General features: G+C 68.3%; 39 protein-coding genes and 1 pseudogene (2 of these 40 running past the window's edge). 26 read left to right on the plus strand and 14 right to left on the minus strand.

Features of this window, described 5'->3' with window-relative positions; genetic code table 11:
• A protein-coding gene (locus IPK27_22365; GenBank protein ID MBK8070249.1) for an acyl-CoA dehydrogenase family protein crosses the window boundary here: on the plus strand, positions 1–1,732 show its 3' portion. The gene continues 41 nt to the left of window position 1, outside the view; 1,732 of the gene's 1,773 nt are visible here — the last part of the coding sequence; the start codon falls outside the window, past its left edge; it ends in the stop codon at positions 1,730–1,732.
• A gap of 95 nt (positions 1,733–1,827) precedes the next feature.
• Here IPK27_22365 and IPK27_22370 read toward each other — a convergent pair whose 3' ends face one another.
• Positions 1,828–2,679, minus strand: coding sequence for a tRNA threonylcarbamoyladenosine dehydratase (locus IPK27_22370; protein MBK8070250.1), 852 nt, complete (start codon positions 2,677–2,679; stop codon positions 1,828–1,830).
• Between the two features lie 236 nt (positions 2,680–2,915).
• Positions 2,916–3,848, minus strand: coding sequence for an RluA family pseudouridine synthase (locus IPK27_22375; protein MBK8070251.1), 933 nt, complete (start codon positions 3,846–3,848; stop codon positions 2,916–2,918).
• 714 nt (positions 3,849–4,562) lie between these two features.
• On the opposite strand from IPK27_22375, the gene IPK27_22380 reads away from it, so the two are divergent.
• Entirely contained in the window at positions 4,563–7,634 is a 3,072-nt protein-coding gene (locus IPK27_22380) for an Rne/Rng family ribonuclease (protein ID MBK8070252.1), read from the plus strand.
• A 53-nt stretch (positions 7,635–7,687) separates the two neighbouring features.
• Here the strand turns inward: IPK27_22380 and IPK27_22385 are convergent, their stop codons facing one another.
• Positions 7,688–8,320, minus strand: a complete 633-nt coding sequence (locus IPK27_22385; protein MBK8070253.1) for a response regulator transcription factor — start codon at positions 8,318–8,320, stop codon at positions 7,688–7,690.
• 158 nt (positions 8,321–8,478) lie between these two features.
• Here IPK27_22385 and IPK27_22390 point away from each other — a divergent pair, with 158 nt between their 5' ends.
• The 5 genes from IPK27_22390 to IPK27_22410 all read left to right on the plus strand — a co-directional run bounded on the left by IPK27_22390 (position 8,479) and on the right by IPK27_22410 (position 15,692).
• On the plus strand, positions 8,479–8,910 hold the full coding sequence (locus IPK27_22390) for a hypothetical protein (protein MBK8070254.1): 432 nt from the start codon (positions 8,479–8,481) through the stop codon (positions 8,908–8,910).
• Positions 8,911–9,109: 199 nt separating this feature from the next.
• Positions 9,110–12,076 carry a cation-transporting P-type ATPase gene (locus IPK27_22395; protein ID MBK8070255.1) on the plus strand — a complete coding sequence of 989 codons (2,967 nt, stop codon included), beginning with the start codon at positions 9,110–9,112 and terminating at the stop codon, positions 12,074–12,076.
• Between the two features lie 302 nt (positions 12,077–12,378).
• The gene (locus IPK27_22400) at positions 12,379–13,983 is read left to right on the plus strand and encodes a hypothetical protein (GenBank protein ID MBK8070256.1); all 1,605 of its coding nucleotides are present in this window, start codon (positions 12,379–12,381) and stop codon (positions 13,981–13,983) included.
• Positions 13,980–14,333, plus strand: a complete 354-nt coding sequence (locus IPK27_22405; protein ID MBK8070257.1) for a hypothetical protein — start codon at positions 13,980–13,982, stop codon at positions 14,331–14,333. The genes IPK27_22400 and IPK27_22405 overlap by 4 nt, the downstream gene beginning before the upstream one ends.
• A gap of 129 nt (positions 14,334–14,462) precedes the next feature.
• Complete coding sequence (locus IPK27_22410) at positions 14,463–15,692, plus strand: hypothetical protein (GenBank protein ID MBK8070258.1); 1,230 nt, start codon at positions 14,463–14,465, stop codon at positions 15,690–15,692.
• Positions 15,693–15,893: 201 nt separating this feature from the next.
• Here the strand turns inward: IPK27_22410 and IPK27_22415 are convergent, their stop codons facing one another.
• The gene (locus IPK27_22415) at positions 15,894–17,618 is read right to left on the minus strand and encodes an alkaline phosphatase (GenBank protein MBK8070259.1); all 1,725 of its coding nucleotides are present in this window, start codon (positions 17,616–17,618) and stop codon (positions 15,894–15,896) included.
• Positions 17,619–18,168: 550 nt separating this feature from the next.
• Here IPK27_22415 and IPK27_22420 point away from each other — a divergent pair.
• From IPK27_22420 to IPK27_22435, 4 genes are all read left to right on the plus strand, one after another.
• Positions 18,169–19,950 carry an alkaline phosphatase D family protein gene (locus IPK27_22420; protein ID MBK8070260.1) on the plus strand — a complete coding sequence of 594 codons (1,782 nt, stop codon included), beginning with the start codon at positions 18,169–18,171 and terminating at the stop codon, positions 19,948–19,950.
• Positions 19,951–19,960: 10 nt separating this feature from the next.
• Positions 19,961–20,632 (plus strand): porin family protein, encoded by a 672-nt coding sequence (locus IPK27_22425; GenBank protein ID MBK8070261.1) that lies wholly within the window; start codon positions 19,961–19,963, stop codon positions 20,630–20,632.
• Positions 20,633–20,708: 76 nt separating this feature from the next.
• Positions 20,709–21,158 carry a hypothetical protein gene (locus tag IPK27_22430; protein MBK8070262.1) on the plus strand — a complete coding sequence of 150 codons (450 nt, stop codon included), beginning with the start codon at positions 20,709–20,711 and terminating at the stop codon, positions 21,156–21,158.
• Between the two features lie 105 nt (positions 21,159–21,263).
• Entirely contained in the window at positions 21,264–22,424 is a 1,161-nt protein-coding gene (locus IPK27_22435) for a glycosyltransferase (protein MBK8070263.1), read from the plus strand.
• Positions 22,425–22,469: 45 nt separating this feature from the next.
• Here the strand turns inward: IPK27_22435 and IPK27_22440 are convergent, their stop codons facing one another.
• Positions 22,470–23,381 (minus strand): LysR family transcriptional regulator, encoded by a 912-nt coding sequence (locus IPK27_22440; GenBank protein ID MBK8070264.1) that lies wholly within the window; start codon positions 23,379–23,381, stop codon positions 22,470–22,472.
• 158 nt (positions 23,382–23,539) lie between these two features.
• Between IPK27_22440 and IPK27_22445 the strand changes: the two genes are divergently transcribed.
• The 4 genes and pseudogenes from IPK27_22445 to IPK27_22460 all read left to right on the plus strand — a co-directional run bounded on the left by IPK27_22445 (position 23,540) and on the right by IPK27_22460 (position 27,011).
• Entirely contained in the window at positions 23,540–23,719 is a 180-nt protein-coding gene (locus IPK27_22445) for a hypothetical protein (protein ID MBK8070265.1), read from the plus strand.
• A 206-nt stretch (positions 23,720–23,925) separates the two neighbouring features.
• Positions 23,926–24,378 (plus strand): hypothetical protein, encoded by a 453-nt coding sequence (locus tag IPK27_22450; GenBank protein MBK8070266.1) that lies wholly within the window; start codon positions 23,926–23,928, stop codon positions 24,376–24,378.
• Positions 24,379–24,499: 121 nt separating this feature from the next.
• Positions 24,500–26,218 (plus strand): lysophospholipid acyltransferase family protein, encoded by a 1,719-nt coding sequence (locus IPK27_22455; protein MBK8070267.1) that lies wholly within the window; start codon positions 24,500–24,502, stop codon positions 26,216–26,218.
• Positions 26,215–27,011: pseudogene (locus IPK27_22460) on the plus strand (UDP-2,3-diacylglucosamine diphosphatase). Before IPK27_22455 ends, IPK27_22460 begins: the two are co-directional and overlap by 4 nt.
• 71 nt (positions 27,012–27,082) lie before the next feature.
• Here the strand turns inward: IPK27_22460 and IPK27_22465 are convergent.
• The 4 genes from IPK27_22465 to IPK27_22480 all read right to left on the minus strand — a co-directional run bounded on the left by IPK27_22465 (position 27,083) and on the right by IPK27_22480 (position 32,379).
• Positions 27,083–28,390, minus strand: a complete 1,308-nt coding sequence (locus IPK27_22465) for an alkaline phosphatase (GenBank protein MBK8070268.1) — start codon at positions 28,388–28,390, stop codon at positions 27,083–27,085.
• Between the two features lie 139 nt (positions 28,391–28,529).
• Positions 28,530–30,785, minus strand: a complete 2,256-nt coding sequence (locus IPK27_22470; GenBank protein ID MBK8070269.1) for a TonB-dependent receptor — start codon at positions 30,783–30,785, stop codon at positions 28,530–28,532.
• Positions 30,786–30,923: 138 nt separating this feature from the next.
• A complete protein-coding gene (locus IPK27_22475) occupies positions 30,924–32,036 on the minus strand; it encodes a hypothetical protein (GenBank protein ID MBK8070270.1) in 1,113 nt (370 codons plus the stop codon).
• 4 nt (positions 32,037–32,040) lie between these two features.
• The gene (locus tag IPK27_22480; GenBank protein MBK8070271.1) at positions 32,041–32,379 is read right to left on the minus strand and encodes a hypothetical protein; all 339 of its coding nucleotides are present in this window, start codon (positions 32,377–32,379) and stop codon (positions 32,041–32,043) included.
• Positions 32,380–32,720: 341 nt separating this feature from the next.
• Between IPK27_22480 and lptD the strand changes: the two genes are divergently transcribed.
• From lptD to IPK27_22510, 6 genes are all read left to right on the plus strand, one after another.
• Positions 32,721–35,093, plus strand: a complete 2,373-nt coding sequence (gene lptD, locus IPK27_22485) for an LPS assembly protein LptD (GenBank protein ID MBK8070272.1) — start codon at positions 32,721–32,723, stop codon at positions 35,091–35,093.
• Positions 35,090–36,385 carry a peptidylprolyl isomerase gene (locus tag IPK27_22490; GenBank protein MBK8070273.1) on the plus strand — a complete coding sequence of 432 codons (1,296 nt, stop codon included), beginning with the start codon at positions 35,090–35,092 and terminating at the stop codon, positions 36,383–36,385. The genes lptD and IPK27_22490 overlap by 4 nt, the downstream gene beginning before the upstream one ends.
• 190 nt (positions 36,386–36,575) lie before the next feature.
• Positions 36,576–37,580 carry a 4-hydroxythreonine-4-phosphate dehydrogenase PdxA gene (gene pdxA / locus IPK27_22495; GenBank protein ID MBK8070274.1) on the plus strand — a complete coding sequence of 335 codons (1,005 nt, stop codon included), beginning with the start codon at positions 36,576–36,578 and terminating at the stop codon, positions 37,578–37,580.
• Positions 37,567–38,343 carry a 16S rRNA (adenine(1518)-N(6)/adenine(1519)-N(6))-dimethyltransferase RsmA gene (rsmA, locus tag IPK27_22500; GenBank protein ID MBK8070275.1) on the plus strand — a complete coding sequence of 259 codons (777 nt, stop codon included), beginning with the start codon at positions 37,567–37,569 and terminating at the stop codon, positions 38,341–38,343. The genes pdxA and rsmA overlap by 14 nt, the downstream gene beginning before the upstream one ends.
• 55 nt (positions 38,344–38,398) lie before the next feature.
• Positions 38,399–41,275, plus strand: coding sequence for a S8 family serine peptidase (locus IPK27_22505; protein MBK8070276.1), 2,877 nt, complete (start codon positions 38,399–38,401; stop codon positions 41,273–41,275).
• A 222-nt stretch (positions 41,276–41,497) separates the two neighbouring features.
• Positions 41,498–42,682, plus strand: a complete 1,185-nt coding sequence (locus IPK27_22510; protein MBK8070277.1) for a diguanylate cyclase — start codon at positions 41,498–41,500, stop codon at positions 42,680–42,682.
• On the opposite strand, the gene IPK27_22515 is transcribed toward IPK27_22510, so the two are convergent.
• Positions 42,669–44,156, minus strand: a complete 1,488-nt coding sequence (locus tag IPK27_22515; GenBank protein MBK8070278.1) for an aldehyde dehydrogenase — start codon at positions 44,154–44,156, stop codon at positions 42,669–42,671. The two genes, IPK27_22510 and IPK27_22515, sit on opposite strands and share 14 nt — an antisense overlap.
• 176 nt (positions 44,157–44,332) lie before the next feature.
• Complete coding sequence (locus IPK27_22520) at positions 44,333–44,881, minus strand: cupin domain-containing protein (protein ID MBK8070279.1); 549 nt, start codon at positions 44,879–44,881, stop codon at positions 44,333–44,335.
• 122 nt (positions 44,882–45,003) lie between these two features.
• Here IPK27_22520 and IPK27_22525 point away from each other — a divergent pair, with 122 nt between their 5' ends.
• Together IPK27_22525 and speB are read left to right on the plus strand one after the other, a co-directional pair.
• Complete coding sequence (locus IPK27_22525; protein MBK8070280.1) at positions 45,004–46,374, plus strand: aspartate aminotransferase family protein; 1,371 nt, start codon at positions 45,004–45,006, stop codon at positions 46,372–46,374.
• Positions 46,375–46,549: 175 nt separating this feature from the next.
• Positions 46,550–47,509, plus strand: a complete 960-nt coding sequence (gene speB / locus IPK27_22530) for an agmatinase (protein MBK8070281.1) — start codon at positions 46,550–46,552, stop codon at positions 47,507–47,509.
• A gap of 75 nt (positions 47,510–47,584) precedes the next feature.
• Here speB and IPK27_22535 read toward each other — a convergent pair whose 3' ends face one another.
• Positions 47,585–48,142 carry a hypothetical protein gene (locus tag IPK27_22535; GenBank protein ID MBK8070282.1) on the minus strand — a complete coding sequence of 186 codons (558 nt, stop codon included), beginning with the start codon at positions 48,140–48,142 and terminating at the stop codon, positions 47,585–47,587.
• A 317-nt stretch (positions 48,143–48,459) separates the two neighbouring features.
• On the opposite strand from IPK27_22535, the gene IPK27_22540 reads away from it, so the two are divergent.
• From IPK27_22540 to IPK27_22550, 3 genes are all read left to right on the plus strand, one after another.
• Positions 48,460–49,530: a patatin-like phospholipase family protein gene (locus IPK27_22540; GenBank protein ID MBK8070283.1), complete on the plus strand. Its 1,071-nt coding sequence runs from the start codon at positions 48,460–48,462 to the stop codon at positions 49,528–49,530.
• 173 nt (positions 49,531–49,703) lie between these two features.
• On the plus strand, positions 49,704–51,305 hold the full coding sequence (locus tag IPK27_22545; GenBank protein MBK8070284.1) for a CSLREA domain-containing protein: 1,602 nt from the start codon (positions 49,704–49,706) through the stop codon (positions 51,303–51,305).
• A complete protein-coding gene (locus IPK27_22550) occupies positions 51,302–53,620 on the plus strand; it encodes an Ig-like domain repeat protein (protein MBK8070285.1) in 2,319 nt (772 codons plus the stop codon). The genes IPK27_22545 and IPK27_22550 overlap by 4 nt, the downstream gene beginning before the upstream one ends.
• Before the next feature lie 25 nt (positions 53,621–53,645).
• On the opposite strand, the gene IPK27_22555 is transcribed toward IPK27_22550, so the two are convergent.
• Both IPK27_22555 and IPK27_22560 read right to left on the minus strand, forming a co-directional pair.
• Positions 53,646–54,140: a hypothetical protein gene (locus tag IPK27_22555; GenBank protein ID MBK8070286.1), complete on the minus strand. Its 495-nt coding sequence runs from the start codon at positions 54,138–54,140 to the stop codon at positions 53,646–53,648.
• A gap of 73 nt (positions 54,141–54,213) precedes the next feature.
• A protein-coding gene (locus IPK27_22560) for a S8 family serine peptidase (protein MBK8070287.1) crosses the window boundary here: on the minus strand, positions 54,214–57,671 show its 3' end. It continues 3,745 nt past the right edge of the window; only the last 3,458 of its 7,203 coding nucleotides appear in the window; the start codon falls outside the window, past its right edge; it ends in the stop codon at positions 54,214–54,216.

Consider the following 57,671-nt stretch of genomic DNA (forward strand, 5'->3'; position numbering starts at 1 on the left):
CCTGCGCACCGAACAGAGCGCGGCCAAAAACCTGTTTTTCGGGGAAATCCTGGAAGAAAACCTGTTCCCCTACCCGGTCATGCGCGAACGCGACCGCGAGCTGCTGGGGATGATGACGGACTCTATCGACGACTTCCTCGCGCCGCAGCACGCGGACCTGAAGAAGTGGGACAAGGAGGCGCACCAGCCGGCCGAGTTCATCCAATCCTTGCGCGACATGGGCCTGTTCGGCCTGATCATCCCGGAAGAACACGGCGGCCTGGGCCTGTCCAACGCGGCCTACGCGCGGGTGCTGTCGCAGACCAGCCGGCACGACAGCTCGGTCTCGCTGACGATCGGCGCGCATTCGTCCATCGGCATGAAGGGCATCCTGCTCAGCGGCAACGACGAGCAGAAGGCGCGCTACCTGCCCAAGCTCGCCTCGGGCGAGATGATCGCGGCCTTCTGCCTGACCGAATCGGGCGCCGGCTCGGATGCGGCCTCGATCCGTACCACCGCGAAGAAGAACGAGGACGGCAGCTGGACCCTCAACGGCGAGAAGATCTGGATCACCAACGGCGGCATCGCCGACCTGTACACGGTGTTCGCCAAGACCGACTCGCCCGACGGCAAGATGACCGCCTTCATCGTCGAGGCCGCCTGGCCGGGCGTCAGCCACGGCCCGCACGAGGACAAGATGGGCATCCGCGCGTCGTCCACCACCACCGTCGCCTTCCAGGACGTGCGCGTGCCGGCCGAGAACGTGCTCGGCGGCGAGGGCAAGGGCTTCAAGGTGGCGATGGGCATCCTGAACAACGGGCGCACTGGCCTCGGCGGCGGCGCGGTCGGTGGCATGAAGACCCTGATCGCGCTCAGCACCGCACAGGCCAAGGACCGCAAGCAGTTCGGCAAGCCGATCGCCGATTTCGGCCTGGTGCGCGAGAAAATCGCGCAGATGTCGATCGACTGCTTCGCCGCGGAAAGCGCGGTGTGGATGGTCGCGCACTACATCGACTCGGGCTGCGACGACTATTCGGTGGAAGCGGCGATCAGCAAGGTCTACGCCAGCGAGGCGATCCAGCGCTGCGCCTACGAGGCGCTGCAGATTGCCGCCGGCAACGGCTTCATGAAGGAATTCCCCTACGAGCAGGTGGCGCGCGACAGCCGCATCCTGTCGATCTTCGAGGGCACCAACGAAATCCTGCGGCTGTACATCGCGCTGTCCGGCCTGAAGGACGTCGGCGCCTCGCTGGGCGAGCTGAAGAGCGCCGTCGGCGACATCTTCAACAACCCGATCAAGGGCTTCGGCGTGCTCTCCAGCTACGCCAGCAAGCGCCTGCGGCAGGGCACCGGCTTCGGCAACGACAAGATCCTGTCCAAGCTCGACCCGCGCCTGAAAGTGGCCGCGCTGGTCTACGAGAAGTACGTGGTGGAGCTGTCCAAGGCCGCCGACGCGCTGCTCCGGCTGCACGGCAAGAAGATCGCCGACGAGCAGTACCAGCTCAAGCGCGTGGCCGACCTCACCATCGACCTGTTCATCGGCCTGTGCGTGCTCGCGCGCGCCGACGCCTTGAGCAAGTCGGACAAGAAGAACGGCCAGCAGGCGGTCACCATCGCCGCGATCTTCGCCCAGCAGGCCAAGCGCCGCATGGCCCGCAACGTCCGCTCGATGGGCCGCAACGAGGACGAGGAACGCGACGCGCTCGCCGGCTTCATGCTGGAGAACGGCGCTTATCCGTGGGATGTGATTTGAAGCCCGGGTGACGGGGCGGGGAGGGCGGGGCCGGGGCACGGGAAGGCTGCCTGGTCCGCGCCTGAGCGAAGAGCCGGCAACCGGTCGAGCCAGCGTCAGAGCCTAGTCCCGTTCTGGCCAGGCCTCCCCCAGCCCCCTGCCCGTGCCCCGGCCCCGCTCCGTAGCAACCGCCTCACCACCTCCCCCACCGCCGCAAACGCGAAGGCACCGGTGACGTGCATCGCGGCACCCAGGCCGCCGCCGCAGTCCAGGCGGCCTTCTTCCAGGGTGTCGGGCTTGGCCAGGCAGACGCCGCCGTCGCTGCTGGGGTAGCGCACGTTCTCCAGCGAGTAGACCGCCGGGATACTGAAGTAGCGCTTGGGCCCGCGCGGGAAGCGGAATTCCTCGCGCAGTTTCTTGCGCACCAGGCTGAGCAGCGCATCGTGCTCGGTCTTGGCCAGGTCGCGCACGCGGACCTGGGTGGGATCGGTGCGCCCGCCGGCGGAACCGGAGACCACCAGCGGGATCTTGTTGCGGCGGCAGTACGCAATCATCTCGACCTTGACGCGGAAGGCGTCGCAGGCGTCGAGGACGAAGTCGTACCCGGCACCCAGCGAGTCCATCGTCGACGGCGTCAGGAAGCGCGCCTGCGCATCGACTTGCAGGTCGGGATCGATCGCCCGCAGGCGCTCGGCCAGCACCTCGACCTTGAGCCTGCCGTAACTGCCATCCAGCGCGTGCAACTGGCGGTTGGTGTTCGACAGGCAGACCTCATCGCCATCCACCAGCGTCAAGCGCCCGATCCCGCTGCGCGCCAGCGCCTCCGCCGCCCACGACCCGACACCGCCGACCCCGATCACCGCCACATGCGCGCGGCGCAATCGCGACAGTCCGTCGATGCCGTAGAGGCGGGCGATGCCGGCGTAGCGCGGGTTGATGGGGCTGGGGGCGGATGGCGATTCGGACATGGGGCTGGGCAGTGGAAGGGCTGTAGGACGTTGGTGGAAGAGCGGAAAACCAGAACTTGCCTGACCGGGCCAGAGACAAAATGCCGGTCGAATGCCGGATACGCCACTCTGTCGGCGATCTTGTCTTTCCTTTGCGAGATCCGGCTGGCGCCGCTCCTTTGCCAGCCGTGCCGCTTAGCGCCCAGCGCTTCCGGGTCAGCATCGGCGCCGCTGGCGACCCGACTACGCGGTCACGGCTATTCCAGCGTTTCCAGCACCGCCTTCAGCTCCGCCGCCAGCGGCGCGGTGTAGTGGCGTTCGGTGCCGTGCTCGCCCCAGGGGAAGCGCAGGCTGTGGGCGTGCAGGAACAGGCGCTTCAGGCCGCGCGCCTTCATCGCCGCGTTGAAGGCTTCGTCGCCGTATTTCGGATCGCCCGCCAGCGGATGGCCGGCGTGCAGCGCGTGCACGCGGATCTGGTGGGTGCGGCCGGTGATGATCTGCACCTCGACCAGGGTGCAGTCGGCGAAACGCTGGATCACCTTGAAGCGCGACAACGAGGGCTTGCCGTCATCCTCGTCGACCTCGACCATGCGTTCGCCGCCGCGCAACTGGTTCTTTTTCAGCGCCGCATCGACCTCGAAACGGTCGCGCGCCGGGGAGCCCTTGAGCAGCGCGAAGTAGCGCTTTTCGACCTTGCTCTCGCGGATCATCTGCTGCACTTTGCGCAGCGCGCTGTGTTTCTTGGCCAGCAGCAGGATGCCGCTGGTGTCGCGGTCCAGGCGGTGCACCAGCTCGATCTCCTGGTGCGGGCGGATGGCGCGCAGGGCCTCGATGGCGCCCAGCGACACCCCGCTGCCGCCGTGCGCGGCCAGGCCGCGCGGCTTGTCGAGCACGATGAAATCGTTGTCCTCGGCGATCACCCGCTGGGCCAGCGTCTCGCGCAGCGAGTCGGACGGCGCCTGCGGTGCGCCCGACTCGTCCACCCGCATCGGCGGGATGCGCACCTGGTCGCCGCCTTCCAGCCGGGTCTCCGGCTTGGCGCGCTTGCCGTTGACCCGCACCTGCCCGGTGCGCAGCACGCGGTAGACCGCGCTCTTGGGCACACCCTTCAGGCGGGTCGACAGGAAGTTGTCGAGGCGCTGGCCGGCGCGCTCGGCGTCGACGGTCTCGATCCGCACCTCGGCCGGCATGGCTTCCTTGGGCGGGGCGGGGGCGGCTTTGGGCTTGGCCGGACGTCGATCGGACGGCCCGGGGCGCGTCGCATCGCGGCCGGCGGACGCCCTCGGCGCCTCGCCGCGGAAGCCGGAGGCCATCGAACCGCGCACGCGCGGGGCGGCCGTGCGCGATCCCGGCTTGCGCGCGCCGGTGCCCGCACGGCCTTCGGGACGCGCGGCCGCCGACCTGGACACGCCAGCGCGCGCGGCGGGCGCTTTCGCCGCGGTACCGGAGGGGCGTCCGCGTGCACCGGAAGCCGGGCGCGGGCCGTCCGATTTTCCGCGGCCGGCGGGTGCCGGGCGCGAATTCTGCTTGCCTCGCGGCCCGCTCGGGGTGCCGCGGCCGGGCGTCCGGCTGCTGGTTTTGCGCATTTTGCTGGGAATTCCGGAGGTTGCACGAGGCCGGGGTGATTCCGCAGCCTGAGCTTGTTATCATCGGGCAGTCCGGTTGCCTGCCTCCGATGGAAGCAGGCAGACGGAACCGTCCAGGAAGCCGGCAGTATAGGGCCGTCGGGCGGAGGACCCGAGGTCCCGCACGGGATCTTGCGTAACCCAAGGATTTTCAAGCGCGTTCCCGCCTGTCCGGGCACCCCAGCGCCGCCTGCTCGATGGCCATCCGGCCGGTCTGGCTGCGGCGCACAGGTCTGGTGTCCGGTTCGCGGCGGTCGAGCGGCAGGGGCCACAACAAAAATGAAGAGAATGTTGATCAACGCCACGCAGCCGGAAGAGCTGCGGGTGGCGGTAGTGGATGGACAGGCGCTGTTTGACCTGGATCTGGAAATACCTTCGCGGGAACAGAAGAAATCCAATATCTACAAGGCGCGGATCACGCGCGTCGAACCCAGCCTGGAAGCGTGTTTCGTCGAATACGGCGGTGAACGCCACGGCTTCCTGCCGCTGAAGGAAATCTCGCGCGAGTACTTCGCGCCGGGCACCAGCCTGAAGAACAACATCCGCGAGATCCTGCGCGAAGGCCAGGAACTCATGGTGCAGGTGGAAAAGGAGGAGCGCGGCAACAAGGGCGCCGCGCTGACCACCTTCATCTCGCTGGCCGGCCGCTATCTGGTGCTGATGCCGAACAGCCCGAACGCCGGCGGCGTGTCGCGGCGCATCGAGGGCGAGGACCGCCAGGCGCTGAAGGACGCGATGGACCAGCTCACCGTCCCCGACGGCATGAGCCTGATCGTGCGCACGGCCGGCATGGGCCGCGATGCCGAAGAACTGCAGTGGGACCTGAATTACCTGACGCAGCTGTGGCAGGCGATTGCCGAGGCCTTCAAGTCGCGCCCCTCGCCTTTCCTGGTCTATCAGGAGAGCAAGCTGATCATCCGTGCGCTGCGCGACTACCTGCGCAACGACATCGGCGAGATCCTGGTCGACAGCGAGGAGGTCTACCAGGAAGCGCGTGACTTCATGCAGCAGGTGATGCCGCCGAACCTGCGCAAGCTCAAGCTGTACAAGGATTCCACCCCGCTGTTCACGCGCTTCCAGATCGAGAGCCAGATCGAGAGCGCGTTCTCGCGCCAGGTGCGGCTGCCGAGCGGCGGCTCGCTGGTGATCGATCCGGGCGAAGCGCTGACCGCGATCGACATCAACTCGGCGCGCGCCACCAAGGGCGGCGACATCGAGGAAACCGCGTTCAACACCAACCTGGAAGCGGCCGAGGAGATCGCGCGCCAGTTGCGCATCCGCGACGTCGGCGGCCTGGTGGTGATCGACTTCATCGACATGGAAAGCCAGCGCCACCAGCGCGAGGTGGAAGACCGCATCCGCGACGCGATGAAGCTGGACCGCGCGCGGGTGCAGATCGGCCGCATCTCGCGTTTCGGCCTGCTCGAGATGTCGCGCCAGCGCCTGCGCCCGAGCCTGGGCGAGTCGAGCGCGATCACCTGCCCGCGCTGCAGCGGCAATGGCCGCATCCGCAGCGTCGAGTCGCTGTCGCTGTCGATCCTGCGCCTGATCGAAGAACAGTCGATGAAGGACAACACCGGACAGGTGGTGGTCCAGGTGCCGACCGAGGTCGCCAACTTCCTGCTCAACGAGAAGCGCGCGGCCATCAATGCCATCGAGCAGCGCCACGAGACCCCGGTGGTGGTGATCGCCAACCAGTACATGCACACGCCGGAGTACGAGATCCAGCGCGTGCGCGCCAACGAGGTCGAGGGTGAAACCCGGCCGAGCTACAGCCGCGTGCGCCAGCCGGCTTCGGCCGACGCCGAGAAGGCGCTGGCCGGCGGCGGCACCGAGGTGTGGGTGGAACAACCTGCGGTCAGCGGCATCCGCCCGCAGTCCCCGGCGCCGGTCAAGGAAGAACCTGAAGCAGCAGCGCCGGCACCGGTCGCCGCAGCAGCCCGCGCTCCGGCGCCCGAGATCGCGCCGCCGCCGCAGCATGTGGGCCTGGTGGCACGTTTCATGGGCTGGTTGCGTGGCAGCCCGGCCGCCCCTGCGGCGCAGCCTACGCCGGCAACGCCCGCGAGCCCGGCAGCCGATGCATCCACCGATCGCAGCGCGCGCGGCCCGCAGAAGCCGGGCGATCGCGGAGATCGCCGCGAGCGTCGCGGCGATCGTCCGGAGCGCGGCGAACGTGGCGAGCGTGGCGAACGTGGTGAGCGTCCGAACCGTGGCGAGCGCCCCGAACGCGGCGGTGGCGGCCCCCAGGCCGATCGCCCGCGCGATGGCAAGTCGCAACGCCCGGACAAGCCGCGCAATCCGCAGCAGCAAGCGGCCGCCGCGCCGGCTTCGCCCGCGCAGCCGCAGGCAAAGTCACCGCAGCAGCCGCAGCAGCCACAGCAGCCACAGCGCGACGGCGCGCAGCCCAGGGGCGAACGCCCCGAACGCGGCGAGCGCCAGGACCGTCCGGAACGCCAGCCGCGCCCGCCGCGCGAAGCGCGCGAACCGAAGCCGGTCGAAGCACGGCCTGAGGGCGAGGAGATCGTGGTGATGACCGCCGCTGCGGCACCTGCCGCAGCCGACGCGGTGTCGCTGGTGGTGGACGCCGCCGTCGAGACCTCCCCGGTGGCCGGGAATGCGGGCGAAGCGACCCCGCATGCTGCTGCCGGCACGCCGACAGCCGAAGGCGCACCGCGCAAGCGTCGCCGCCGCGGTGGCCGCCGCCGCCGTGGACGTCGCGACGAGAACGCGGTCGCCGCCGATGGCAGCGCGCTGCCCGGCAGCGAGGGCGATTCCGAAGGCGATGAGGATGACGAGGGCGACGACGCAGGCGATTCGGCTGCGGAAGCGGTGACCGCGGCGGCAGCCGCTGCCGCACCGGCGGCAGCGTCGGCGCAGGTCGCTGAAACGGCGCCAGTCGAAGTGTCCGCACCGGTGGCCGCAGCGGAGCCCGTTGCCGAAGCGACGCCCGTCGTCGAGACGACGCCAGCCGCCGCATCCGCGCCGGAACCCGACACGGCGCCGGCCGCGGCCACGGAGCCACCAGCCGGCGTTCCAGCCGCTGCCGCCGTGCCCGCAATGGTGGCCACGGCAGCCAGCGTCGCCGAGGCCGCGCCCGCTGTGGTCGAGCAAGCGGTCGCAGCCGCGGTCGAAGCAGTTGCTCCGACGCCGCCAGCGCCGCCCGCCCCGGCGGCCACGACCCCGGTGCGCTCGGGCGATTTGTTCGCGCAGGCCTCGGAGCGCGTCGCCGAAGCCGTTGCAGCGGCCGAGGACACTGCCGCGGCCGACGCGACGCCAGCGCAGGAAGCCAGCGCCGAACCCGTCGCCGACAGCGAGCCCGCGCGCACCGAAGCGGCCGCGCCGGCGCCCTGAGCCCTCGCCACCGCCCCGGCCGCACGCCGGGGCGGTGCGCCCGCACGGCCTGCTCAGCCCTGGCTGATGAGCCCGGCGCGCACCAGGCACAGCGCCAGTTCGGCCTCGCTGTGGATGCCGAGCTTGTCGTAGATCCGCGACTTGTAGGTGTGCACGGTCTTCTCGCTGATGTGCAGGCGTTCGCCGATCTCACCCGCGCGCATGCCGCGGCCGAACATCAGCCCGACTTCCAGCTCGCGCCCGGTCAGGGTGTCGATCGCGTTGCTGGCGCCCTGCGCCAGCGCCATCCGCTGCGCAATCGCGGCGGCGATGTAACGCTCGCCGCGCGCCAGCCGGCGCACCGCCTCGATCAGTTCCTTGCCGTCGCATTCCTTGCTCAGGTAGGCGGCCGCGCCTGCATCCAGCAGCAACTTCGGCAGCGGCCCATCGCCGTGCATGCTGACGATTGCGATGCGCACCGCCGAGCCGGCTTTCGCCAGCCGCTGGGTCACTTCGATCCCGCTGATGCCGGGCATGCTGATGTCGAGCACCATGACATCCGGCTTCTGCTCGCGCGCGATGCGCAAGGCATCCTCACCCGACGCGCCCTCGGCGACGATCTCGATCTCGCCAGCCGGCTCAAACAGGAAGCGGTAACCGGCCCGCGCAAGGGTGTGGTCGTCGACAATGGCGACACGGATGGGCATGCGGTTCCCCTTGGCGGACCGAGCCCGTGACCGATCATGCGCCGAAGCTGGCCGCGCCACCAGATACCCGATGTCATGTGTCTGTCATCTGCGCTCCGGTGGCAAGCGCGGCCGCCCCACTGCTATCAATCGGGGTGGAGTACCCATTGGAGATTGCGATGACCACCCCGACCCGACCCGCGCGCAAGCGCCCGGTTACGACCACCGCCCGGCGCGACCGCACGGGCCAGTTCACGCGCAAGGCGGCGCCTGCCGAAGCAGCAGTGGCAGCTCCGGCCGACTTTCCACCGCTAAAGAAGGCGCGCCTGACGATGCCGGAACCGGACTTCGAGCGCCTGCGGATACTGAAGGCACGGCTCAAGGAGCTGGACCGGCCGACGCGCAAGAACGAGTTGCTGCGAGCCGGCCTGCACGCGCTGGCCCTGCATAGCGACGAAGCCCTGCTGCTGGCGCTGGAACAACTGCCGCCCGCCAAGCCGCCGAAGGCACCCAAGCCACCGAAGGCACCCAAGCCAGCGAAGTCGGCCAGGCCGGCCAAGCCCGGAGCCTCGGCGCGAACGCGCAAGCCCCGGATCGCAATCGACGACTGAGGCTCGAGCGGGTTTTGCGGGGCAGATCCGGCAGTGTCAGGGGATTCCTCCTCCGTGGCGTCGCCGGGAAACCAGTGGACTCGTGCCGGCGCGTGTTCCGAACGGCAGGCAACCCGGCGGCCGGATTGATCGTCATCAGCCGGAGCGTCACAGACTGCCACTACAGTGAGGCTTGCGGTCCAACCTCGTCTCAGCACCCATGTCGCAATCCGGTGTCCTGGTCATCGAGCGCACCTCGCAGTCCGCGGTCCTGCGGGTGCGCGGACTGCTCGGGAACGCCGCCTTGGCACAGCGACTGCAAGCGATGCTGGAACCGGGCCATGCGAGCATCCGCTGTTCGGCGGCCACCGGCCGGGTACACCTGCGCGGCGCGGACACGCAGGCCAGGCTGCCCTGGGTGCTAGACCGAATTGCGGCGCTGCTGTCGGCCCAACCGGCGGCAGCGCGTGCAACTGCATCACGGGCGCCGCGAAGGCCGGCGCGTCCCAAGCCGCCCTCGGCCAACGCCGGGAGTGCCTCGGTCGAGCATGCCGGAAGCGCGGGTGCATGCCTCAAGCGCCATGGCAGCCATCCGAACGGAATTGGCAGCGCGGAGGCAAAACGCAGGCTGGTCGCCTGCGGGGCGAATCGACTGGCGGATCAGCCGGCGCGCAGCGATGCAGAATTGCTGCGCGCCCAGTTCGCCTCCCTGCCGATCGCCTTGCTGGTCGGCGCCGGCGCGATCTCGGCCGCCAGCCGCGCGTGGCTGGATGCGGGTGCCATTGCGGGCGTGGTGGGGGTCAACGCGACCATCGGCTTCATGACCGAGCGGAGCGCGGAGCGCACGATCGAGAGCCTGCGCCAACTGGCACCCGCCACTTCGAAGGTGCTGCGCGACGGCAAGCCGCGGACGATCCCGGCCGAGCAGGTGGTGGTGGGCGACGTGCTGGTGCTGTCCCCCGGTGAGCGGATCGCGGCCGATGCCCGCGTCATCGAAGCGCACCGGTTGGGCACCAATGAGGCAACGCTGACCGGCGAGAGCATGCCGGTGCGCAAGATGCCGCGCGACGACCTGCCGCCGGACTGGCCCCTGGCCGAGCGCGCGAACATGGTCCACATGGGCACGATCGTCAGCGGCGGCAGCGGCCTCGCGCTGGTGGTCGCCACCGGCGAGCGCACCGAGATCGGGCGGATCCGCGCGCTTGCCGGGCACGCGCGCGCGCCACGCACCAAGCTGCAGGTGGACCTGGACCGCCTGGGCACCCAACTGGGGCTGGCGGCGGGCTTGGCCTGCGGCGGAATCCTGCTGCTCGGACTCGCGCGCGGGCGCGGCCTGGTGCCGATGCTGCGCTCGGCGGTGTCGCTGGGTGTCGCCGCGATCCCGGAGGGCCTGCCGACCGTGGCGACCAGCCTGCTGGCCACCGGCATCCGCCGGATGCGCCGCGACGGCGTTTACGCGCGCGAACTTGGGGCGATCGAGAACCTGGGCGCCGTCGACGTGGTCTGCCTCGACAAGACCGGCACCCTGACCCAGAACCGCATGAGCGTGGCCGCGATCGTCGGCGCCTCGCGCAACTGGCTGCCACGGGAAGACGGGAGTTGGCAGGGCCTGGAAGCGCTGCCGCGCGACTTCCTCGACGTGCTGACGCTGTGCAACGAGGCCGAAGCGGACGCAGGGCTGAGGCAAGGATCGGCGACCGAGCTTGCGCTGCTGGATCTGGCCGCGGCTGCCGGGATCGGCGTTGCCGCCCTTCGCCGGGATCGTCCCCGCCGCGCCCTGAAGCAACGCTCCGAGCACCATCCCTACATGGTCAGTCTGCACTGCGAAGGCCGCAGTCGTTACTTCCTGGCGGTCAAAGGCCGACCTCAGGAGGTGCTGGAACGGGCGAGCCACTGGCACGACGGCGTCCGCCAGATCCCGCTCGACACACGCGCACGCCGGCGCTTGCTGGCAGCGAACGCGCGCCTTGCGGCACAGGGCCTGCGCGTGCTGGCGGTGGCCTGCAAGCGCCAGACCAGCGTGCGCATGGCTGCCACCGATGGGCTCACCTGGCTTGGCCTGGTTGGCCTGTCGGACCCGCTGCGGCCCGGTGTGGCGGCCACGCTCAACGCCTTCCGCGCAGCTGGAATCCGGCCAGTGATGATCACCGGCGATCAACTTGGCACTTCGGCGGCAGTCGCGAACGCCATTGGCCTGGTTCCGCCGGGCCGCCTCGCCGACGCCGGACGCCTGCCCGAGGACGCGGCTGCGCTGGGCGACGTCGCCGAGTCGGCCAGTGCCTTCGCGCGGGCAACCCCGGCGATGAAACTGGCCCTGGTGCGCGCCCTGCAGGCGCGCGGGCACGTGGTTGCGATGACTGGGGACGGCATCAACGACGGTCCGGCGCTGAAGGCCGCCGACGTCGGCGTCGCCATGGGGTCTGCCGGGACCGATTTTGCCCATGCGATGTCCGATGTGGTGTTGCGCGGCGATGCGCCGGAGGACCTGCTGCTCGCCGTCGGCGAGGGACGTACCGCCTACCTGAATGTGCGCAAGGCCGTGTCCTACCTCCTGGCGACCAACCTCAGCGAATTGCTGACGGTGGCCGCCACCACCGCAGTCGGCCTGCCCGAACCCTTCGACCCGCTGCATCTGCTGTGGACCAACCTTGCCACCGACATTTCCCCGGCGATAGCACTCGGACTGGAGCCTGCCGAGCCGGACATCCTGCAGCGAAAGCCATTCGCGCGCGATGCGGCGCTGATCGGCGGACCCGACTGGCCGCTGCTCGCGAGCGACGCCGGGCGCATCACCCTGGCGACGCTGGCGGTGTTCGGCTTCGCGCTGGCACGCCATGGCGACGGGCCTCGCGCGCGTACGCCGGCCTTCATGACGCTGACCCTGGCGCAGCTGATCCATGCATTCTCGGCCCGCAGCGAGGCGCCCATCACTGCCGCGACGCTGGTCCACAACCGAACCCTGGTGGTGACGATCCTGGCGACCATCCTGGCCCAGTTGGCAACGGCCCTGCCGCCGCTCCGCAGCCTGTTGCGGACTGCGATGCCGGCGCCCGGCGACTGGCTCGCGATCCTCGCGGCAAGCGCCGCGCCGACGCTCTGGCGTGAGGCGCGCAAGCGCTTGCCCGCGCGTAATCCGCCACCCGGCACGCAAGATCGCGAACTCGCGATCCGGGAGAGCCACGCATGAAGGCTCGGGAGACACTGGTCGTCCTGCATCAGAGCAGCCGTCGCCTGCGGGTCCGCATGCCGGGCGACGTGGATTTCGACGCCCTGCGCGGCCACCTTGAACGCCTGCCCGGCACCGCGGTGCAGATCGATCCCCACCGCCGAACTGTCGTGGTCCAGAACGACGGAATGGCCGGCACGCGTGAAGCCGTTCTCGCGGTACTCATGGCGGCCCCGTGGCGCAGCCGAACCCGGCGACGCCCGACAGCGGCACCCTCAACCACTGCTGTGTCTGCCGGAGTCTCGCTGGCGCTGACACCCGTAATGCCCCGTACGGGTCAGGTCGCACTGGCATTGGCCAACCTCACGCTGCGCGCACTGCGCCATCCGCCGCGCGGCGGCGAGGAGTGGCGCAGCTTGCTTGCGCGTGCCGCGCAAAGCCTGGGCGGACATCCCTTGGCGGCCCTCAGTGGATTGGGACTGCAAGCCCTGGCGGAGCATTGGGCAAGATTGCAGGAAGCCGAGGCCTCGCGTCTGTTGCTGGACCTGGAGCCGGACCCTACAACCCCCTCCAGAGTGCGTGATGGACGCTCGTGGCGGACCATGCGCGCCGATGCCCTCGACGTCGGCCACGAAATCCGGCTCCTCGCGGGCTCGACAGTCGCGACCGATGTCCGCTTGTTGTCGGGCAAGGTGCGGGTGCTGCCGCCCTGGCATGCCACCGGCGGCCCTGCCCTGCGGGAGATGACCGCGGGAGGCGAGATCGCCGCCGGAAGCACCATCGCGGCGGGATTGGGAATCGCGGCGGTGCGCACCCGGTATGCGGAATCCAGCGCCAGCCACGTTCGCGATCAGATCGCGCACTTGCTGCGCACGCGCGGCACGGCACGCGAGGGCGCGCAGGATGGATCGGTATCGCTGGCCGTATCCGCCATGGTCCTGGGTTTTACCGGCGACCTGGCGCGGGCCGGCGCCCTGCTCGAAACCGATCTCGATGCCGGCCTGAGCCTGGCGGCCCCGCTCGCGCGGAACAGCGCGGCGTGGGCGCTGGCACGAGCGGGTGCCGTCATGGCCGACCTGGACGGCCTCGATCGCCTGAAACGCGCAGACACCCTGGTGCTCGACGATCTCGGGGTCGTCGTTGCGGATCAATGGCGGATGGATGCCAGCGAGTTCCGGGGCGACAGCCGCCAGTTCGGAGCAATCGCCGCAGCGCTGTGCGGATCTCGCAGATCCCCGGTCTGGAGCGACCCGCTTGTCGAGTCGCTATGGCAGCGGGGAGCGGTCATCGTTTCCGGCGGGGAATGGATCCTGCGGCCTGATCGTTCCGACAGCTGCAACGGGCGCCGGGTATTCCGGGTGCGCCACAACGGCGCCGATGCCGGCTGCCTGGTGGCATCCCTGGAACTGCGCCCCGGGCTGGCGACTGCACTTGCCGAGGCGCGTTCGGCCGGTTTCAAGCGAATCGTCAGGATTGCCCACCCGGAAGCGCCGACCCAGGTTGGTGGTTTCGACAGCCGCATCGCCGCGGCACGCAACGAAGTGCGCGATGCTCTCGAAAGGCTCGCCGCGCAAGGCAGCACCTTGGCCGTGCTCGCCCCCGGCTGGCGTGCCCAGGTACCCCCGGGCGCAGTGACGCTGGCGCCGGTTGCCGCGGATTCGCCGGCGCATTTCCTGATGCTCGGCGACCCTTTGCCGGCGCTCATCGGGGCGCGCGGAATCGCCTGCGCAATCGGTCACCGCGAGCAACGACGCATCCGCTTCGCCAGCATTGCCAACTCCACCCTGATGTGCGCCTCGGCCCTGCGCTGGTTGCCGCCGGAGGCCAGCGCGATACTGCACCAGGTAGTCGCACTGGCCTGCATGGTCGATGCATTGACGCTGCGGCGCCTGGAAACCAACCCTGCCTTGCCCGGAGATCTCGCATGAGCCTCGAAGATGTTGCCCGCCGGGCGGCCGCCGTGGCGGCCGTCGCCGCTGTCGCCACGCTGGCGGGAGCCGGCGCCTGGATTGCGTTCAAGCACCCCGAACTGGGACGTCGCGCGCTGAAATCGCTGGCTCGCGGCGCCGAGAAACTCCGGCTGGCACTGGCAGAGACCGCCGAGGAACTCTGCGATCTCTGGGCGGAGGCGCGCGACGAAGTCGCCGCCGAGATCGAAGCAAAGGCTTTCGACGGAGCCGGCACGCCTGCCCTGGCCGCGCCCGGACCCAAGACCAAGCCGTCGCGCGCCCGCAAGCCGCGGCGGACCAGGACCCAGGGCGACGAGAAGTCCCGCTGATTCCGGAGCAGTCGGGCCGGCCCCACGCGCGGACCCGTTCGCGGCCTTGGCCCTGCCGTTCGCGCACCCGGTCCTGCCGGTGGCTGCGCGACCTCAGCAATTCCACATCACCCTCACCTGGACCAGTCCATGCGCCGCCGTTCCTTGCTGATTGCTGCTGGCTGCGTGCCCTTCGCAGGTTGCCGCGGGCTGTCGCGCGCCGCCAGGCGACGCCCGCTGGTGATCGCCCATCGCGGCGCCAGCGGATATCGCCCGGAACACACCCTGGCGGCATACGAACTGGCCATCGAGCAGGGCACCGACTTCATCGAGTGCGACCTGGTTCCGACCCTCGACGGCGTTCTGGTCGCACGCCATGAAAACGAGCTGTCGGCCTCGACCGACGTCGCGAGCCGGCCGGCCTTCGCCGATCGCCGGGCCACCAAGCATGTCGATGGGGTGGAGTTGCGCGGCTGGTTCGCCGAGGACTTCACGTTGGACGAAATCAAGTCCTTGCGCTGCGTCGAGACCCAGCCGGAAGTGCGCCCGGGCAATCGACGCTTCGACGGGCAGTTCCAGATCCTGACCCTGGATGAAGTCATCGGGTTGGCAAGCAAGGGCGGCGTCGGGATCTACCCGGAAATCAAGCACCCGAGCTATTTCGCGGAACGCGGCCTGCGTCTGGACGGACAGCCCATCGCGATGCCGCTCGCCCGGATGCTGCTGGACCGCCTGCAGGCCACCGGCTTCACGGACCCCGCGCGCGTTTACATCCAGTGCTTCGAGCTATCGAGCCTGCTGCGCTGCGCCCGCCAGGAACTGCCCTCACGTGGGTTGCAGCTACCGCTGGTGCTGCTGCTCGGCGACCTTTCCGCGGATGCGCCCGCAAGCGGCTTCTCGGCACCCTTCGATTTCTCCGATGCGAGTCCCGACGGCAACCGTATTGCCGAACTCGAACCCGAACTGGCCCGGCTTATCCGGCACCCCGGGCCGTTGCGCTACGCCGATCTGGTCGCACCGGAAGTCCTGCGTTGGCTGGCCGCGCAGGGGATCTCGGGACTCGGGCCGTGGAAGGAATCGCTGCTGGTGCGCCAGCCATTGTCGCCGCCCCTGGACTCGGACAACGATGGTCGCGCGGAGCTGGGCTGGCTGCGCACCGGCGAGGTCCATCCGCTGGTCAAGCATGCGCGCACCGCAGGCCTGCAGGTCCACCCCTACACGCTACGTGCTGAGGAGCGCTTCCTTGCGCTCCCGGCTACAGGCAGGCCGTCGATGGAAGGCGAAATGCAGGCGCTGCTGGCGATGGGTTGCGACGGCTGGTTCACCGATTTTCCGGACCGAGCTGCCGCGGTTCGCGACTCCGTTAGCGGACACGGCTGAGCCGGCCCAGCGGCTGCCAGCAGAAGTGCGGAAAAAGCGCGAGGAAGGCTGCGCACGCGTCGGCCTCCGGGATTCGGCGAACCGCCGTCCTTCCGGACCCCAGGTGACAGTGGCTCCTGAGCGCGCGAAGCAGGAGCGCCGCGGCGTGCTCGGACCTCAGGACCACGGAATCAGCGACTGCCTGGACGGGCTGGGGCGTCGTCACTGCCCATCCGCTGCATTCGCGGCATGCGCGCCTAGCGCCGCAGGTCTCGGCAGACGGACCGGGATGCCTTGCGCATCGCACAGGCCCGCGGCGCACAGCTGGCCACGCAGGCGCGGGCTGGACTGCAGCATCAGATGGAACAGGACGTGCTGCTCGATGCTGCCGCGGAATGCGGCTGCCCCGGCGCCTGCAGCGTAGACCGGGACGTCCTCGCCGCCATGGGTCTCGTCCTTCAGCGGCACGCCGACTTCCTGCATGAAGTCCGGAGCGGCGGTGTCGACCTCGCGGAGGTCGGGACGGCCGTCGCGGATGGCGGTCATGCCACTGAACTCGTGCCGGTACCGCTTGACGCCGGCAGGCTGGCGGTCGGAGGCACCGGTGTAGCCCGGTCCGTTGGCGTAAGACAGCGTGGTGTACGGCAGACCCAGCGAATCGACCGCGTACTCGCTTGCTGGCGTGTCCTCGCCGCTGACGCCGCGCACCAACCCCAGGATCGGGTTGCCACGCACCGGATATCCGGCAAAGGTGAGCGTATGCGAGTGGTCGGCGGTCACGACCACCAGCGTGTCTTCCAGACTCACCTCTTCCAGCGCAGTGCGGACAGCGTCCGACAGCGCGAGGGTGTCGACGAGGGCGCGGTGGGCATTGCCGAAGTGGTGCGCGTGATCGATGCGCCCGGCCTCGATCATCAGCACAAAGCCGTCCGGATCGCTTGCGAGCCGGCGGATGGCGGCGCGTGTGAGCTCGGACAGGCTGGGCTCGGAGGGTGCGTTCCGTGGGCGATCGTGCTCGAACTGCAGGTGGTCGCGCGCGAACAAACCCAGCCAGGGCGCAGGATCGCGCACGTCGAGCCGCGCCAGGCCGGAAGCATCCTCGAGGTAGCGGCCACCGGTACGCGCCTGCCACTCGGCAATCAGGTCGCGGCCATCGCCGCGCAGGCCGCCAGACGCGCGCGGCCGGAAACGGTCGCGACCACCGCCGAATGCGACGTCCAGGCCGGGACCCAGCCGCGGTTCGACCAGTTGGCGCGCGATATCGTGGCAACCTGTGGCCGCAGCGGCGGGCGACAGCATCGTGTCGTCTTCCCAGTTGCGTTCCGGCGCGCGGGCATAGGTGGCGGCGGGCGTGGCGTGGGTGATTCGTGTGGTGGTCACGATGCCGGTTGCCAGCCCGGCGAGCTTTGCGATCTCGAGCAGGCTGACGAGCTCGTCGCCAGCCGACGCCGGGCAGTCGCCGCGCGGCGCGGAGGGGCCGACGGCCAGCACGCCCATGCGCGTCTTCACCCCGGTGGCCATCGCGGTCATGGTGCCCGCGGAGTCCGGCGTCTGGCGGTCGGTGTTGTAGGTCCGCGCGAAGGCCGTATGCGGAAACTCCTCGAACGCCAGGCGATGCTCTTCGCCGGGCGCACCCTGGCGCTGACCTTCGAAAATGCGCGCGGCCGCCACCGTGGTCATGCCCATGCCGTCGCCGACGAACAGCACCAGGTTTCGCGCGCGGCCCGAGGATGCGTCGCGCTCTGCAGCCGCCGCGGCGCCGGAGACGAACCACCAGTCCGAAGTCTCACCCTGCGGCCGGGAAACCTCAGGCACATCGATCATGCTTTCCGGCATGGCCGGGGCTGCAGGCGACGAACTGGGACGCGCTGTCGTGGTCGGGACGCCCGAGCAGGCGGCGAGAAAAAACAACAGCGGAGAGGCGATCGAATGGCAGCAGCGGCGCATGGGCAGTCTGGATCGGGAAACCGCGGAAGTCTGTCTGGCGTTGATGACCGTTTCTCGCGTGGTGACCGGTCGTCTCGCAAGCAGGTTCTCGCTGGATCTCTGCCAAGGGCTCCGCTCGCAGCCCGCGGGCGGAGCCGCCCCCACGACAGCGCAAGCAGCGGGCAGATGTGCTGACCGGCCGAAAGGACCAAAGTGAGATTTCCTGTCCGGAACCGCTCCGGAGCGCGGGGTGCAGCAAAACGATCCATGGGCTGGGCGAAGACGAACCGCCTCTGATGCATGGTGCATCTCCTGTGTTGGGAGCGGCGGGAATCGCGCCGCACGAGTTGAAATCGATGGGGCGGAAGCCACCGATTCCGCTCTCAAGACCAGAGCTTTGCGAGCGACTTTCCAGACCTTGGCCGGACAGTATTGGTGCACCCGGAAATTGACCGCGGGCGCTCTTCGTTTACACGCCAACCGGAGGCGCGCACGAACCGCAAACGCAACGTCATTAGCCGGTCACTGTGGCATCGCAGCCTGTGGGCTCATCGCGCTCCGGGAGCCCCCAGTGTCCGACCACTTCAAGACCCGTCGCCGCGTGTTGCGTGGCGCCCTTGCCGCTGGCCTCGCGCCGATCGCTACCACCAGCATCAGCCAGAAGGCACTCGCAGGCACGTCCGACCTGGACGTCGCATTCACTCACGGCGTAGCCAGCGGCGACCCGTTGTCCAACCGTGTGATCCTGTGGACGCGCGCCATGGCCGAGGGTTCGAGCGAGAGCTTCTACCTCTACTGGTCGATCTCCGAGCGCTCGGACATGCGACGGCCGGTCTCTGGCGGCCTGGTGCTCGCCAGTTCGGACAACGACTGGTGCTGCAAGATCGATACTGCTGGCCTGGAGCCTGGCAAGACCTATTTCTACCAGTTCGTGTATCGCGACCGCCGCTCGCCGGTCGGCATCACGCGCACGCTGCCGGTTGGCGACGTCGCCAACATCAAGTTGGCATTCTTCTCCTGCGCCAACCACCCCAAGGGCTTTTTCAACGTCTATCGCGAAGCGGCGCGCCGGGATGACCTCAACGCGGTGCTGCACCTGGGCGACTACATCTACGAGTACGGCCCGACCGGCTACCAGACGCCGGGGCTCGCGCTCGGGCGCAACAGCGTGGGCCAGACGGTGACCCAGCCGCGCATCAACCAGCTCAACCCGCGCAACGAGATCGTGACGCTGGCCGACTATCGCCAGCGCTACGCGCTCTACCGCAGCGATCCGGACCTGCAGGAGCTGCACCGCAAGAACGCCTGGATCACGGTGTGGGACGACCACGAATCGACCAACGACAGTTGGAAGGACGGCGCCGAGAACCACCAGCCCGCCAGCGAGGGCAACTGGCAGACCCGACTGCTGGATTCGACTCGCGCCTACCACGAGTGGATGCCGATCCGCACGGCGCAGGATGGCAATCGTCTGCGTATCTGGCGCGCATTCGATTTCGGCAATCTGGCCCGCCTGGTGATGCTCGACACCCGCCTTGAAGGCCGCGACCAGTACGCCGTCAGCCAGGATCAGTTCCTGTCTTTCTACCTGACCGCGCGCCCGGACGGGACCTTCCCGGCCGATGTGGTGCCTGGCACCGCGACGCCGCGGCGGATGATGAGCGCGGAGCAGGAGAGCTTCCTGCAGACGCAGTTGACCACCAGCCCGCAGCCCTGGCAGATCATCGGCAACCAGACACTGCTGCACTTCCAGTCGGCACCCAACTTCTCGGATACGCAGGTGTTGCCGCCGCCGGTGCGGGACGCCTTGGTGGCGGGCATTCGTGACCTGCTTGGCGGGCCGGCCGGACTCGCGCAGTACAATCAGTTGGCGCGTGCCGGATTGCCGCTGTACGACTTCGTGGCCGACAGTTGGGCGTCCTATCCCACGGCGCGTACGCGCATGTTGGCCACCCTGCTGCAGGCCGCGCGCAATCCGCTGGTGCTCACCGGCGACAGCCACAATTCCTGGGCCGCCAACCTGCGATTGCCCACGGCCTCGGCGATCGTCAACGTCGGCGTCGAGATTGCCACGCCTTCGGTGTCTTCCCCGGGCTTCGAGGAAGCCTTGCCGGATATCCCGTCCAGCGCGCTCACCGCAGTGCTGGTGGAAAGCAACAGCGCGCCTGCGCAGACGCGCGTCGATCAGCTGGTGTATGCGGAAACCGCGCGCCGCGGCTTCGTGTTGCTCGACATCACGCGTGAACGCGCCGAAGCGCAGTGGATCCTGGTGAACAACGTGTTCACCACGGACCACAGCGCCAGCGTGGACCGCACGCTGACCGTGCCCGCCGACGCGCGCCGGTTCGCCTGAGCCTGCGCCCATGAACCAGGGAATCTTCGCCATGCATGCGTTTTCTCGCCTTGTACCCGCGGTGCTGCTGGGCCTGACCGGTTTCGCCGCGTCCGCCGCAGACGCCCCCGCGGCCTATTACCTCGGTGGGCGTGTCAGCTTCGACGAGGTCTCCGATCTGACGGTGGATGCGGGCCCGATCCTCGGCGACCTGGAGCTGGATACCGGTTGGGGATTCTGTGCCGTCGCGGGCCGACGCATCGGCGATCCGTGGCGCCTGGAGCTTGAATGGATGCGCCACACCACCGATGCCGAGGCATTGCCCGCGCTGGCGCTCGAGGATCTCGGTGGCAGCGTCGACGTGAACACATTGATGCTGAACCTGATCGCCGACTTGCCCCTCGAAGGTTCATCCTGGGTTCCGCACCTCGGCGCCGGAGCGGGATGGGCCTCGGTGAAGCTGGACGACCTCCGCGGCGATTTCCTGCGGATCTCCGGTGAGGACGACAGTACCTGGGCGCTGCAGGCCATCGCAGGTGTGGCGGTGCCCCTGGGCGATTCGCTGATACTGGACCTGGACGCGCGCTACACCCATGTCAGCGCGGACCATCTGGGCTACGAGGTCGAGGGCGTGTCGTTCGACGGCGGCGACAGCGACGTGCAGACCGTCAGCCTGACCGCCGGGCTGCGCTTCGATCTTTGAGCTGAGCAATCGCCAGCCAGCTTCACCCACTCCAGTCGGCGCATCCCGCGCCCAGGCCAAGGCCACGGATCCTGCGATGTCTCGATCACTCGCCAGCTACCTGCTCCTGTTTCTGCTGCCCTGGCACTGCGCGGCCGCGGAGAGCCCCAAGTGCGCGTCCACCATCGGCGAACTCGAAAGCCTGATGGGCGCGCCCGGCTTGCCGCTGGAATGGGCGGAAACCACCATGGACGACGGAAAGCCGCTGCTGATGTCCATCGTCCAGGGCAACGGGGCCCTGATGCTTGGATTCACCAAGACCGGCGAGGGCCTGTGGGCTGAAAGCGCGGGCGTCGTTTGCAGGTCGGGCTCGACCTTCGAGGCGCGGTTCTCCAAGGAGCAGATCCGCCTGGGGCCTGCCGCCGGTTGGCTGTTGAGCCAGGCCTTGAAGAGCGGCGGAAAGTTCACCCTGACCAGGCTCGGTCCAGAGCAGTTGCGCATTTCCACCCGCGGCTGGCGCGGAGATTTCTCGGCGGTCGTCGAGTAGGTCGCTGGCCGGCGAAACCTGCCGTTCCGGCGTCCTGCCGCTGCAGGCCTGCACCCCTCAGCTCCGCAACGCAACTGTCATCAAGCCGGCATAGTCTGCGCGACCATGCACGTATTGATGCTGTCGGATGTCTATTTCCCGCGAGTCAATGGCGTGTCCGCCTCGATCCGGACTTTCGCCCGCGATCTCATCCAGCGCGGCCATGAAGTCACGCTGGTGGCGCCCGATTACGGCTCGGCGCACGAGGGCGAAGGCTTCGAGCTGATCCGGCTGCCCTCGCGCACGATCTTCTTCGATCCGGAAGACCGCTTGATCAAGGTGTCGGCACTGAAGGCGCTGCTGCCGCAGCTGCAGGCGCGGCGTTTCGACGTGATCCACATCCACACACCGTTCCGGGCGCATCAGCTTGGCACCCGCCTCGGCCGGCTCGCGGGCATTCGCACCGTCGAGACCTATCACACCTATTTCGAACAGTACGTCTCGCACTATCTGCCGTGGCTGCCGGCGAGCACGCTGCGTTCGAGCGCCCGCTGGATCTCGCGACGGCTGTGTCATGGCGTCGACCACCTGATCGTGCCGTCGCAGCAGATGCTGCGTGTCCTGGAAGGTTACGGTATCCGCACACCGTCCACGGTCATCCCCACCGGGATTCACCTGGACGAGTTCGCTGGCGGCGACGGCAGCCAGTTCCGCCATCGCCACAAGATCGAGCGACGGCGCCCGACGCTGGTGACCGTCAGCCGGCTGGCGGTCGAAAAGAACATCACCTTCCTGCTGGACGTGGCGCACCTCCTGCGCCGGGAATTTCCGGATCTGTACTTCATCGTCGCCGGCGAGGGTCCGGACGCACCGCGGCTGAAGCAGCGGGTGCAGGAGCTTGGCCTTCAGGAGAACGTCCGGTTTTTCGGCAACCTGGACCGCAGCACGGAACTGCTCGATTGCTACCGCTCGGGCGATGTCTTCGTGTTCGCATCGCCCACCGAGACGCAGGGCCTGGTGCTGATCGAGGCCATGGCCCTCGGCGTGCCGATCGTCTCCACCGCGGTGATGGGAACCGCCACGGTGCTGGAGGGCGCCCGCTGCGCACGCATCAGCGCCGAGCAGGTATCCGAGTTTGCCGAGCATGTGGCGGTCTTGCTGCGCTCTCCTGAAGAGCGGGCACGCCTATCGGCGGCAGGGCCAGCGGACGCGCAGGCATGGAGCGCTCCCGCGCTGATGCAGAGGGTCGTCGACTTGTACCAGCGGCTTGCGCACGCGCGCGGCTGACGCGGCAGCAGGGCACGGGGTGTATCGGATCGGCCGACGGTGTCGTCAGCGCGCCGGCGCCAGACTGGGATGATCGGAAAACTCGTCCACAAGAAAGTCGATCATCGCGCGGACTTTCAGCGACAGATGCCGGCGGGATGAATACACGGCATGGATCGGCAGCGGCCGGGGCACATAATCGCTCAGGATCTCGCCCAGGCCGTCGGGCACGATGCCATCGGGAAAATGCCAGGTGGGCAGGACGGCAATGCCAAGCCCGCCGATCGTCGCCTCGCGCACAGCGTCGGAACCATTGCTGCGCAACCGGCCGTGGACCGCCACGCTGACAGGGCCTTGTGGTCCTTCGAAATGCCAGGTTTCGCCGCCACCGATCCGGGTGAACAACACGCAGTGGTGCGCGCCCAGCTGATGCGGTTCGGTCGGGGTGCCATGCGCATCCAGGTATTCCGAAGACGCCACGGTGATGCGCCGCGTGGTGCCGATCAGGCGCGTCACCAGGCCTGGATCGCTGATCTCGCCGATGCGGACAGCCAGGTCGATGCCTTCCTCGATCAGGTCGGCAAACTCCTCGCCCATGACCAGCTCGATGTCCAGCGCCGGGTGGCGCTGCAGGAAGCGGCTGATGCGTGAAACCAGGTGCAGGCGAGCGAACACCACCGGACAGGCGATACGCAGTCTCCCGCTGGGCGCGCTGCGGCGATGGCCGACCACGCTCTCCGCGTTGGCCACGCCTGCCAGCACGATGAGCGCCTGCTCATAGAACATGCGACCATCGTCGGTAGGCGTCAGTGCGCGCGTGCTCCGCTGCAGCAGCAGGGTGTCCAGGTGCCGCTCCAACTCGGCGATGTGGCGTGAAATCGTCGGCTGCGAGGTGGCGAATTCAGCGGCGACCGCACTGAAGGAACCCGTTTCCACGACCCGGCAATAGCTCCGGTACCAGGACAGCAGGTCGGACACGGGGTCTTCCTTTCATGCGCATCGCGTATGAAAGATAGTCGATTACCCATAGTTTTTGTCGGCCATGACTCTCTGCACAATGGGGCACGCTGCGAGTGAATCCGCAGCGAACACCACCCGGCCGCCCGGCCATCGCTGAATTGCCAACCCGGAGGAGCATGATGATGTCCGCAGAAACTCGCCCCAACAGAAGGCTGCTGCACTCGGGCAATGGGATTGCCGTCGGCGTCGCCATTGGCGTGGCTTTTGGGGCAGCGTTCGGCCAACTGGCGCTGTGCCTGGCATTGGGCACTGCTTTCGGCGCCTTGCTGGAATGCGTTCCGCGCAAGTGGGCATGACCCGAGGCGCCAATCCCCGGCCCGCCGTTATGGAAGCGGCGCCGGTTGGCGTCGACCTTTCCCGGCTGGATCGATGTCGGTCAATGCCGCCTTGACCCGGCGGCGGCGGGCGGGACCGGTCGCGACCATTGCGCCGGCGCTGATCGATGGCGGCAAGCACCAGCCGTGGTCACCACCCGGTCATGCGCGCATGCGATAGTCGCTGCGTGGCCCAGGAATTTCGCAACCGCACGGCGGTGTTCGGCTGGGGATTCATGATCGCCTGGCTCGCGATGTTGTGCGCGTTCACCTGGATCCTGCTGCGCGACGGGCCGCCGCCGCAGCAACCGCTGTTGACGGTGGCGGTGCTAGCCCTGTTCTGGCTGGTGGGCGTGCCGGTGTCCTTGCAAATGTTCGCCCGGCCCATCGTCCACGTGCGCGTGCACGGGCGCGGCCGGGTGTCGATCCGCAAGCGTAATCTGTTCGGCAGCATGACGCAGGAGATCGGCCCGCGCGGAATGGCGGACGTCCGCGTGGTCGAGTCGACCGACAGCGACGGCGACCCCTACTTCCACGCGCGCCTGCGCATCGGCGATGGCATCGAGCTGGATCTCTGGGAAGGCCACCAGCGCCCGCAGGCGGAGGCGGAAGTCGCCCGGTTCCAACAGGCGTTGCGCTAGGGACCACCCGATTCCGCCCACAAGAAGTGGCGCTTCCCAGGTCACACGACGGTCGCCGCATCGTCATCGGATTGTTGCGTGGGTGGCCGAGAGTTCGCGGTGTTCGAGGTCGGAGTGCGCCATGCAGGAAATGCGCGAACGCCTGGTCGAAAACTGGCCCCGCTGGCTCGGCGGGCCGCAAGGCAGATGGGTGCGTCCGCTCGTCGACCGTTGCTGGCGCCTCGGCCACCTGGATCGCGCCCAGGACTTCCTCGACCGCAATCCGCAGCTACGCGGGTTGGAGTTCGTCGAGGGCGCGCTGCGCCACCTGGATGCGCGTTACCTGGTGGACGACCGCGAGCGCGAGTGCATCCCGGACAGCGGCGCCTGCCTGATCGTTGCCAATCATCCGCTCGGCGGTCTGGACGCGCTCGCGCTGCTGAAACTGGTGGGCGATGTGCGGCGCGACGTGCGCATCGTCGCCAACGACTGGCTGCTGGCGCTCGAGCCGCTGCGCGAACTCCTGCTGCCGGTGCGGGTGTTCGGCGGACGCGCAGAAGTCTCCCAGTTGCGGCCCATCGATGCCGCGCTGGAACAAGGATGCGCAGTGATCGTGTTCCCGGCGGGCGAGGTCGCGCGCTGGTCCTGGCATGGATTGCGCGAGCGCCGCTGGCGCAGCGGTTTCGCCCGACTGGCGTTGCGCCATCAGGCGCCGATCGTGCCGGTGCATGTCGCCGCGCGCAATGGCATCGGCTTCTATCTGGGCGCCGCGCTCTCCGGGCCACTGGGCAGCGCGCTGCTGCCGCGCCAGCTGTTCGGCCGGCGCGGTCGCCGGATCGGGCTGCGGTTGGCAGCACCCTGGTTTCCGGATGCGGCGGCGGCGCCGGCCGAACTGGCGCAGCAGACCCGTCGCGCCGTGCAGGCTTTGCGCCAAGGCCGCGATGTGTTGCCGGCGCGGCCGCAGGCCCTGGCGCACCCCGCCCCGGCGCAGGCGCTGGCGGCTGCGCTGGACCGTCTGGAAGCGCTCGGCGAAACCCCGGACGGGCGCCGCATCCTGCTGGCGGGGCCCGGCAGCCCAGGGCTGGTGCTGCGCGAGCTGGCGCGATTGCGGGAGCGGACTTTCCGCGCGGTGGGTGAAGGCACCGGGCATGCGCTCGACTGGGACCGCTACGACGCCCGCTACGAGCAGATCGTGCTCGCCGATGCGGAGGGGCACATCATTGGCGGCTACCGGGTGGCGCGCACGCGCGAACTGGTCGCGGCGCACGGGCGCTCCGCCCTTTATTGCGCCAGCCTGTTCGAGCTTGGCCCGCAATTCGACCCGATCCTGGACGCAGGCCTGGAACTGGGGCGCAGCTTCGTGGTGCCCGAGGCCTGGGGCACCCGCAGCCTCGATTATCTCTGGCTCGGCATCGGCGCCTACCTGCGCCGCCATCCCGGCCTGCGCTACCTGTTCGGCACGGTCTCGATCAGCTCGGCGCTGCCGCCACCGGCGCAGGCGCAACTGGTCGGCTACTACCGTCACTACTTCGGCGCCGAGCAGCCGCTCGCTCGCGCGCGCACACCCTTCCGCAGCAACGCCGCGCCCTGGCAGGCGAGCGAACTCGACGCCGCGCAGGCCTTCCGGGTGCTCAAGGACAATCTCGCCGCACTCGGCGCGCGCGTGCCTACCTTGTACAAGCAGTACACCGAGCTGTGCGAGCCGGGCGGTGCCCAGTTCCTGGACTTCGGCGTCGACCATGATTTCGCCGATGCGATCGACGGCCTGATACTGGTCGACCTCGCCCGCATGCATCCGCGCAAACGCGAACGCTACCTGCAACCCGCCGTCGCGGCGCCCAGCGCGAGCCTCGCCGCATGAACGCCGGCCGCATCGAAGCACGCACCACCTTCCTCTCCGACCTGCACCTCGGATCGCCCAACTGCCACGCCGAGGAGTTGCTCGACTTCCTGCAGCGTCTGCACACGCAGCGGCTTTACCTGGTCGGCGATGTCATCGACCTGCTGTGGATCAGCGAGCGGCGCGCACGTTTCGACCGCCACCAGTCGCGGGTGCTGGCGCGGCTGCGCGAAATGGCGAGCAATGGCACGGAGCTGGTCTACATACCCGGCAACCACGACCGACCGCTGCGCGACTGGTGCGGGCGGTGCTGCCGCGGATGAAGGTGCGCCGTGATGCGATCCACCGCACCACCGACGGCCGCCGCCTGCTGGTCACCCACGGAGACGACTTCGACGCCGCGGTGCAGACCGGCGGTTGGCAGGAGCGCCTGGGCGACCACCTGTACGATTACATCCTCGCCGGCAACCGCCTGACCAAGCAGATGCGCACGCGCCTGGGGCTGGGGCACTGGTCTCTGGCGCAGTTCCTCAAGCGCCAGAGCGGGCAAGCGGAGCGCTACATCGAACGCTATGTACGCGCGGCGCTGGGCGCCGCCGCGGCCCGCGGCGTCGACGGGATCGTGTGCGGGCACATCCATCGCGCTGCGCTGGAACAGCGGGACGGCCTGGTCTATGCGAACGACGGCGACTGGGTGGAGAGCCTGACCGCGATTGCGGAATCCGCCTGCGGCACCCTGCGCCTGCTGCAGTGGACCGGCCAGGCGCGCACCCTGGCGGAACTGCAGGCGGTGCCACTGCTGGCCGCCGCCTGAACTAGAACGCCTTGACTGACTGAAACCCGGCCCAGACCCGCGCGTGGTCGCGCGGGGGCCGGCCGCACCACTCAGCGCGTCGCCGAGGCGGGCTTGCCAGTTGGCAGCAAGCGATCAAACAACCCCAGGTAGAGCGCGCGATAGATGTCGCTGGAATCGATCGTGCCTTCGATCAGCGCCGCGCCCGGGCCGATACCGCGCGCCACCGTGCCGCCAGCCGAGTCCGAAGCCGAGGCCCAGGTGACGTAGAAGGGAATCCGCTTGCCGCGCGCATCCGGCGCGCTGAGGTAGGGCTTGCCGCCATCGCTGTCCAGCGGCGAGCCATTCTCGGTGCGCCGCGGCAGCGGCCGCGGCAATTCGTCGAGATCGTCGCTGGTGGCGTTCATGCCGCCGTTGTCGGAGTCCGAGGCCACCAGCAGCGTCAGCGCCGGATTGTCGCGTGCCTCGGCCAGAGCCAGGGAAATCGCGCGATCGGCACCGGCGGCGGCTTCCAGCACCGCCGGGGTGTTGTTCTCGCCGGACAGATTGTCGGTGCCTTCCTCGTTGCCGACCAGCAGGTAGCCCTTCGGCGATGCGCGCAAACGCGCCAGCGCGACGGCGACCATTTCGTCGAAGCGCGGCGCCTGCGGCTGGAAGGCGGGAAGCTTCAGGCGTGCCAGTTTCTTCTCGCTCGCTTCGTTGAAGGTGTGCTCGGCGGCGAACAGCCCGAGTATTTTCGCCGTGTCCTGCGACAGCGCCAGCAGTTCTTCGCGCGTGTGCACCACGGTGTACCCGGCCTCGCGCGCCTCCTCGACCAGGTTGCGCCCGTCCTCGCGCACGCCTGGCCCATGCGCGCCCGCGGTCCCCTTGGGCAGGAAGAACTGTTCGCCGCCACCGAGCATGATCTCGGGAGCCGCCTGCAACAGCAGCACCGCGATGTCGACGTCGTTGTCGCGGTCCGGGACCGACACCAGGAAGGCCGCGGTGCCGGGTTCGGTGATCGTGGACGAATTGACGATGGCGATCGCCTTGCCCGCTGCGCGCGCCTCGTGCATCACGCTCATCGGCTTGCCGGACAGTGCCACTGGCGCGGTCTTGCCGTCCAGCGAACCGAAGCTGTCGAGGGCGGCACGGATGCCGTAGGCGTGGGTGGTGGCGCCGCCATTCGACGATGCATTGATGCTGTCGAGCATCGGCCCGACATAGATCGCCAGCCGCGGCAACTGGTCCCAGGCGAGGCGCCCGTCGGGACCCACGGCGTGCATCCGCAGCGCCGCCCAGGTATTGGCGCCCATGCCGTCCGGGTGCAGGAAGATCGCGCTGCGCGGTGCGTCGGCGGCAGCGAGGTGGGCACTGGCGAGCAAGGCCAGCGCGGGGAGGAGTCGGGGCGTCGTTGTCATTGCAGGTTCCTGCGCGTAGCGGATTGTGGGTTGAGGGCCGCGAAGCCAGCGCACCCGGGATGTAGCCCGGAGTACCGCGCAGCGGTTCTCCGGTGCTCGCGGCAAGCACCCGGAGGACACATTGCGCATGTACACCGGGCTACTGGAAGGCGTAGCGCGCCACCAGCTGGTACACCGGGCCGCCGGTCTCCGTCTCCAGTTCGTACTCGTCGTATTCCAGTGCCAGCTGATCCGCGATGGTGTTGAACTTGCGGAAGGTCTCGTCTTTGGCCGCGTCGTTGAGGTTGGACCCCGTCAGGCGCAGGGTGAACTGCTCGCCGAAACGCTTCTCGATGAAGGCCTCGACATCGGCGCCATAGGTGGTCTCCACTTCCTCGCCGACGATGCGGCCGAGCGCGGCACCCTGCTTGCGCCAGGTGACGCCGAAGCTGGTGCCCCAGCTCGGGATCTCGTGGATGAACCCGACGTTGGCCACGTAATCCGACTGGCTGTTGAACTGGCGGGTGCCGAACACGTCCTCGATCTCGCTGTCGAGCCAGGAGTAGTTGAGGAACACACCGGTGTTCTCCAGGCCGAAGACCGTCAGCGGGGTCGACAGGTCGAATTCCACGCCCCAGACCTCGCCGTCGCCGGTGTTGCGCGGCTGCAGCACCAGCGTGCCCTCGCCTTCGCTGCCTTCCTCGCCGGTGCTGGCGATCTCGATCAGGTCGCTGATGTCGCGGTAGAAGAAATTCAGGCCGAAGACGCCGTCGCGGCCGATGCGGCGCTCATAGCCCAGGTCGAAGCCCCAGGCGGTTTCCGGGTCCAGGTCCGGGTTGCCGAGCAGATCGTTGTCGCCCAGTTCGGCCTCCAGCAGCGCCGGGGTGATCGCGTCGAAGTTCGGCCGGCGCATGGTGCGCGCGAAGGAGGCGGTGATCCGGTCGATGTCGGTCAGGTTCCAGCGCAGGTGCGCCGACGGCAGCAGCTGGCCATCGTCGCGCTCGTTGCGGCGATCGGCGGCGTCGGCGGTCTCGTCGATGATGGTGGTCTCGGTGTACTGGTAGCGCAGGCCGGCTTCCCATTCGAGGATCCCGCGCTCGCCGCTCAGCTTGACGAAAGGATCGATGCGGTCTTCCTCGATGGTACCGACACCGCCCGGGGGCGGCAGGAAGGGGCCATAGCTGCCCGGGATGGCCGGACGCGTGGCCGGCGGATTCGGGATCGTGATCCGGTTGCGGTCGGTCAGGATCGAGGTGTCGCGATCCTTCGCCTGGTACTCGAGGCCGAACTTCCACTTCAGCTCATCGCTGCCGCGCTCGTGGCTGAATTTCGCGCTGAATTCGCGGTCTTCCAGGTCGGTGTAGGTCTGGTCGCCGGTGAAGCGGTCGTCTTCCGGGAAGGGATTACTGTCGCGCAGGTACTCGATCTCGTCCTCGAACTCGAATTGCTCGTCGTCGAAGGCCGCGTAGCCGATGCGGTACTTGTTCTCGCCGCCCCAGGCATCGTGCACGAAGCCGCCGTCGAAGGACCAGTTGCGGGTGTCGATCTCGACGTCGTTGTCGTTCAGCGTCAGCAGGTTGGCGTTGTTCTCGATGCCGCTGCGGTACTCGAGGGAATCCTCGTCCTGCAGGCGGTCGGTGCGCACGAAGAATGCGTTGAGGTCCAGCTGGCCGTTCCCCACCGGCGCCGCGTAGCTGCCACTGAACGAGGAATCGGTGCCGCTGCGCACGTCGGTCTGCACCTCGGTGTTGTCGAGCGTGCCGCCCGGTTCGTCGAAGCGCTGGCTGAACTTGTCCTTCGGGTTGCGCCGACCCTGCACGTTGGCGCCGAGCAGCAGGCGCCCCGGGCCCACCGCGCCGCCCCAGACCACCCCGCCGAGTCCACGGTTGACGCCGTCGTCGTAGTGCAGGCCGCCGGCGCGCAGGTAGCCGCCGTCCAGCGAATAGCCGTCGCGCAGCACGATGTTCAGGGTGCCGGCGATCGCGTCGCCGCTGCGGTCGGCCGAGGCCGAACGCACGATCTCGATGCGCTCGACCAGTTCGGCCGGGATGCGGTCGACGAAGAAGGAACGGTCGAAGCCGGCGCCCGGCACCTTCTCGCCGTTGATCAGGATCTGGGTGTAGGCCGAATCCAGGCCGCGCAGGCGCACGCCGTCGTACTCGAGCACATCGGACAGGAAGGCCACGCTCGGCACGCGCTTGAGCATGTCGCCGACGGTCAGTGGCTCGAAGCGCTGGAAGTAGCTGAGGTCATAGCTCAGCACCGGCGCGGTGGCTTCCGTGCGATCACGGTAGACGATCTCGCCGGTGACCTTGACCGCATCCAGTTCGGTGGCGGTCGCGGCCTTGTCGGCCGCCTCGGCCAACACCGGGAGCGCCGCGCCCGCAAGGACGAAACCGGCTAGGGAACGGGCCATCGCGGCCACCAGGGACTTCTGCTGCATGATGCGCGCCTTCGGAAGAGGAATCGAAGGCCGCGTTCATAGGGGCGGCAGATGACCGCCGCGTGTCTGCAGCAAGACAGCAAGATGATGGCGCAGCGGACCGCCGCCGGATCAGGACGAATGCTTCCCGTCGTCGGCCTCTGCCATCTCGGTCGGCTGGGCCGACGCCTTCAGCGACTCCACCCACTGTGCCAGCGTTTGCGGCGAAGACTCGCCGATGTACTCGGCGTGCGCCCAGCCCTGGTCCGGTACGGTACGCGCCGCCATCAGGCGCGCGGCGCGCAGGCCGAGCTCGAGTTGCTCGTCCTTGAGCTCGGGCACGCGGAACAGGATCGCGCCGTGGCGCGTCAGCTTGGCGGCCGACTGGTCGGTGCCGTGCCCCTTGCCGCCGGCGGGTTGGCCAAAAATCGCGATCGCCGTCGCCGGATTCCATTGCACGAGCGGGGCGTCTGCGCCCACCGCTGGCGGGGCAAGGTGGCCGATCTCGTGAAACTGCACGTCGACAAACCAGAACCGCGCGGAATTGAGGTCCACCCGTTCGTGGATGATCCAGCCCAGCGTCTGGTCGCTGACCGGGATGCCGCGCCGCTCCGAGAGCAGCCCCAGTTGGTGCCGCCCGATGAACCGGAAATGCCGCGGCACCTGGATTCGCGCAAAGGCCGCATTGAGGCGCGCATTGCCTCGCCGGAAGTTGAGTTCGCGCAGGGGAATCCGCGCAACCGTGGGGGGTGCAGCGGCAAACTCCATGGAACCCGGTGCAGATGTCGCAGCGATCCCGTCCGAACCGGCAGTCGGTGACACGAATGCGCGCGGGCTGCGTTCCGCGGATGCCGCCGCCGGACTGTCCAGATTCACGTCGGAAGCCGATTCGGTGTCGATACCCAACGCGCGTAGTTGTTCACGCTCGATCTCCGCCGCGAATACCGGATCGGAGGCACGGATCTGCTCGATCTCATCCTGCGTGTACAGCAGGCTCGGATTCTCCCCGACGAACGTCGCCGATGTATTCCAGAGCAGGATCGAGGCCACCGCCGTCACCAGGAACTGCAGCCGGATGTCGCTTCCTCGCTGGCCCCAGTTGGTGATCAGTGGGATGACCGCGATGGGCCAGCAGAGGAAGGCGGCGACGGCCATGCCGGTGCTCACTTTCGCGATCCTGATCGCCATCCACGCGACCATCACGACAATCAGCGCCCAGTAGAAGGTGATGTAGTTCGCGCCCATCGGATCACTCCAACTCCGTGTTGATCACCTGGTCCCGGCGCAGCGAGAGGTCGGCGTAGCCGCCGTGCAGGCGCGCCCGCAGCAGGATCTCGCGATCATTGGCGCGCTGGATCTGGCCGCGATGGACTGTGCCGGTGTCGGTGGCGATCTTCACCGGCACGCCGATGAATCGCTTCAGGTCGTGCCAGTCGATGCGATAGCCGCGCTGGATCGCCGTCGGCTGCGCGCTGTGTCCGGGCTGCGACATATAGCGCTCGATCCAGATCTCGTCGTCCTGCGAGGCCGCGGCCGACCCGGCCAGGGTGCAAAGAGCGAATCCCAACAGGCATGTGGCGAAGCGCATCCCGAATCTCCTGGTACAGCGCCCAAGGCGCGGACGATTGCTGGCGAGCACGGATCGCCCGCCGCGACCCCGGGCCGCACGGTCAGACCGTGGCAACAACTGTGACTGCAAGAATACGCGACGCCCCACGGCCGGCCAAACGAGCTTGCTTGAACCAGTCCTCATTGCGCGGCCCCAGTTGCCGGGAACAGGCCTCAGGTTCAAGCGAGCCGGGCATTTCAGGCCCATGCGGAGTGGGTCGCACGCGCAGGTCCGCTTCCGCCGCCTGCATCGCTGTGCCATCGTACGCGGCTGGCGCACACGCGCCCATCGCATCGCTGCACGCCTCGGGAATCTGGATGATGAGATCGCAACACGCATCGCGCTGGCTGCTGCTCGGCCTGGCCCTGGCGCCGCTGCCCGCCGCGCTGGCCGCCGAACTGTGCCCGGTGGATCCCTGGCAGTGCGAGCGCTCGGCGGACGGCTGGCGTTGCGCCGGCCAGCCCAAGGCGCTGGAGAGCGGCAAGGCGGACTCCGCTGCGCGCGCGGCCGCCTCCACCGAGCTCAAGGGCGACCAGCTCGAGGGCAAGGACGGCGAGAAGGTACGTGTCGACGGCAATGCGAGCGCGGTGCGCGCGGACCAGCGCCTGCGCGCAGACAGCATCGAATACGACGTTGCCAGCGACAGCGCCAAAGCCAGCGGCAATGTGCGCTATGACGACGCCAGCAACGCCTTCTACGCCACCGAGGCGACCGCCGACCTGGCCAAGGACACCACTTCGCTCACCGATGTCCGCTATGCGCTCAAGGCCCGCCGCGGACAGGGCCGCGCCGACCGGGTCAGCACACAGGGCGGCAACAGGACCACGCTCGAAGGCGTCACCTACACCGCATGCCCGGGCGACGATCCCTCGTGGCAGATCGAGGCGAGCCAGCTTGCCATCGACCATGAAGCCGGCCAGGCCACGGCACGCGATTTCAAGGTGCGGGTCGGCGGCGTGCCGATCCTCTACTCGCCCTATGCCAGCTTCCCGATCGACGATCGCCGCAAGAGCGGCTTCCTGGCGCCCAAGATCGGCGGCGGCAGTGATGGCTTCGACTTTGCCGCGCCGTATTACTGGAACATCGCGCCGAACTATGACGCCACCCTGACGCCGCGCCTGATCAGCGAGCGCGGCTTCCAGGCAGGCGGCGAGTTCCGCTACCTCCACGCGGGCGGCTCGGGGACGCTGGACGGCGAATGGCTGCCGGACGACGATCTCTTCGGGGACGACCGTGACCGCTACCGCTTGCGCCATCACGGGCAGCTGCTGCCCGGTGTGCGCCTGGACGCGGACATCAACCACGTCTCGGACGACCGCTACTTCGTCGACCTCGGCGATTCGCTGAACACCTCGTCCACCAGCGTGCTCGGCAGCCTCGCACAGCTCTCCGGAGGCGGCCGCAACTGGCGCTGGAGCGTGCTCGCCGACGAGTACGAGCTGATCCTGCCGGACGTAGACGAACGCATCCAGCACGATCCCTATCAGCGCAAGCCGCGCGCCTTTGCCGCCTTCGACGAGCGCTACCGCGGCTGGCGCTACGGCGGTTACGCCGAATGGGTGGATTTCCGGCGCGACGATCTGTGCGCACTGGACGGCAATGGCGACCGCCTCTGCACCGATGTGGACCAGGGCCGGCGCCTGGACGTCGCGCCCTACCTCGGCTACGCCTGGGAGCCGTCCTGGGGCTTCCTGCGCATGCGCGGCACCCTGCGCCACACCAGCTATGACCTCGACCGCGCGCTGCCGGGCGACGAATCGCCCAGCCGCACCACGCCAATTTTCAGCACCGATGCGGGCTTGCTGTTCGAACGCCCGAACGCCTTCGGCCGCAGCGACTGGCGGCAGACGCTGGAGCCGCGGCTCTACTATCTCAACGTGCCCGAGCGCGACCAGTCGGACATCCCGGTGTTCGACACCGCGCCGTTCGATTTCAGTTACGCCCAGCTGTTCCGTGACAACCGCTACACCGGCGCGGACCGCCAGATCGATGCCAATCAGCTCACCCTGGCGCTGACCACGCGCCTCCTGGACGACGCCACCGGCGCCGAGCGCGCCGCGCTGAGTCTGGGCCAGGTGCAGTATTTCGATGCGCCCGAGGTCTACCTGCCCGGCGAGGAAGACCCCTTTCGCGTCGACGATCGCCAGCGCTCGGCCTATGTACTGGAACTGCGCAGCGCGCTCGGGCGAACCTGGACGCTCTCCGGCGGTTACCGCTACGACCCGGAGCGCAGCCGCACCGACTTCGGCGCGGTGCGCCTGCAGAAGCGCTTCGGCGACGAGGGGCTGCTCAACATCGGCTACCGCTATCGTCCGGACCAGGGCAGCGCAGTTGTCGCTGCGCCCGGCGATCCGCCGCTGGTTTACTTCGGCGACGGGCGCATCGGCATCGAGCAGGCAGATGTCTCCGCGCTGGTGCCGATCAACCAGAACTGGCGCGCCGTATTCCGCTGGAACTATTCCTTGCGCGAGTCCACGACCCTCGAAGCGGTGGCGGGTTTCGAGTACGTCAGCTGCTGCTACAGCGTACGTTTGCTTTCGAGGAACTATCTTCGCGGTATCGGTACGGAACGCCGCAACGCGATCTTCCTGGAGTTCGAGCTGACGGGCTTGGGCTCCCTGGGACGCGACACAGGCGATTTCCTGCGCCGTGCTATCCTCGGTTATCAGCCTTTCGGGGGCACCCAAGAATGATCCGCAACACATTGATTTCATTGCTCTTTATGGCGCTTTTCGGAGCCCAGGCGGAGCTCCCGGCGCAGGCTCTGGGAAGCAACATCGACCAGATCGTCGCGGTGGTCGAGGAAGAAATCATCCTGCGCAGCGAACTGGACCAGGCGCTCACCGGCATCCGCCGCCAGTACCAGGGTCGCGAGAACCAACTGCCCCCGGCCGACGTGCTGGAGCGTCAGGTGCTCGAGCGCCTGACGCTGGTCCGGCTGCAGCTCCAGCGTGCCGACGCCACCGGCGTGCGCGTGACCGATACCGAGGTCGACGATGCCATCGGCCGGATCCTGCGCCAGAACCAGATCGACCTGAACCAGTTGCAGCAACAGCTGCGCAACGACGGCTTCACCCTGGCCGAGTTCCGCAAGACCATGCGCGACGAGCTGATGGTGCAGAAACTGCGCCAGCGCGTGGTGGATTCGCGTGCCGATGTCAGCCCGTCGGAACTGGAGATCGCGCTCGCCAGCGGCGTGCATCGCAAGGGCGAGGTGCGCCTCTCGGTGCTGCTGATCGGCGTGCCGGACGGCGCCAATGCCGAGCAGATCGAGACCGCGCGCAGCAAGACCGAGGGCGTGAAGAAACTGATCGACGACGGCACCATGGATTTCGCGGCCGCGGCCATCCGCTACTCGGACGCTGGCCAGGCGCTCGAGGGCGGAGACCTTGGCTGGCGCCGCTACGACCAGATCCCGCCGGCCTTCGCCGATCTTGTCAGCGGCATGCAGGTGGGCGAAGTGTCGCAAGCGCTGCGCACGCCCAGCGGCTTCTATCTGGTCAAATTGGCCGACAAGCGCGAGACCAGCCAGATCATGGTCACCGAGTTCAACGCGCGCAAGATCGTGGTCAAGGTCACCGAGTTGCAGGGCCCCGACGAAGCTCGCCGCGAGATCGACGCGATCTACGCCCGGCTGCAGAAGGGCGATGACTTCGAGAAGCTCGCCCGCGAGCTTTCCGAGGATGACGCCAGCGCCCCGCTCGGCGGCGAGATCTGTTGGTTCGCGCTCGAAAGCCTCGATCCCGAGTTCTCCGAGATGATCGCCCAGCTCAAGGACGGTGAATACAGCCGCCCCTTCCGGGATCCTTCCGGCTGGCAGGTGGTGCAGCGCGTCGGCACCCGCACCGCAGACCGCACCGAGGACTATGTGCGCGGCCAGGTGATGGAGAGCCTGCGCCAGCGCAAGGGCGAGGAAGCCTACGAGCAGTTCCTGCGTCAGCTTCGCGGCGAGGCGTATATCGACTACCGGCTGGCGAAAAGCTGAGGGAAAGCGGTGAAAGGTGAAAAGTGAAAAGTGAAAGGGAAGGCCTGAGCCTGCGGCGGCATCGTCGACCTCCGGCCTCCACTTTCGCGGACCATCCTCTTTTCACTTTTCACTTTCACTTTTCACTTTCACTTTTCCTTTCCTTTCACTTTCACTTTTCACTTTCACTTTTCACTTTTCACCGCCTCCCATGCACCGCATCGCCCTGACCGCCGGTGAGCCGGCGGGCATCGGTCCCGAACTGCTGGTGCGCATCGCCCAGCGGGCGTGGCCATTCCGCGTGGTGGCAATCGCCGACCGCCGCTGCCTGCATGGTGCCGCCGCGCGCCTGGGGCTGCCGTTGACGCTGGTCGAGGACGATCCCAGCCAGCGCCAGCCACTGGCTGCGGGACAACTCGCGCTGCATCCCTCTCCGCTGGCGCAAGCGGCGATGCCGGGCCGGCTCGATCCGCGCAATGCCGGCGCTACCCTGGCGATGCTGCGCAGCGCCGCTGACGGGGCGCTGCATGGTCGTTTCGATGCGATCGTCACCGCGCCGGTGCAGAAAAGCGTGCTCGACCACCCCGAAGCACCGTTCTACGGGCATACCGAGTTCTTTCAGGCGCTGGCGGGCGTCGAGCACGTGGTGATGATGCTGGTCGCGCCCGCGGATGGCGCGCGACCGGCTTTGCGCGTGGCACTGGCCACCACCCACCTGCCGCTGCGCGCGGTGGCCGACGCGATGCAGCCGGACACCCTGGAACGCTGCCTGCGAGTGCTCGATGCCGGCCTCCGCCGGGACTATGGCATCGCAGCGCCGCGCATCGCGGTGCTCGGCCTGAATCCGCATGCCGGTGAGGACGGGCATCTCGGCGACGAGGAGCAGCGCGTCATCATCCCGCTGCTGCAGCGCCTGCGCGGCGAGGGCATGCAACTGGAAGGCCCGCTGCCGGCCGACACCGCCTTTTCCCCGAAACGCCTGGCGCAGACCGATGCCTTCCTCGCGATGTACCACGACCAGGGCCTGCCGGTGCTCAAGTTCGCCGCCTTTGGCCGCGCGGTCAACGTGACCCTCGGCCTGCCCTATGTGCGCACCTCGGTGGACCACGGGACAGCACTTGATCTCGCCGGCAAGGGTGAGGCCGATCCCGGCTCGCTGGAAGCGGCGCTGACCGAGGCCGCACGCATGCTGGATGCCCGCCATGGCCAGGGGTGAGATGTTTGCGCGCAAGCGCTTCGGTCAGAACTTCCTGCGCGACCACAACGTGATCGAGCGCATCGTCCGCGCGATCGACCCGCAGCCGGGCCAGCGCGTGGTCGAGATCGGCCCCGGCCGCGGCGCGATGACCTGGCCGCTGCTCGACGCGCTCGGCGAGCTGACCGCGATCGAGATCGACCGCGACCTGATCCCGATCCTAGAGGCCGAGAGCGCGGCGCACGGGAAGCTCACCATCGTCGAAGCCGATGTGCTGACCGTCGACTTCACCGCGCTGGCTGCAGGCACCCGCCTGCGCGTGGTCGGCAACCTGCCCTACAACATCTCGACCCCGGTGCTGTTCCACCTGCTGGACCATGCCCCGGCCATCGCGGACATGCACTTCATGCTTCAGCGCGAAGTGGTCGAGCGGATGGCCGCACCGCATGGCGACAAGACCTACGGGCGCCTGTCGGTGGCACTCCAGGCGCGCTGCAAGGTGGAGAAACTGTTCCGCGTGATGCCCGGCAGTTTCTGGCCGGTGCCGAAGGTGGAATCGGCCATCGTGCGCCTGACGCCGCTGCACGACCCCGAACGCGAGGCGCTGGCCGCGACGCTCGACACCGTCCTGCGCGCCGCCTTCGCGCAGCGCCGCAAGACCCTGTCGAATGCGCTGGACGGCGTGCTGGACGCCGTCACCATCGCCAGCTGCAATGTGCGCCCGGATGCGCGCGCCGAGCAGGTCGACGTGGCGGGATTCCTGAGGCTGGCAAGAGCACTCTGAGCCTCACGGAATTGCGCATACTCGGCGCACTTTCCGTGTTCACAAGGCTTCCCCGATGTCGCGAGTTCTCCTTTCACGCGCTGCCGCCAGCCTGGCTGCTCTCGCGCTCGGCCTTTCGGCACAGGCGGCGACCGTCGATCCGGCCGTGAATGCCGCACTGAAGGCCGCGCCCGACGCCCGCGCGCGCGTGCTGGTCAAGCTCTCCGGCCAGGCCGACCTCAGCGCCGCGGCGCGTATCGAGGACTGGAACGAGCGCGGCTGGGCGGTCTACCGCGCGCTCAGCGGCGCCGCGGAGCGCACCCAGGAGCCGTTGCTGCAACGCCTGCAGGCCTCGCGCGCCGCCGGCCATATCGCCGGCGTGCAGCGCTACTGGATCGTCAACCTGATCTCGCTGGAAGCGGACCGGGTCGCGATCGATGAACTCGCCGCCAGCCCGGAAGTGGAGGCGATCCTGGCGCCAATGAAGCTGGAAGTACCGATCGTGCTGCCTGAACTGCCTGCGGCCGTCCCGACCGCCATCGAGTGGGGTGTCAGCAAGATCCGCGCACCGGAAGTCTGGAGTTCCTACGGCACCACCGGCGCAGGCGTGGTCGCGGCCAATGTCGACACCGGCGTGCAGTTCAATCACCCGGCGCTGGTCAACCAGTACCGCGGAAACCTCGGTGGCGGCAGTTTCGACCACAACTACAACTGGTTCGACCCCACCGGAGCGACAACATTTCCGACCGCCGTCGAGGGATCCCACGGCACCCATGTGATGGGCACCGAGATCGGCGACGACGGCGCCGGCAACCAGATAGGCGTGGCACCCGGTGCGAAGTGGATGGCGGCCTATGGCTGCTGTCCCGACAACGAGGCGCTGTTGCTGGCGCAGCAGTTCATGCTCGCCCCCACCGATCTCGCCGGCAACAACCCCGACCCGGGCCGACGCCCGCATGTGCTGAACCAGTCCTGGGGTGGCCCCGGCGGCAGCCAGATCTTCGAGGACGTGATCGCGGCTCTGCGGGCCAGCGGCGTGTTCCCCGCCTTTTCCGCCGGCAACAGCGGCGGCAACGGCTGCGGCAGCCTGGGCTCGCCGGGCGACAATCCCTCGTCGTTCAACGTGGCGTCGACCAACAGCAGCGACGGCATCTCGGGCTCTTCCTCGCGCGGCCCGAACCCGATCACGGGCATGGTCGGGCCTGAGGTTGCGGCACCCGGTGTCAGCGTGCGCTCCAGCGTGCCCACCAATTCCTACGCGGTCTTCTCCGGCACCTCGATGGCGTCGCCGCATGTGGCTGGCGCCGTCGCGCTGCTGATATCGCTGGAGCCCAAGCTGATGGGCCAGGTCGAGCAACTGGAAGAACTGCTGCGCAAGACCGCGGTGCCACTGAACGTGGCGCAGACCTGTGGCGGCGTCAACGCCGCCACCGCGGTCCCCAACAACGCATTCGGATGGGGCCGGATCGACGTCAAGGCTGCGGCCGACATGGTCTACCAGGCTGGCTGGCTGCAAGGCTCGGTGCTGGTGGACGGCGCACCCAGGGAGGGTGTCGTGGTCAGCTTCAGCCGCCTCGGCGACACCCTGACCACCACCACCGACGCAGCGGGCAACTATCGCGTCGTTGCCGGCGCAGGGACCTATGCGATGAGCGCCTCGCACCAGGGCCAGACGGTCAATGCCGCCGGCGTGGTGGTCACCCAGAACGCCACCACCCAGCAGGATTTCAGCATCGGCGCAACCCAGTACTTCACGCTCGCCGGGCAGTTCCAGCCGGCCGCGCCGGCGATGATCGTGGTCCTCGGCCACCCGGCCATTCCGCCAGCCTGGGCCGATGCCGGCGGCAACTTCAGTGTGCAGATCCCGGCACCCGGCGCGGACATCCGGGTGGTCCATCCGGGCTTCCAGACCCAGGTGCTGCGGGTGAACGGCAGCGGTGGCACGATCAACCAGATCATTCCGTTGGCGCCGACTCAGAATTATGTCTGCCGCGACAACACCGAGGCTGGCGGCCCAACCTACGCCTGGACCGATGCAACGGGCGGCACCGCCTACAACCTGGACGACGACGCCAGTTCGGCCAGCATCACGCTCCCGGGCACCTTCACCTATTTCGGTACCGATCACACCACGGTGCGGATCAATTCGAACGGCTTCCTTTACTTCGGCGCGACCAGTTTCTCCACCGCCAACATGTACCTGCCCTTCGAGGGCATCCCCAACAACGATGCGATGGCCTTCGGCGAGGACCTGAATCCCGCGCTGGGTGCTCAGGGAAGCATCCACTCGCAGGTGCGCGGCAGTTCCCTGGTGGTGCAGTACACCCAGGTGCAGCACTGGGCCGGCGGGTTCCGGGAGACCTTCCAGATCATCCTCGACACGGCCACCGACACGATGACCTACCAGTACCACACGCTCAGCTGGCCGGACTTCGCCACGGTCGGCGTGGAGAACGCCAGCGGCAGCGTGGGCCAGCTGTACTCGTACCGCAACTCCGCCGGCCTGGTGGCCGGCCGCGCGGTGCAGTTCACGCCGGCCAGCGGCGCGGCGGTGAACTGGGGCTGCGACCACGCCTTCACCCTCTCCGTGTCGGACGATGCCGATCCGGTGCCGGCCGGCAGCACCGTCACCTACCGCATCCATTGGAACGCCGTCGGCTACGGCGGCTCGACGAGTGCAATGGTCACCGCGGATATCCCAGCGGGCGCCACATTCGTGGATTCCTCCGGCGGGGTGGTTCCGGTGAATGGGACGATCTCCTGGCCGCAGGGCAACCTGCGCCCGGGCGCTGAAGGCGAGCTGTGGTTCCGGGTGATCGCCAACAGTCCGTCCACCCTGAACATCAACGCCACCATCGGCGACATCGACGGCGAGCAGCGCACTGCGACCGAATCGACCACCGTCGGCGCCCCGGCGGAGAACCTGTTCCGGAACGGGTTCGAGGGGAACTGACCAGTCTGCGATTGCGCTGGGCCGGGGGCTGGACGCTGTCACCGTCGCCAGTTGCAATGCGCGCGCCGGGCAAGTGGAGGTGGCGGGCTTCCTGCGGCTTGCGCGCGCCTGCGCGCTGGCCACAAGCGTCAACTTGAAGTTGGCGCGCTGACGCGCGGGTCTGGCGGGCGGCACACGCCTGGCCCAGAATGCGCCATCGCCCGCTGCCCGGCATCGCGACGCTTGCAGCTCGATCCGCGCACGCTTGCCCTGTACACCACCGCCATCAGCCTGCTGCTGGCTGCGCTCGCGCATCTCTACGGGCGCAAGCGGCGGGTGTATCCGGGCTACGGTTGGTGGGTGGCTTCGCTGCTGCTGTTCGGCCTGGCGATCTCGACCATCGGCCTGCGCGGGCTGGTGCCCGACTGGCTGGCGCGGCTGGGTCCGGCGGCGGTGGGCCTGAGCGCGGTGCTGGCCATCTCCGAGGGTCAATGGCGCTTCGTCGGGCACGACAAACGGCCGCGAGGCCCTTGGGTGCTTGCGTTGCTGACGATGATCGCCGTCGCGCTCGCCGGCGAACTGACCTCAGCGCAATGGCAGCGCGCGGCGGGCGCCATCGGGGTCGGTCTGGTCGCGCTGACAGTCGCCTGGCAATTTGCCGGCCGTTGGCCGCACGGGCTGCGCGGCGCCGGGCGTGCCTGCGCGCTGCTGCTCGCGCTGTTCGCCACGGTGCGCATCGTCCGTGGCAGTCAGTTCATCTACGCCGGGCCCGAATTCGACGTGCTCGCGCCCCAGGCGATCTCGATCCTGAGCTACACCGCCAATGCGATGTTCGTCACGCTCTGGGGTTTCGGCTTCATCTTCCTTTGCGCCGCGCGGATGGAAGCCGAACTCGCCGAGTCGCGCGCCAGCCTGCACGAGTTGGCGCGCAAGGACCCACTGACCGGATTGCTCAACCGGCGCGCTTTTTTCGCGGATGCCAGCGGCGAACTCACCCGCGCGCGCCGCTATCGCACCCCGCTGGCGCTGCTGATGATCGACATCGACCGTTTCAAGTCGGTCAATGACGACCACGGACACCCGGCCGGCGATCGCCTGCTTTGCGAGATCGGCCGACGCCTGCAGGCGGAACTGCGCACCAGCGACCTGCTCGGGCGTATCGGCGGCGAGGAGTTCGCGGTGCTGCTGGTGCAGACGCCGGAGGCGCAGGCGCTGCAGATCGCCGAACGCCTGCGCCTGGCGGTGGCACAGACCGGGATCGAGTCCGAGGGCGCCCGCATCGCGCGCACCGCCTCGCTCGGCGTCGCCGTCGGCGCCGAACTGCCCGCGTCCATCGAGGACTTCATGCGCACCGCGGACCAGGCCCTGTACCGCGCGAAGCACGCCGGCGGCGACTCGGTCGAGCGTTCAGCCACTACCCCAGGTTGATCCAGGTGGCCTTGACCTCGGTGTACTTCTCGAAAGCGTGCAGCGACTTGTCGCGGCCGTTGCCGGACTGCTTGTAGCCGCCGAAGGGCGCGGTCATGTCGCCGCCGTCCCAGTAATTGACCCACACGCTGCCGGCGCGCAGGCGGCGCGCCATGCGGTGGGCCTTGTTGATGTCGCGGGTCCACACACCCGCGGCCAGGCCGTACGGGGTGTCGTTGGCGATCCGGAGGCCCTCTTCCTCGCCGTCGAAGCCGATCACCGACAGCACCGGCCCGAAGATCTCCTCGCAGGCAATGGTCATCTCCGGGCGCACCTCGTCGAAGATGGTCGGCTCGATGTAGTAGCCGCCGGTCTCCTTCAGCGTGCGCGCGCCGCCGAGGCGCAGCTTCGCGCCCTGCGCGTTGCCCTGTTCGATGTAGCCGAGCACGCGCTGCATCTGGCCTTCGTCCACCATCGCGCCCATCGGCGCATCCGGGTCCAGCGGGTGGCGCGGGTGCATGCTCTTGCCGGCCTCCACCACCATCGCCACGAACTCGTCCTTGACGCTGCGCTCCACCAGCAGGCGCGAGGCCGCGGTGCACACTTCGCCCTGGTTGTAGAAAATGCCGGAGGCCGCCGCGTAGGCCGCCTGCTTCAGGCTCGGCGCATCGGCGAACACCACGTTGGGGCTCTTGCCGCCGCATTCCATGTACGCACGCTTCATGTTCGAGCGCGCGGCGCAGCCGAGCAAATGCTTGCCCACCGCGGTGGAGCCGGTGAACACCAGGCCATCGACATCCATGTGCAGCGCCAGCGGCTCGCCTGCGGTCTTGCCGAAGCCCGGCAGCACGTTCAGCACACCCGCCGGGATGCCGGCCTCAACGGCCAGTTCAGCGATCCGCAGCGCGGTCAGCGGCGATTTCTCCGACGGCTTGAGCACCACCGAATTGCCGGTGGCGAGCGCCGGGGCGATCTTCCAGCAGGCCATCAGCAGCGGGAAGTTCCACGGCACGATGGCCGCGATCACCCCCAGCGGCTCGCGCGTGATCAGCCCCAGCTCATCCGGACCTGTGGGTGCGACCTCGCCGTAGACCTTGTCGATGGCCTCGGCGGTCCAGTTCATGCAGCGCACGCTAGCCGACACATCCACCTTCAGCGCGTCGCCGATCGGCTTGCCCATGTCCAGCGTTTCCAGCAGCGCCAGCTCCTCGCGGTGCTCGTGCATGAGCGCCGCGAAGCGCTGCAGCACCCGCTTGCGCTGCACCGGCGCCTGCGCCGACCAACTGCCCTTTTCGAACACCCGCCGCGCCACCGCCACCGCCCGCTCGGCATCCTCCGGCCCGCAAGACGCCACTTTTGCCAGCACTCGCCCGTCGATCGGGCTGATGCAGTCGAAGGTCTCGCCAGAGGCGGCATCCACATGCCGGCCGTCGATGAAAGCCTGGTGGGGAATGCGCTGGGTGGCGGCGCGGGCGTGCCAGTCGGGGTGGGGCATGGGGATTGAGTCCGGTTGTGGGTTGTGGGTTGTGGGTTCTGGGCAGCAAAGGCCGGCGAGATCGCGGCAATGTCCCGGGTGCAAGCCTCCGCTGCCCACAACCCAGAACCCACAACCCACAACCAGCCCGAATTCCGGGCGAGTGACTACACCCTCCCATCCCGCGGTGCTTGCCGCTAGAACGTGGGCGGCGTGCTCGCACTGACCAGCACCGCCTCGCCGTCGCCGACATTGCGGAAGCGGTGCGGCAGTTTGCTCTCGAAGTAGTACGCGTCGCCGGGGCCGAGCACGCGCACGTCGTTGCCGACGGTCACCTCGACGCGGCCGCTGATGACCACGCCGCCCTCCTCGCCGTCGTGGCTCAGCATTTCCTCGCCGGTGTCGCTGCCCGCCGGCATCAGCTCGCGCAGGATGCACATCTGGCGGCGGCGGCGGTCGTGGCGGCCCACGAGGAAGTAATGGATGCCGTTGTTGCCGAGGTCCGGCAACTGGTCGGCGCGGAAGAATGGGCTGTCCTCGGCCTCGCTGTCGTCCGGAGTGAAGAACTCCGCGAGCGTGATCGGGATGCCGTCGAGCACCTTCTTCAGCGAGGAGATCGACGGGCTGACCTTGTTCTGCTCGATCAGCGAGATGGTGCTGTTGGTGACACCGACACGCTTGGCCAGTTCGCGCTGGGAGAGTCCCTTGCGCTTGCGCACGCCTTGCAGTCGGAGTCCGATGTCCATCTGCGGATGTTGCCAGATATTCGACACTTTGCGTCAAGCCTGCGCAGATTTCGCCTTCTGCGTGCTTTCGATGTAAAGTATTTTCGACGCCCTACACACATCGATCATCAGGAGCACCGAGGATGGCCACGGATCAGCAGAACGCGAGCTTTGCCGCGCACTACAGCGCCGAGGCGACCAGCCATCCCGAGCACATGGATGCGTTCTGGATGCCGTTCACGGCCAATCGCCAGTTCAAGCACCGGCCGCGCCTGCTCGCCGGCGCCGAGGGCATGTACTACCGCTCGGTCGATGGCCGCGAGATCCTCGACGGTACCGGCGGCCTGTGGTGCTGCAACGCCGGCCATGCGCGCAGGCGGATCGTCGACGCGGTCAGCCAGCAGATCGCGACGATGGATTTCGCCCCGACCTTCCAGATGGGCCATCCGCTGCCCTTCAAGGTGGCCGAGCGCCTGGCCGCCATCGCGCCCGATCCGCTCAAGCATGTGTTCTTCACCAACTCGGGCTCCGAGTCGGTGGACACCGCGCTGAAGATCGCGATCGCCTACCACCGGGTGCGCGGCGAGGGCCAGCGCACGCGCCTGATCGGTCGCGAGAAGGGCTATCACGGGGTGGGTTTCGGCGGCATCAGCGTCGGCGGCCTGCCGAACAACCGCAAGTTCTTCGGTGCGCTGCTGCCGGGCACGGATCATTTGCGCCACACCCTGGACCTCTCGCGCAACGCCTTCAGCCGCGGCCTGCCGGCGCACGGGGTGGAACTGGCCGAGGACCTGGAGCGGATGGTCGCGCTGCATGACGCCAGCACCATCGCCGCGGTCATCATCGAGCCGATCTCCGGCTCCGCCGGCGTGGTGCTGCCGCCCGAGGGCTATCTCAAGCGCATCCGCGAGATCTGCGACAAGCACGGCATCCTGCTGATTTTCGACGAGGTCATCACCGGCTTCGGCCGCGTCGGCAATGCCTTCGCCGCGCAGCGTTTCGGGGTCATGCCGGACATGATCACCACCGCCAAGGGCCTGACCAACGGCTCGATCCCGATGGGCGCGGTGCTCGCCTCGAACGCGATCCACGACGCCTTCATGCACGGGCCCGAGGGCGCCATCGAGCTGTTCCACGGCTACACCTACTCCGGCCACCCGGTCGCTTGCGCCGCGGCGCTGGCCACGCTGGACATCTATGCCGAGGAAAAGCTGTTCGACCAGGCGATCGAGCTCGGCCAGTACTGGGAAGATGCGCTGCACAGCCTCAAGGGCCTGCCGAATGTCATCGACATCCGCAACTTCGGCCTGATCGGCGCGGTGGAGCTGGCCTCGCGCCCCGGCGCCGTCGGCGCGCGCGCCTTTGATGTGTTCTCCCGCTGCTTCCACGACAAGGACCTGTTGATCCGCACGACCGGCGACGTGATCGCGCTGTCGCCGCCGCTGATCATCCAGCGCCCGCACATAGACAGCCTGTTCCAACGGCTGGCGGAGGCGATCCGCGAGACGGCGTGAAGCGAGCAGGAGCGGGACTGGGGGCTGGGGGTTGGGGCGAGTGCGCCGCAGCAAGCGACGAGAACTTGAATTCAATTCGTGCGCCAAGTTGCGCGCATACCGGCTTCCCGGTCTGCCCTGAAGTCAAGGCGCACTCACCCCAGCCCTCAGTCCCCAGCCCCGCATCTGAGTAGCCATGTCTTCACCAGCGCACCCGAAAACCACCGACCTCGCCTTCACCCGCACCAGTCCCTACGGCTCGGTCGCCGAGCCCACCTATTCCGGCGCGCTCAGCTTCCTGCGCCGGCGGTACAGCAAGGAGCTGGCCGGCGTTGATGTCGCGGTGGTCGGCGTCCCCTTCGACCTCGCCACCACCAACCGTCCCGGCACGCGCCTGGGGCCGCGGGCGATCCGCGCCGCCTCGGCCTCGCTTGCCTGGTGCGCTCCCTACGCCTGGGATGTCGATCCCTGCGAGGCGCTGAACATCATCGACTGGGGCGATGTCTACTTCGACCAGGGCCGGCCCGAGCGCATCCCGGCGATCATCGAGGCGCAGTTTGCCGAATTCGCCGCCGCTGGCGTGACCACCCTGGCGCTCGGCGGCGATCACTTCATCAGCTACCCGATCCTGCGCGCGCTGCACGCGCGGCACAGCGAGGCGCTGTCGCTGATCCACTTCGACGCGCACAGCGATACCTGGGCGGATGACGAATTCCGCATCGACCACGGCAGCATGTTCTTCCACGCCGCGCGCGAGGGGCTGGTCGACCCCGCCTGCTCGATCCAGCTCGGCATGCGCACGAAGAACCCGGAAACCCACGGCTACCAGGTGCTCGATGCCCGCTGGCTGCACCGCGAAGGCATCGCCGCGACCATCGCCGCGATCCGCGCGCGCGTCGGCACCCGCCCCTGCTACCTCAGCTTCGATGTCGACTTCCTCGATCCCGCCTATGCGCCCGGCACCGGCACCCCGGTGGTCGGCGGCTTCAACACCCACCAGGCGCTGGAACTGATCCGCGGCCTGGCGGGGATCAACCTGATCGGCATGGACGTAGTCGAAGTCTCGCCGCCCTACGACCACGCCGAGATCACCGCTTTCGCCGGCGCCAGCGTGGCGCAGGAACTGCTGGCGCTGTATGCCGCCCGCACCCCGTAGTGCCGAGCTGCCCGGCCCTCGTAGCGCCGAGCTTGCTCGGCGTCGGTGCGCCGGAATCGCGGAGCAATCTTCGCGCTATGACGAACCGGGTGACGGCCGGTTGAGCTGCTCCACGCGCCGCCGGATCGCCGCTTTGCGCAGCGCTTCGGCGGTCGCCAGCACCTCGGAACGCGAGCAGCGCAGCGTCATCAGGTTGACGTTCCAGTCGCCCAGGGTCTCGATGAAGCGCCACAGCAGGCGCCAGCCGGTGGGTGCGCGGGTGTAACGGGCGACGGCGCCAGGCTTGATCTCCAGGCACAGGAAGTGCGACTTGTCGCCGGTACCCAGGCGCACGCGCTGGACATCGTCCCAACAGACATGTTCGACGCGCTGGCGCGAGTCGGTTACGCCCATCGCATCCAGCGTCACCACCGCGTGCGGCGACAGCAAGGCGCGCAGGACGTAGCGGAACAGCAGGAACCAGATCGGCCCGATCACCGCCAGGGCCCCGAGGCCGAGGATCGCCGCCGCGTTGAACTGCATCAGCGCCAGCACCGTGGGCAAGGTGCTGGCGACGCTGGCGCTTGCAAGCAGGCCGACGGCGATGGCCACCGGACGCGAGTAGTGCAGTTCCAGGGTATCGCCGTCCGGCATCGGTGCGCTCGCGGTGGGTGTCGCCCGATTCTGCGCGAAGGCACCTCGACCGAGTAGCACCAGCGATTCGCAACCGATGCCGGAGACCTGGGGCAGCCGACTCTGTCGGCGATCTCTCCCTGCAGACGCCGACAGAAGCTCGCGGCTGAAGCCGCTCCCACCCACGGCGCCGCGCGCCGTCGTGGGAATGCTTGCGCTTCTCTCAGCGTTCCTTTGCGTCCTCAGCGTCTCTGCGTTGAACGATTCCGCACACGCCCGTGGCCGCACGTCGAACACTCGCGTAGATTCCTGACCATCCGCCTGGCGGGAGACAGCGCATGGCGCTCGACGACGGGAAGACCGTGGGCCTGGCGCTCTCCGGCGGCGGCTTCCGGGCCACCCTGTTTGGCCTGGGCACGCTGACGCGCCTGAATGAGGCCGGCTTGCTCGGGCGGCTGGACCTGGTCACCAGCGTCTCAGGCGGCTCGATCCTGGCCGGGATCCTCGCGCAGCACTGGCAGGCGCTCGACTGGCAGGACGGGCGCGCCGCCAATTTCGACGCGGTGGTGGCGCGCGATGTGCTGGCCTTCTGCAACCGCACCATCGACATCGGCGCCGGCCTCAAGGGCCTGGTCAACCCGTTCAAGTCGGCCGGCCGGTACCTCACCGACTGCTATGACCGCCATCAGTTCGGCGGTTTGTCGCTGAAAGCCATCCCGCCGGCCGCCACCCCCGGCCAGCCCACCTTCGTGTTCTATGCCACCAGCCTGCAGACCGGGCGCAACTTCCGCTTCCGCCAGGATTACATCGCCGACTGGAAACTCGGCCTCAATCGCCATGCCGAGTTGCCGCTCTCGCTGGCCGTCGCTGCGTCCAGCGCGTTTCCGCCGATCTTCTCGCCAGTGGTCATCAAGACCCATCCGCGCGACTGGTCCGGCGGCGAGCCGGGCCCCGAGCGCGATGCGATGCGCGGCCGGCTGGTACTGAGCGATGGCGGCGTCTACGACAACCTGGGGCTGGAGGCGCTGCAACAGGGCAAGCTCGACTACGCCCTGGTCAGCGACGCCGGCGCGCCTTTCGAACTCGACACCCGCCCTGCCCGCGGCCCGTTGCAGATGGCCCGCGTGCGCGACATCCTGATCGACCAGACGCGCGCGCTACGGAAACGCATGCTGGTGCGCGAGTTCGCCAGCCGCCGGCAGAAGGGCGCCTACTGGGGCATCGATACCCTGATCGGCAGCTACAAGGACCCGCAGGCGCTGCTCAAGGACAGCGCCGAGACCGCGGCGCTGGCGCGCGTACCCACCCGCCTGGCCGCCTTCGATCCGGACATCCAGCAGCGCCTGATCCGCTGGGGCCACGCGCTGGCCGATGTGGGCTTGCGCCGGGCTGGGCTGCTCCCGACGTAGCCCGGGGTACGCGCATTGCGCGTTCCCCGGTGCTTGCGGCGAGCCCACCGGCGGTGAATCACTGCGCGATACATCGCATCTACGCAACTTCCGGTCAAGCGTCTGCACGCTGGCGACAAACGTGCAGGAACGCGGGAACCTAGGCTGGCAGCACCTGACCCGGGAGCCATCCGATGCGCATCCTGCTGTTGCTGGCATTGATTGCGGCCGAGAGCCACGCGGCCACTTTCACGGTCACCTCGACGGCCGACACGAGCGGCTCCAGTTGCGGCGCCACCTGCACCCTGAGGCAGGCGCTGACGGCGGCGGCGAACAACGCCGGCGCGGATACGGTGGCCTTCAACATCCCGGGCGCCGGCCCGCACCGGATCGTCATCGCTTCCACGCTCCCCAGCGCCAACAACGTGACGGTGAACGGCTACACCCAGCCGGGCGCCGCGGCAAACACCGATCCGCTGGCCAGCAACGCGGTGCTGAGGATCATCATCGACGCGGGCGGTCTGCCGGCCGCCAATATCGCGATCAGCCTCACCGGAGGGGGAGTGCTGCGCGGCGTGTCGTTCATCGCGCCACCGTCCAACGTGGGCGTGGACGTCGGCACCGGCAGCGTGAGCGGCTGCTGGTTCAATGTGGAGCCCGATGGCGTGACCACCGCTTTGAATGGCGCCCCGCTGCGCCTGGCGGCGAGCCAGACGGCCACGGTGGGCGGCGCAACCCCGGCCGATCGCAACGTGTTCGCCGCGTCGGGAGCAGCCACCAGCACGATCATCGCCGGCAACACAGGTACCCACGTCGTGCAGGGCAATCTCTTCGGTCTGCGTCCGGATGGCCAGACACCGGGCTCAATCAACCAGGTTGTGTCGAGCGCAGCCATCAGCGCTGGGCAACAGCTGATCGACAACACCATCGCGTGTACCCAGTCCATTGCCGTGCAGAACTTCGGCGCCGTCATCAGCGGCAACCGGATCGGCACCACGGTGACCGGTGCAAACCCGGGCTGCACCACCGGACGGCTCAGCACCGCCAGCGGACAGCGCTTCACCGGCAACACCTTTGGCTACTACACCAGCACGCCGGTCAGCCTTGCGAGCAGTCTGAGCGGCGTGGTGTTCCGCGGCAACCGGATCGTCGATGTCAACGCGGTGCCCTTCGACCTCAACGCCAACGGCGTCACCCTGAACGATCCGGACGACAACGACACCGGCGCGAACGGCCTGCAGAACTATCCGGTCATCACCACTGCGCGCATCGTCAGCGCGAACGAGTTGGAACTCTCGGGCACGCTCGACAGCGCACCCAACACCAGCTACGCGCTGGACTTCTACGCCGCGGACGAGATCTCGCGCGCCGCGTTCGGCTTTTTCGCCTTTGCCGACGGCGAGCGCGTGGCCACCTCCAGCATCACCGTCACCACCGATGCCAACGGCCTGGCGAGCTTCGGGCCGGTCACGCTGACCTTCGACAGCAGCGGGCCCATGGGAGTGGTCAGCGGCACCGCCACGCGGTTGGACGCCGGCAGCAATCCGGTGGAGACCAGCGAGTACGGCGAAGCCAGGGCCACCTATACCGCCGGCAGCGGCGACCTGGTGGTGAGCAACACCAACGCCGGCGGCGCCGGGTCCTTCCTGCGCGCGCTGCTGGAGGCGGAAGCGAGGCCGGACGGCGCTGGGCGGGATCGGATCGTCTTCGCCATCCCCGGTGCCGGTCCACACACGCTTTCCACGGGGCGCTCACGCAGTTCCTCTTTACCGGCCGGGTGGAGATCGACGGCTTGACCCAGGCCGGATCGGTTGCCAACAGCAGCGCTGGCGCCATCGATGCCCAGCTCAAGATCGACATCAACGGCGCGAAACTGACCTTCACCAACGCCGACACGCTGATCCGCGGCGTCGTCATGCGTGGCCCCAGCGCCTTGCTCTCCCTGTCTGGCGGCGGTGCCGTGGAGGGCAGTTTCATCGGCGTCAGTGTGGATGGCCTCAGCCTGGCGACCACCGCCGACAACACCGCCCAGGTCAATTGCATTGGTTGCCGCATTGGCGGCCCGGACCTGGCGCAACGCAACCTGATCGGCTGCCCTCAGATCTCGGCGATGAGCTGCATCAGCATCCAGGGCGCCAATGCGCGGGTGGAAGGCAATCTCATCGGGGTTGCGCGCACCGGCGTGACCCGTCTGGTGACCCCCACCGATCCCGGCACCGTACAGGTGTTCACGGGAATCAACGTCGAGGCCGCCGGCGCGACCGTTCGCGGCAACGCGATCGGCGGCTTCACCCGCGGCATGCGCGTGCTGTTCAACAACCACCTGATCGAGAACAACCGCATCGGCGTGGGAGTGGATGACCTCGCCAGCCTGGCGAACGCGCGCAACGGCATCGAACTGGCCGTCAGCAACGGCAGCATCGTGCGCGGCAACCACATCGCCAACCAGGTGCGCGACGGCGTGCTGATCCGCAACGGCAGCAATCTCATCACCCTGGTCGAGAACCGCATCCATGACAACGGCGAGCTCGCGGTGGACCTGGACGTCTCCAACGCTACCCACGGCGACGGCGTCAGCGCGAACGATCCGCTCGATGGCGACACCGGACCGAATGGCGGCCAGAACTTCCCGGTGCTCTCGCAGGTCCGGCGGGAGGCGGCGGGAATCGTCGCCAGCATCAGCCTGAACTCCACCCCGAACCAGAGCTTCCGGGTGCGCTACTGCTACGTGGCCGTGCCGGACGCCAACGGGCATGGCGAGTGCGACCAGCCCATCGTTGGGGTGCCGCAGACGGTGGCCACCGACGCCAGCGGCAACTTCAGCGGTGCCACACCCACCCTGCCCGCCACCACGCTGAACTTCCTGACCGCTACCGCAGCTCCGGTTTCCGGCAGCTTCGAAAACACCAGCGAGTTCGCGCAGAGCGTGCGCATCGCCGACCTCAGCACCACCACGATCACCGCGCACACGCCGCAACCGGCCTTCTTCGGCCAACCGGTGACCGTCAGCGTGAGCGTGACCAGTCCGGCGGGCACGCCTGCCGGCACGGTGCTGGTAATCAGTTCCAATGGCGGCAACTGCACCGCGACCTTGAACAGCGGCAGCGGCAGTTGCGCCCTGACGCCCGGCGGCGCGGGTACGCCGACCCTGACGGCCACCTATGCCGGCAGCGCCGAGTTCGTCGCCAGCAGCGACAACGTGAGCCACACCGTGGCGCCTGCGGTCACCAGCACCACGGTCCTCAGCGACACCCCGGACCCTTCGACCTTCGGCGACGCGATCACCGTCAGCTTCCAGGTGCAGAGCACGCCGGTCGCAACCGGCAGCGTCACCATCAGCGATGGCGTGGCCCAATGCCAGGGCACGCTGGGCGCCGGCGGAAACGGCAGTTGCGTGCTGACGCCGGGTGCCGGCGGGGCCATCACGCTGACCGCCAGCTACGGTGGCACGGCCAATTTCGCGGCTTCCAGCGACACCGAGGCGCACACGGTCAATGCGGTCGCCAGCACGCTGGCCATCCTCGGCAATACACCCAACCCCAGTGTTTCAGGCCAACCCGTGAACGTTTCTGCGCAACTCACGAGCGCGGTCGGCGCGCCAGTGGGCCCGATCATCGTCAGCGATGGTGCCGGCGCCGCGTGCCAGATCGCCGGCGCCAGCGGCAACTGCAACCTGATCCCGATCAACGCCGGCGCGGTCACGCTGCGCGCTGACTTCGCCGGCAGCGCGACGCACCTGTCGAGCACCGCCTCCGCCGGGCAGAACGTCAACCGCGCAAGCACCACGCTCGATGCCGGCCAGCCGACGGACACCAGTGGCCATGCGCCTCGCCAGTTCGCGCTGATGCGTTTCCCGGTCGCCATCGCCGTGACCGCGCCCGGCGCCGGCGCGCCGACCGGCAGCATCACTGTCACCGGCACGCCGGGCGTGGAGGTCTGTGTGGTCGCCCTGCCGGCAACCCAGTGCGAGCTGGTGGTGCAGACGCCAGGCTCACGCACTTTCGACATCGAGTACGCCGGCGACAGTCGCTACCTGCCCGCCGTCACCCAGGTGGTGGCCAACGTGCTGGCCGATGCACTCTTCGCCAACGGGCTCGAAGGTGATGAGTGACCCGCGCGGCAAGTCGGTGAACAGCTTACTCGACGCGTGCGTAGACGCCCAGGAAGCTCACGACCCAGGTCGTTCCGCCGTCGTCCGACGTTTCCCAACGCTGCTCGACACGCTTGTCCTCGCGCGGCGTCCAGGTGATGCGCTGTTGCTGCAGGCCACCACTGGCGGTCGGCAGCTCACCGCGCATGACCATGGCGTCGTCAGCCAGGGCGCCTTCGAGGCGCAGGATCAGGCCATCTCCGCCCACCCAGAACTGGGTCCAGCGCTTGCGCTGACCGTCCCAGGCGTTCAGGCTCATCCCTGACAAGCCGCTGGCACCACGCCAGTGCTCATGCAACGCGCAGCCGCCGGCCTCGCGCACGATGCGGTTGTGTCCCAGCAGCTTGCTTCCGTCACTGCTGCGCACTTCCCAACTGCCGATCCAGAAGTCGAACTGATGATGCTCGACCGCATCGCACGCTGGCGGCGGCGCAGGCGTGCTGGCAAGAATCGCTGCCCAAAGGGCCGTCAAGACGCTCATCCTCGATCTCCCGGTCTGGTTCGTTCAGCGCGGCTCACCGGGCGCCGCGCTTGCGGCGCCCCGGTATGCCAGCTCAGCGCAGCTCCACGGTCTCCACCACCCAGCCGTTGCTCGCCTGGCGGGCAGTCCAGCTCAACGTCGGCTCGCCCGGCAACGCAGTCCACGCACCCAGGCGCAGGCGTCCGTTGCTGGCGCGGCGGGCCACGGCGTACTGGATTGCCGCCTCGTGCAGCCGCGCGTAGACGCGGACCGCCTCGCCGTTGGCATCGGTCAGCCGCAACACGATGGTCGCGTCATCGCCCAGCGTGCGCCCGAGTACGATCGCCGGGATGCGCACGCTGCCGGTGGGCGCGTTCACCTGCGGGTCCTCGAAGCCATTGGCGAACAGCCCGTCGAGCAAATCGGTGTCGGTCGCGCTGTTGTTGCCCAGCACCGGATCCTCGATGGTGGTGTCCGCCGGCAGGGTGATCGCCGCGGTGTTGGCGATGCTCGCCGGGCTGCCGTCCACGTTGCCGTAGAAGGTGAAGTTCAGCAGGCCGCCGACCGGGAAGCTGGCGATGGTGACATCCAGGTTGCCCGTGCCGCCGGTCACCGGACAGGCCACGCCACCAGAGGCGTCGCAGGTCCAGGTCACGTCGATCAGGCCGGCCGGGATGGCATCGGTGATGCGGATGATGGCTGCCGCGTCCGGCCCAAGGTTGCGCACGATCACCGAGTAGACCAGCAGATCGCCGGGCTCGTAGGTCGGCACGCCGTCGCTCTTGGTCAGCGACAGATCGGACAACGCATACACCAAGGTCTGCGCATTGCCAGGGCCGCTGCTGCTCGAGCCGCTGAAGTTGCCATCGCCGGCGTAACTGGCGCTCACCGTGCGGTTGCCGAGGGCGTCGAAGCTCAGGTCGCAAGCGGTCGCCGGCAGCGTGGCCGTGCAGCTGGCCGATCCGCTGCTCAGGGTCACCGTACCGGTCGGCGTGCCCGCACCCGGCGCGTTGACGCTGAGGGCGAAGCTGAAGCTCGTCGGCTGGTTGATCCGGCTGCGGGTCGGGCCGGTCACGCTGATGCTGGTGCTGGCCGGATCGACCTGGTGGCTGGTGGTGCCGCTGCTGTCGCCGAAGGCCGTGGTCGCGGCGGTGTAGCTCGCGGTCAGGGTCTTGGCGCCGGCGGTGGTGCTGGTCAGGGCGCAGCTCGCCGTCGCGTTCGGCGCGGTGCCTGCCGTCAGCGTCACCGGACCGCAACTCGCGCTGCCGTCGCTGATGGTCACCGTGCCGCTGGGCGACAGCGTCTGCGCCGCCACCGTGACGCTCACCGTGTACGGCTGGCCGACCACGGACGGATCGGGCAGGTCCGAGGTGATCGTGGTCGTGGTCGGTTGCTGGTCGTCCTCGAGGATGGTGCCGGTACCACTCAGGCTCGCCGGCGAACCCTCGATGAGCGGCGATGCGGCAACGGTCGCGTTGACAATGTTGCTGAGGTCCACGCTGAAGCTCTCGTTGCCCTCGAAGGCGGTGTCGCCAACGATCTGCACCGCCAGCGTGGTCCCCAGCTGGCCGGCCGGGATCGTGATCAGCGTCGGCGCCAACGGCTGGTAGTCGTTGTTGCCAACCGTCGCGCTGCCATCAGCGGTCGCCCGCGTGAAGCTCACATCGCGACCGGAGGCCGCCGACAGGCTGACCTGGAAGCTCATCGGCGTCAGTCCGCCGTTGCCCTCCGGCTGGCTCGGGTTGCTGATCGAGATCACCGGCGGCAGGTCGTCGTCGAGGATGGTGCCGGTGGCAACCAGCGTGCCCGGCGTCACGTTGCCGACCGCGGTCAGCGCCGACAGCGTCAGCGTGAACGTCTCGTCGTCCTCGTCCAGCGCATCGTTGTTGATGGCCACGTTGACCGTCTGGCTGGTGTTGCTGTTCGGCGCGAAGCTCACCGTGCCGCCGACGATCGTGAAGTCCGCCACCGTCGCCGTTCCCGGCGCCGAGTTCAGCGTCAGCATCACGCCCGATTGCACCGGGTTGCTCAGCGTCACCGTGAACGCCATCGGCGTGGTCGCCTCTGTCTGGCTGACGCTGACCGGATTGAACGCCACCACCGCACTGTCGTTGTCGCTGATCGTCAGCAAGCCGCTGCCATCGGCGAGGGTGGTCACGCCGACAATGTTGATCGGGGCGCTCAGGGACAGCGTCGCTGTTTCCGTGGCTTCAACGATCAGGTCGCCCACTATCGGCACGCTGATGGTCCGAGTCAGCGGGCCGCCGGCGACAAATTGCATGGTGCCTGATGTTGTCATGTAGTCGCTCCCCGCCTGCGCCGAGCCTGGCGTGACGCTATAGGGAACGATGAAATCGGTCAGGTTGTTTGTGCGTGTGAGCGTGAACACCGCATTGCTGGTGCCGGCGTCGCCCTCGGTCAGCGACACATCGTCGATGCTGAGCTCAGCGCCCGCATTGGTCAGTGTGAAGCTCACCGGCGCGCTGGCGCCAATCGCATTCGCGGACACGCTGTAGCTGCCGACCGTGGCATTTGCCGTGGCCGTACTGCTGGCGCTGCCGCCGCTGATCGTCGCAGGATTGGGCGACAGGCCGGCACTGGCGCCCGCGCCCGGCGGGGTAAACGTCACCACGCCGCCGTTCACCGGCTCTCCCGGCGCCACCGGCGTCGCCGACACGCTGAGGGTGCTGGCAAAGATCAGGCCCGGGCCCTGGCTCTGGTTGTTGCCGCCGGTCACCGCCAGCGTGAATCCGCGCGACTCGTAGGCGCCGATGTCGCACGCCGTCTGTTGCGGCCGCGCGACGCCGCGCTGATCCAGGTTGCCGACCGGCACCGCAGCGCAGGCGGCGTTGTTGCCGGCGTTCATGGCCGGGCTGCCCGGCAGCAGCGCGTGGGTCTCGGTCGGGCCACCGAAAGTCCCAAGTGGCGCAAGCAGCGCGTTGATGGGAGTCGCCACGGTGCCGACCAGATCGCCATTGCTGCCATTGACGAATCCGCTCGTCCCATCGCTGTCGAGGTTATGGCCCAGCGACGCCAGGAACGCGTTTGGCGTCGGTATCCGCGTATCCGCGGTTCCGGTGGTCGTTGTGAAATTCTCGGGGAAATTGCTGGCCACCAGCGTGTTTTCCAGTCGCGTGACCACCGTCTGTCCAGGTGTATCCGGGCCATAAGCGGTCCATACGCCACCGAATCCCTGCGCCGCGCCTACGTTGTCGGTTACCGTGCAATTGATCAGTTCCAAGCTGCTCGCTGGCCGAGAGAAGACGAAATGGGCGATGCCGGCTTGAGAGGAATTGCTGCGGTTGCCGCTGATCGTACAGTTGACCAAGATGGCGGTCGCATCCTGAATGTTGACGCCGCTCGCCTGAAACGCCGTTGTGTTGTCGCTGACGGTCGTGTTGCTCATGGTCAATGTGTTGAACCCGTGAGACAGTCCTCCGCCATTGCCCGCCTGATTGCCCGAGATGGTGCAACCGTCGATAACCGTGGGTCCCTGGGTCCACAGGCCCCCGCCGAAGTTTGTGCCGGCAGAATTTCCCGTCACCGTGGAAT

The organism is Rhodanobacteraceae bacterium (genome assembly GCA_016713135.1).
Taxonomy (GTDB): Bacteria; Pseudomonadota; Gammaproteobacteria; order Xanthomonadales; family SZUA-5; genus JADKFD01.

Bases quoted from the DNA above. Each gene is read 5' to 3' on its own strand.
- IPK27_22370 (MBK8070250.1), bottom strand. From the start codon at position 2,679: ATGTCCGAATCGCCATCCGCCCCCAGCCCCATCAACCCGCGCTACGCC.
- IPK27_22375 (MBK8070251.1), bottom strand. From the start codon at position 3,848: ATGCCGGCCGAGGTGCGGATCGAGACCGTCGACGCCGAGCGCGCCGGC.
- IPK27_22380 (MBK8070252.1), top strand. From the start codon at position 4,563: ATGAAGAGAATGTTGATCAACGCCACGCAGCCGGAAGAGCTGCGGGTG.
- IPK27_22385 (MBK8070253.1), bottom strand. From the start codon at position 8,320: ATGCCCATCCGTGTCGCCATTGTCGACGACCACACCCTTGCGCGGGCC.
- IPK27_22390 (MBK8070254.1), top strand. From the start codon at position 8,479: ATGACCACCCCGACCCGACCCGCGCGCAAGCGCCCGGTTACGACCACC.
- IPK27_22395 (MBK8070255.1), top strand. From the start codon at position 9,110: ATGTCGCAATCCGGTGTCCTGGTCATCGAGCGCACCTCGCAGTCCGCG.
- IPK27_22400 (MBK8070256.1), top strand. From the start codon at position 12,379: ATGCCCCGTACGGGTCAGGTCGCACTGGCATTGGCCAACCTCACGCTG.
- IPK27_22405 (MBK8070257.1), top strand. From the start codon at position 13,980: ATGAGCCTCGAAGATGTTGCCCGCCGGGCGGCCGCCGTGGCGGCCGTC.
- IPK27_22410 (MBK8070258.1), top strand. From the start codon at position 14,463: ATGCGCCGCCGTTCCTTGCTGATTGCTGCTGGCTGCGTGCCCTTCGCA.
- IPK27_22415 (MBK8070259.1), bottom strand. From the start codon at position 17,618: ATGCGCCGCTGCTGCCATTCGATCGCCTCTCCGCTGTTGTTTTTTCTC.
- IPK27_22425 (MBK8070261.1), top strand. From the start codon at position 19,961: ATGAACCAGGGAATCTTCGCCATGCATGCGTTTTCTCGCCTTGTACCC.
- IPK27_22430 (MBK8070262.1), top strand. From the start codon at position 20,709: ATGTCTCGATCACTCGCCAGCTACCTGCTCCTGTTTCTGCTGCCCTGG.
- IPK27_22435 (MBK8070263.1), top strand. From the start codon at position 21,264: ATGCACGTATTGATGCTGTCGGATGTCTATTTCCCGCGAGTCAATGGC.
- IPK27_22445 (MBK8070265.1), top strand. From the start codon at position 23,540: ATGATGATGTCCGCAGAAACTCGCCCCAACAGAAGGCTGCTGCACTCG.
- IPK27_22455 (MBK8070267.1), top strand. From the start codon at position 24,500: ATGCAGGAAATGCGCGAACGCCTGGTCGAAAACTGGCCCCGCTGGCTC.
- IPK27_22465 (MBK8070268.1), bottom strand. From the start codon at position 28,390: ATGACAACGACGCCCCGACTCCTCCCCGCGCTGGCCTTGCTCGCCAGT.
- IPK27_22470 (MBK8070269.1), bottom strand. From the start codon at position 30,785: ATGGCCCGTTCCCTAGCCGGTTTCGTCCTTGCGGGCGCGGCGCTCCCG.
- IPK27_22475 (MBK8070270.1), bottom strand. From the start codon at position 32,036: ATGGGCGCGAACTACATCACCTTCTACTGGGCGCTGATTGTCGTGATG.
- IPK27_22480 (MBK8070271.1), bottom strand. From the start codon at position 32,379: ATGCGCTTCGCCACATGCCTGTTGGGATTCGCTCTTTGCACCCTGGCC.
- lptD (MBK8070272.1), top strand. From the start codon at position 32,721: ATGAGATCGCAACACGCATCGCGCTGGCTGCTGCTCGGCCTGGCCCTG.
- IPK27_22490 (MBK8070273.1), top strand. From the start codon at position 35,090: ATGATCCGCAACACATTGATTTCATTGCTCTTTATGGCGCTTTTCGGA.
- pdxA (MBK8070274.1), top strand. From the start codon at position 36,576: ATGCACCGCATCGCCCTGACCGCCGGTGAGCCGGCGGGCATCGGTCCC.
- rsmA (MBK8070275.1), top strand. From the start codon at position 37,567: ATGGCCAGGGGTGAGATGTTTGCGCGCAAGCGCTTCGGTCAGAACTTC.
- IPK27_22505 (MBK8070276.1), top strand. From the start codon at position 38,399: ATGTCGCGAGTTCTCCTTTCACGCGCTGCCGCCAGCCTGGCTGCTCTC.
- IPK27_22515 (MBK8070278.1), bottom strand. From the start codon at position 44,156: ATGCCCCACCCCGACTGGCACGCCCGCGCCGCCACCCAGCGCATTCCC.
- IPK27_22520 (MBK8070279.1), bottom strand. From the start codon at position 44,881: ATGGACATCGGACTCCGACTGCAAGGCGTGCGCAAGCGCAAGGGACTC.
- IPK27_22525 (MBK8070280.1), top strand. From the start codon at position 45,004: ATGGCCACGGATCAGCAGAACGCGAGCTTTGCCGCGCACTACAGCGCC.
- speB (MBK8070281.1), top strand. From the start codon at position 46,550: ATGTCTTCACCAGCGCACCCGAAAACCACCGACCTCGCCTTCACCCGC.
- IPK27_22535 (MBK8070282.1), bottom strand. From the start codon at position 48,142: ATGCCGGACGGCGATACCCTGGAACTGCACTACTCGCGTCCGGTGGCC.
- IPK27_22540 (MBK8070283.1), top strand. From the start codon at position 48,460: ATGGCGCTCGACGACGGGAAGACCGTGGGCCTGGCGCTCTCCGGCGGC.
- IPK27_22545 (MBK8070284.1), top strand. From the start codon at position 49,704: ATGCGCATCCTGCTGTTGCTGGCATTGATTGCGGCCGAGAGCCACGCG.
- IPK27_22555 (MBK8070286.1), bottom strand. From the start codon at position 54,140: ATGAGCGTCTTGACGGCCCTTTGGGCAGCGATTCTTGCCAGCACGCCT.